The 56146-nt window shown below is 58.6% G+C and carries 54 protein-coding genes (1 of these 54 cut by a window edge); 28 read left to right on the plus strand and 26 right to left on the minus strand.

The genetic code is table 11. The features are described 5' to 3' along the window. Positions 1-349 precede the first annotated feature (349 nt). Entirely contained in the window at positions 350-691 is a 342-nt protein-coding gene (locus AC57B1_RS15040; RefSeq protein ID WP_408492128.1) for an ArsR/SmtB family transcription factor, read from the plus strand. Between the two features lie 115 nt (positions 692-806). Here the strand turns inward: AC57B1_RS15040 and AC57B1_RS15045 are convergent, their stop codons facing one another. The 3 genes from AC57B1_RS15045 to arsH are packed head-to-tail and all read right to left on the minus strand — an operon-like array spanning position 807 to position 2318. Continuing rightward, complete coding sequence (locus AC57B1_RS15045; protein WP_496417875.1) at positions 807-1280, minus strand: ArsI/CadI family heavy metal resistance metalloenzyme; 474 nt, start codon at positions 1278-1280, stop codon at positions 807-809. Continuing rightward, positions 1281-1619, minus strand: coding sequence for an ArsR/SmtB family transcription factor (locus AC57B1_RS15050; protein WP_408197528.1), 339 nt, complete (start codon positions 1617-1619; stop codon positions 1281-1283). A gap of 9 nt (positions 1620-1628) precedes the next feature. Continuing rightward, complete coding sequence (arsH, locus tag AC57B1_RS15055; RefSeq protein ID WP_496417922.1) at positions 1629-2318, minus strand: arsenical resistance protein ArsH; 690 nt, start codon at positions 2316-2318, stop codon at positions 1629-1631. A 242-nt stretch (positions 2319-2560) separates the two neighbouring features. Between arsH and AC57B1_RS15060 the strand changes: the two genes are divergently transcribed. The 3 genes from AC57B1_RS15060 to arsN2 are packed head-to-tail and all read left to right on the plus strand — an operon-like array spanning position 2561 to position 4996. Then, on the plus strand, positions 2561-3238 hold the full coding sequence (locus AC57B1_RS15060; RefSeq protein ID WP_496417876.1) for a hypothetical protein: 678 nt from the start codon (positions 2561-2563) through the stop codon (positions 3236-3238). 26 nt (positions 3239-3264) lie between these two features. After that, positions 3265-4527 carry an MFS transporter gene (locus AC57B1_RS15065; protein ID WP_496417877.1) on the plus strand — a complete coding sequence of 421 codons (1263 nt, stop codon included), beginning with the start codon at positions 3265-3267 and terminating at the stop codon, positions 4525-4527. Between the two features lie 34 nt (positions 4528-4561). Continuing rightward, on the plus strand, positions 4562-4996 hold the full coding sequence (gene arsN2 / locus AC57B1_RS15070; RefSeq protein WP_496417878.1) for an arsenic resistance N-acetyltransferase ArsN2: 435 nt from the start codon (positions 4562-4564) through the stop codon (positions 4994-4996). 836 nt (positions 4997-5832) lie between these two features. On the opposite strand, the gene AC57B1_RS15075 is transcribed toward arsN2, so the two are convergent. The 3 genes from AC57B1_RS15075 to AC57B1_RS15085 form a co-directional block, all read right to left on the minus strand. Beyond that, entirely contained in the window at positions 5833-6501 is a 669-nt protein-coding gene (locus AC57B1_RS15075; RefSeq protein ID WP_496417879.1) for a hypothetical protein, read from the minus strand. Positions 6502-6642: 141 nt separating this feature from the next. Continuing rightward, positions 6643-6861 (minus strand): hypothetical protein, encoded by a 219-nt coding sequence (locus AC57B1_RS15080; protein ID WP_095417050.1) that lies wholly within the window; start codon positions 6859-6861, stop codon positions 6643-6645. 72 nt (positions 6862-6933) lie between these two features. Further along, complete coding sequence (locus AC57B1_RS15085; RefSeq protein WP_408284315.1) at positions 6934-7143, minus strand: hypothetical protein; 210 nt, start codon at positions 7141-7143, stop codon at positions 6934-6936. Positions 7144-7291: 148 nt separating this feature from the next. Here AC57B1_RS15085 and imuA point away from each other — a divergent pair, with 148 nt between their 5' ends. From imuA to AC57B1_RS15100, 3 genes are read left to right on the plus strand one after another with little or no spacing between them, the layout of a single operon-like run. Further along, positions 7292-7999 (plus strand): translesion DNA synthesis-associated protein ImuA, encoded by a 708-nt coding sequence (imuA, locus tag AC57B1_RS15090; RefSeq protein WP_496417880.1) that lies wholly within the window; start codon positions 7292-7294, stop codon positions 7997-7999. Further along, complete coding sequence (locus AC57B1_RS15095) at positions 7929-9398, plus strand: Y-family DNA polymerase (RefSeq protein ID WP_496417881.1); 1470 nt, start codon at positions 7929-7931, stop codon at positions 9396-9398. Before imuA ends, AC57B1_RS15095 begins: the two co-directional genes overlap by 71 nt. 6 nt (positions 9399-9404) lie before the next feature. Further along, entirely contained in the window at positions 9405-12554 is a 3150-nt protein-coding gene (locus tag AC57B1_RS15100) for an error-prone DNA polymerase (protein WP_496417882.1), read from the plus strand. Between the two features lie 83 nt (positions 12555-12637). Here AC57B1_RS15100 and AC57B1_RS15105 read toward each other — a convergent pair whose 3' ends face one another. Genes AC57B1_RS15105 through AC57B1_RS15115 form a run of 3 tightly spaced genes read right to left on the minus strand, consistent with a single transcriptional unit; the run spans position 12638 to position 16033 of the window. Further along, on the minus strand, positions 12638-13570 hold the full coding sequence (locus AC57B1_RS15105) for a plasmid partitioning protein RepB C-terminal domain-containing protein (protein ID WP_496417883.1): 933 nt from the start codon (positions 13568-13570) through the stop codon (positions 12638-12640). Then, on the minus strand, positions 13567-14466 hold the full coding sequence (locus AC57B1_RS15110) for a plasmid partitioning protein RepB C-terminal domain-containing protein (protein ID WP_496417884.1): 900 nt from the start codon (positions 14464-14466) through the stop codon (positions 13567-13569). The genes AC57B1_RS15105 and AC57B1_RS15110 overlap by 4 nt, the downstream gene beginning before the upstream one ends. Next, positions 14438-16033: a recombinase family protein gene (locus tag AC57B1_RS15115; RefSeq protein WP_496417885.1), complete on the minus strand. Its 1596-nt coding sequence runs from the start codon at positions 16031-16033 to the stop codon at positions 14438-14440. The genes AC57B1_RS15110 and AC57B1_RS15115 overlap by 29 nt, the downstream gene beginning before the upstream one ends. A gap of 275 nt (positions 16034-16308) precedes the next feature. Between AC57B1_RS15115 and AC57B1_RS15120 the strand changes: the two genes are divergently transcribed. The 3 genes from AC57B1_RS15120 (at position 16309) to AC57B1_RS15130 (ending at position 18166) form a co-directional block, all read left to right on the plus strand. After that, positions 16309-16668, plus strand: a complete 360-nt coding sequence (locus AC57B1_RS15120) for a hypothetical protein (protein WP_496417886.1) — start codon at positions 16309-16311, stop codon at positions 16666-16668. Between the two features lie 39 nt (positions 16669-16707). Then, positions 16708-17670, plus strand: coding sequence for an SOS response-associated peptidase family protein (locus AC57B1_RS15125; protein ID WP_496417887.1), 963 nt, complete (start codon positions 16708-16710; stop codon positions 17668-17670). Positions 17671-17893: 223 nt separating this feature from the next. Further along, entirely contained in the window at positions 17894-18166 is a 273-nt protein-coding gene (locus AC57B1_RS15130; RefSeq protein WP_496417888.1) for a hypothetical protein, read from the plus strand. Positions 18167-18225: 59 nt separating this feature from the next. Here the strand turns inward: AC57B1_RS15130 and AC57B1_RS15135 are convergent, their stop codons facing one another. Next, entirely contained in the window at positions 18226-18783 is a 558-nt protein-coding gene (locus AC57B1_RS15135) for a hypothetical protein (protein ID WP_496417889.1), read from the minus strand. Between the two features lie 200 nt (positions 18784-18983). Here AC57B1_RS15135 and AC57B1_RS15140 point away from each other — a divergent pair, with 200 nt between their 5' ends. The 7 genes from AC57B1_RS15140 to AC57B1_RS15170 all read left to right on the plus strand — a co-directional run bounded on the left by AC57B1_RS15140 (position 18984) and on the right by AC57B1_RS15170 (position 25515). Then, on the plus strand, positions 18984-19619 hold the full coding sequence (locus AC57B1_RS15140) for a hypothetical protein (protein ID WP_496417890.1): 636 nt from the start codon (positions 18984-18986) through the stop codon (positions 19617-19619). Positions 19620-19768: 149 nt separating this feature from the next. Beyond that, positions 19769-20479: a hypothetical protein gene (locus AC57B1_RS15145; RefSeq protein WP_496417891.1), complete on the plus strand. Its 711-nt coding sequence runs from the start codon at positions 19769-19771 to the stop codon at positions 20477-20479. Between the two features lie 185 nt (positions 20480-20664). Next, on the plus strand, positions 20665-21204 hold the full coding sequence (locus AC57B1_RS15150) for an H-NS family nucleoid-associated regulatory protein (RefSeq protein WP_496417892.1): 540 nt from the start codon (positions 20665-20667) through the stop codon (positions 21202-21204). A gap of 293 nt (positions 21205-21497) precedes the next feature. After that, positions 21498-22061 (plus strand): hypothetical protein, encoded by a 564-nt coding sequence (locus AC57B1_RS15155; protein WP_496417893.1) that lies wholly within the window; start codon positions 21498-21500, stop codon positions 22059-22061. Positions 22062-22156: 95 nt separating this feature from the next. Next, on the plus strand, positions 22157-22657 hold the full coding sequence (locus AC57B1_RS15160; RefSeq protein WP_496417894.1) for a hypothetical protein: 501 nt from the start codon (positions 22157-22159) through the stop codon (positions 22655-22657). Positions 22658-22964: 307 nt separating this feature from the next. After that, positions 22965-24581 carry a hypothetical protein gene (locus AC57B1_RS15165; protein WP_496417895.1) on the plus strand — a complete coding sequence of 539 codons (1617 nt, stop codon included), beginning with the start codon at positions 22965-22967 and terminating at the stop codon, positions 24579-24581. Continuing rightward, a complete protein-coding gene (locus AC57B1_RS15170) occupies positions 24568-25515 on the plus strand; it encodes a hypothetical protein (RefSeq protein ID WP_496417896.1) in 948 nt (315 codons plus the stop codon). Before AC57B1_RS15165 ends, AC57B1_RS15170 begins: the two co-directional genes overlap by 14 nt. A gap of 227 nt (positions 25516-25742) precedes the next feature. Here AC57B1_RS15170 and AC57B1_RS15175 read toward each other — a convergent pair whose 3' ends face one another. The 5 genes from AC57B1_RS15175 to AC57B1_RS15195 all read right to left on the minus strand — a co-directional run bounded on the left by AC57B1_RS15175 (position 25743) and on the right by AC57B1_RS15195 (position 31858). Further along, positions 25743-26642, minus strand: coding sequence for a hypothetical protein (locus AC57B1_RS15175; RefSeq protein WP_496417897.1), 900 nt, complete (start codon positions 26640-26642; stop codon positions 25743-25745). Further along, complete coding sequence (locus AC57B1_RS15180; protein ID WP_496417898.1) at positions 26639-29272, minus strand: S8 family peptidase; 2634 nt, start codon at positions 29270-29272, stop codon at positions 26639-26641. Before AC57B1_RS15180 ends, AC57B1_RS15175 begins: the two co-directional genes overlap by 4 nt. Then, positions 29154-30203, minus strand: coding sequence for an AAA family ATPase (locus AC57B1_RS15185; RefSeq protein WP_496417899.1), 1050 nt, complete (start codon positions 30201-30203; stop codon positions 29154-29156). The genes AC57B1_RS15180 and AC57B1_RS15185 overlap by 119 nt, the downstream gene beginning before the upstream one ends. Further along, a complete protein-coding gene (locus AC57B1_RS15190; protein ID WP_496417900.1) occupies positions 30190-30621 on the minus strand; it encodes a hypothetical protein in 432 nt (143 codons plus the stop codon). Before AC57B1_RS15190 ends, AC57B1_RS15185 begins: the two co-directional genes overlap by 14 nt. A gap of 304 nt (positions 30622-30925) precedes the next feature. After that, the gene (locus AC57B1_RS15195; RefSeq protein WP_496417901.1) at positions 30926-31858 is read right to left on the minus strand and encodes a hypothetical protein; all 933 of its coding nucleotides are present in this window, start codon (positions 31856-31858) and stop codon (positions 30926-30928) included. Positions 31859-32369: 511 nt separating this feature from the next. Between AC57B1_RS15195 and AC57B1_RS15200 the strand changes: the two genes are divergently transcribed. Further along, a complete protein-coding gene (locus AC57B1_RS15200) occupies positions 32370-32618 on the plus strand; it encodes a helix-turn-helix domain-containing protein (RefSeq protein WP_496417902.1) in 249 nt (82 codons plus the stop codon). A gap of 860 nt (positions 32619-33478) precedes the next feature. Continuing rightward, positions 33479-34534, plus strand: a complete 1056-nt coding sequence (locus AC57B1_RS15205; RefSeq protein ID WP_496417903.1) for a helix-turn-helix transcriptional regulator — start codon at positions 33479-33481, stop codon at positions 34532-34534. A 542-nt stretch (positions 34535-35076) separates the two neighbouring features. Here the strand turns inward: AC57B1_RS15205 and AC57B1_RS15210 are convergent. From AC57B1_RS15210 to AC57B1_RS15225, 4 genes are all read right to left on the minus strand, one after another. After that, positions 35077-35916: a hypothetical protein gene (locus AC57B1_RS15210; protein ID WP_496417904.1), complete on the minus strand. Its 840-nt coding sequence runs from the start codon at positions 35914-35916 to the stop codon at positions 35077-35079. 86 nt (positions 35917-36002) lie between these two features. Further along, complete coding sequence (locus AC57B1_RS15215; RefSeq protein WP_496417905.1) at positions 36003-36167, minus strand: hypothetical protein; 165 nt, start codon at positions 36165-36167, stop codon at positions 36003-36005. Positions 36168-36213: 46 nt separating this feature from the next. Then, positions 36214-37692, minus strand: coding sequence for a hypothetical protein (locus tag AC57B1_RS15220; protein WP_496417906.1), 1479 nt, complete (start codon positions 37690-37692; stop codon positions 36214-36216). Between the two features lie 8 nt (positions 37693-37700). Next, the gene (locus AC57B1_RS15225; RefSeq protein ID WP_496417907.1) at positions 37701-38561 is read right to left on the minus strand and encodes a hypothetical protein; all 861 of its coding nucleotides are present in this window, start codon (positions 38559-38561) and stop codon (positions 37701-37703) included. A gap of 397 nt (positions 38562-38958) precedes the next feature. Here AC57B1_RS15225 and AC57B1_RS15230 point away from each other — a divergent pair, with 397 nt between their 5' ends. Beyond that, a complete protein-coding gene (locus AC57B1_RS15230) occupies positions 38959-39525 on the plus strand; it encodes a hypothetical protein (protein ID WP_496417908.1) in 567 nt (188 codons plus the stop codon). A gap of 475 nt (positions 39526-40000) precedes the next feature. Here the strand turns inward: AC57B1_RS15230 and AC57B1_RS15235 are convergent, their stop codons facing one another. Genes AC57B1_RS15235 through AC57B1_RS15245 form a run of 3 tightly spaced genes read right to left on the minus strand, consistent with a single transcriptional unit; the run spans position 40001 to position 41819 of the window. Next, positions 40001-40831 (minus strand): ImmA/IrrE family metallo-endopeptidase, encoded by an 831-nt coding sequence (locus tag AC57B1_RS15235; protein WP_496417909.1) that lies wholly within the window; start codon positions 40829-40831, stop codon positions 40001-40003. After that, positions 40828-41232 (minus strand): hypothetical protein, encoded by a 405-nt coding sequence (locus AC57B1_RS15240; protein ID WP_408529668.1) that lies wholly within the window; start codon positions 41230-41232, stop codon positions 40828-40830. The genes AC57B1_RS15235 and AC57B1_RS15240 overlap by 4 nt, the downstream gene beginning before the upstream one ends. Next, on the minus strand, positions 41229-41819 hold the full coding sequence (locus tag AC57B1_RS15245) for an RNA polymerase sigma factor (RefSeq protein WP_496417910.1): 591 nt from the start codon (positions 41817-41819) through the stop codon (positions 41229-41231). The genes AC57B1_RS15240 and AC57B1_RS15245 overlap by 4 nt, the downstream gene beginning before the upstream one ends. Positions 41820-41974: 155 nt before the next feature. Between AC57B1_RS15245 and AC57B1_RS15250 the strand changes: the two genes are divergently transcribed. Both AC57B1_RS15250 and AC57B1_RS15255 read left to right on the plus strand, forming a co-directional pair. Beyond that, a complete protein-coding gene (locus tag AC57B1_RS15250) occupies positions 41975-42919 on the plus strand; it encodes a hypothetical protein (protein ID WP_496417911.1) in 945 nt (314 codons plus the stop codon). Positions 42920-43479: 560 nt separating this feature from the next. Further along, a complete protein-coding gene (locus tag AC57B1_RS15255) occupies positions 43480-43860 on the plus strand; it encodes a hypothetical protein (protein WP_408468054.1) in 381 nt (126 codons plus the stop codon). A gap of 195 nt (positions 43861-44055) precedes the next feature. Here AC57B1_RS15255 and AC57B1_RS15260 read toward each other — a convergent pair whose 3' ends face one another. Next, positions 44056-45993 carry a histidine kinase dimerization/phospho-acceptor domain-containing protein gene (locus tag AC57B1_RS15260; RefSeq protein ID WP_496417912.1) on the minus strand — a complete coding sequence of 646 codons (1938 nt, stop codon included), beginning with the start codon at positions 45991-45993 and terminating at the stop codon, positions 44056-44058. Positions 45994-46294: 301 nt separating this feature from the next. Here AC57B1_RS15260 and AC57B1_RS15265 point away from each other — a divergent pair, with 301 nt between their 5' ends. The 6 genes from AC57B1_RS15265 (at position 46295) to AC57B1_RS15290 (ending at position 53754) form a co-directional block, all read left to right on the plus strand. Beyond that, a complete protein-coding gene (locus AC57B1_RS15265) occupies positions 46295-47998 on the plus strand; it encodes a methyl-accepting chemotaxis protein (protein WP_408352347.1) in 1704 nt (567 codons plus the stop codon). A 549-nt stretch (positions 47999-48547) separates the two neighbouring features. Next, positions 48548-48799, plus strand: a complete 252-nt coding sequence (locus AC57B1_RS15270) for a hypothetical protein (RefSeq protein WP_007178686.1) — start codon at positions 48548-48550, stop codon at positions 48797-48799. 339 nt (positions 48800-49138) lie between these two features. Then, the gene (locus AC57B1_RS15275) at positions 49139-50131 is read left to right on the plus strand and encodes a DedA family protein/thiosulfate sulfurtransferase GlpE (RefSeq protein ID WP_408352345.1); all 993 of its coding nucleotides are present in this window, start codon (positions 49139-49141) and stop codon (positions 50129-50131) included. Positions 50132-50221: 90 nt separating this feature from the next. After that, on the plus strand, positions 50222-51955 hold the full coding sequence (locus AC57B1_RS15280; protein WP_408352343.1) for an FAD-dependent oxidoreductase: 1734 nt from the start codon (positions 50222-50224) through the stop codon (positions 51953-51955). Positions 51956-52124: 169 nt separating this feature from the next. Beyond that, a complete protein-coding gene (locus tag AC57B1_RS15285) occupies positions 52125-52403 on the plus strand; it encodes a hypothetical protein (protein ID WP_408294600.1) in 279 nt (92 codons plus the stop codon). 97 nt (positions 52404-52500) lie between these two features. Beyond that, positions 52501-53754 (plus strand): winged helix-turn-helix domain-containing protein, encoded by a 1254-nt coding sequence (locus AC57B1_RS15290; RefSeq protein ID WP_496417913.1) that lies wholly within the window; start codon positions 52501-52503, stop codon positions 53752-53754. 20 nt (positions 53755-53774) lie between these two features. Here the strand turns inward: AC57B1_RS15290 and AC57B1_RS15295 are convergent, their stop codons facing one another. The 3 genes from AC57B1_RS15295 to AC57B1_RS15305 form a co-directional block, all read right to left on the minus strand. Further along, positions 53775-54374 (minus strand): LysE family translocator, encoded by a 600-nt coding sequence (locus AC57B1_RS15295; protein ID WP_496417914.1) that lies wholly within the window; start codon positions 54372-54374, stop codon positions 53775-53777. 226 nt (positions 54375-54600) lie between these two features. Next, the gene (locus AC57B1_RS15300) at positions 54601-54858 is read right to left on the minus strand and encodes a hypothetical protein (RefSeq protein ID WP_091809029.1); all 258 of its coding nucleotides are present in this window, start codon (positions 54856-54858) and stop codon (positions 54601-54603) included. Positions 54859-55060: 202 nt separating this feature from the next. After that, a protein-coding gene (locus AC57B1_RS15305) for an osmoprotectant ABC transporter ATP-binding protein OsmV (RefSeq protein ID WP_496417915.1) crosses the window boundary here: on the minus strand, positions 55061-56146 show its 3' portion. Its footprint extends 123 nt past the window's final position; the window shows 1086 of its 1209 coding nt (coding positions 124-1209); the start codon falls outside the window, past its right edge; the stop codon is at positions 55061-55063.

The raw sequence follows: 56146 nt of genomic DNA on the forward strand, positions 1-56146 counted from the left end.
TCGCATGATTCAGGATGATACGGGAAAATTCACCGAAAACGATGAAGTCTTGATGGGCGGGGCTTTTGGCGAAATGGCGTGATTCGGGTTGATATAGGGTAAACCCTACATCAAAACAATAAGACATTATATTTTCGGTGTTCTGTCACAGACTTCTCCTGGCGACGTTTGGTCTAGGCGGGTTTCAAATTTCTCCATATCTCCAATATAATGGAAACGTTTTGACGCAGCAAGCGCGGGCGCGCTCGGTCGTTCGGCGCTGGCAGCGGTGAAGTCCGGGTTCGACTGTTCCGCCCCGCGCCGGCGGCGCCGCGTTAGAATCGGCAGATAACCTTGAAGACAGAGCCTTATGAAGGAAAAAGACGCCATCAAAGCTTTGGCCGCGCTCGCACAGCCGACGCGCCTGGCTATTTTTCGCCTGCTCGTCACAGCCGGGCCGGAGGGTCTCAACGTCGGAGTCATCCAGGAGCATCTTGACCTGGCTAGCGCGACGCTGTCCTTCCATCTCAAGGAGCTGACGCATGCTGGCCTGGTAACGTCTCGGCAGGAAGGGCGCTTCGTATACTACGGGCCCGAAATCGAGCACATGAACGACCTGGTTGGCTTTCTGACCGAGAACTGCTGCCAGGGAGTGGACTCGGCTGCATGCAAGCCCACCAGGAAAGTGAAGTGCAAGCCCGTGACCGCATGAACAGGCGCTTAGTGCGGTAAGTCGCGCAGGAGCACACTTGCATCATTCACATAAGTATCCAACTACAACGGCCGCTTCGTACCCTTGGGCGGCCGTTTGCTTTTGTCGCAGCGAATCAGCAGCAGCCGACTTTTTTCTCAATGACAGCTGGGATTGAGGTAACCGGGGCACAGCAGGCCCCGCCCGCTTCGGCAGTGGCCGACTGCCTGCTGTCCGCCCCGAACATGGGGATGCCGCTAATCGTGTGGTACGTCTCCCACGGTACGCCCGCTGGGTCCTGCGTCCAATACTTGTTCGAGTTGGCGTAACAGCAATGCGCACCGGGCTGGTCCTGTACCGCGACGCTGCCGGCGACGACCTGCTCGCGAAGAGCAGCCAGCTCTTCGTCACTGTCGACCTGAAAACCCAGATGATTGACACCCGTTTCGCCACCACGCGCAGAAATGGCAAAGTTCATGCGCGGGTCCTCGAGCATCCACTTCGCGTAATCGTCCTTGAGCACCGAAGGTTCCGCGCCGAACATGCTGCTATAGAAACGCACACTTTCGTCGAGCTTCGGGACAATAACGTGCACGTGAAATCGCTTCATTTACGCCTCCGTTTCGTTGGTCGCGCAGCCGCATTGCTCTGCTTGCTCCGCCGCGCAGCAGTTTTCCATCAGGAAATCCATGAGCGTCTGCATGTGGTCATAGCTGGCGCAGTAGATGATGAACCGGCCCTGACTCTTGCCTTCAATGAGCTCCGCGTGGGCGAGCTCCTTCAGGTGGAATGACAGCGTCGGCGCGGGAAGCCCCAGCTTTTCGGCAATGGCACCCGGACTCATACCCGTGCGTCCCGCCGTGACCAGAAGGCGGAAGACTGCGAGGCGGGTCTCATGTGCGAGCGCTGCCAGCGCCTTGACTGCGAGTTTCGAATCGAGGGTTGCCATGACGTACCTTTATTGGTTGCTCGTCTGCACTTCTTTTCGCGAATGGTCAGCGATTGCCTGGGAGGCCAGGTCGGTCGCTGGGTCGAGCGGACGGTCTTCCTTCACGCGTTCGCTGTATCGGTCTACGAGATAGTCGGCGCGGCCGCGGAGCAGAAGAGTGAACTTGACCAGTTCCTCCATAACGTCGACCAGGCGGTCGTAGTACGAGGACGGCTTCATCCGCCCGTTTTCTTCGAACTCTTCGAACGCCTTGGCAACCGACGACTGGTTGGGGATGGTGAACATACGCATCCATCGTCCGAGCTGCCGCAGTTGATTGACAGAGTTGAACGACTGCGAACCGCCACTGACCTGCATGACGGCAAGCGTACGTCCTTGCGTCGGGCGGATGCCGCCGCTCACAAGAGGGAGGTGGTCAATCTGAGTCTTTATCAGACCGGTGATGGTGCCGTGGCGCTCCGGGCTGCACCACACGTGACCCTCTGACCACAGCGAAAGCTCGAGCAACTCCTTCACTTTCGGATGGTTTTTCACGTCCGTATCGTCGGCATGCGGCAGACCGCGCGGGTCGAAAATCCGCGTTTGAGCGCCGAACGTCTCCAGCAGGCGCGCGGCTTCTTCGACTAGCAGCCGCGAATACGACCGTTCACGCAGCGAGCCGTATAGCAGCAGAATTCTCACCGGGGGCTGCCCGTCCATGCCGAGGCGTGCGGCAATATCCGTGTCGAAAAATTCTGTCCTGGCGGCCGGAAAGCTGTGGTCGCCCTTGATTGCATCAACGGTCATCTCATTACCTTGCTATTTGACGTTTCTGACTGCACCCGATGTTCGCCGCCTCAACCCAGCATTGCTGCCAGCTGAGGAGCAAGCGTCATCGTTTCGTGCTTTGCATTCTAGGACATTTCCGCTATTCTGGAAATGTGAAACTTTAGGGAGCTGTCATGGACCGCGAAGACCTCTTGTCGACTGGACCTTCCTTGTCGGCAGCGGATGGGTGGCACTGCGGCTCGATGCAGGCGTTGGTCCTGCTGAAGGCAGAGCGACCAGCGGCCAGCGACGCGATACGGCGTTCCGACGGCTCGGCCACGACACGGTCCTGGCGTGCGTCGCTTTCGACAGACGTCGCAAGAGCGTTCGAGTTGCAGACCGGTTACGCGACGTCAGCGATTGCGCTGACGGGCGCGCTCGACGAGACGCTCGAGCGGGCGCGATTTCTCGGGACTGGCGGGTCGTCGGCTGCTGTCGTTGTCCTGGATGCGAAGTCCTTGAGTCGTTTCTGGCCGCGATGTGACTGGATGACTCCGTTGCTGCGGACACGCAATAGGGTCGCCGACGAAGGGTTGAAGCTTTTCGTCGCGTTGACGACCCACGAAAAAAGGAGCGGCGTCGTCGGCGTGTCCGCACACCCGAGAGAAGCGCTCGTCGCGCTACGCACACGAGGGTATTGCGAACGCGAAGGAATCGGTTTTCTTGGCAAGGTACAGACAGACCAGCGGATAGTTGGACCGCGCAACGCCTGCCCACCGCCAGAGCGGGTCGGCCGCACCATCGCCGACAGACTTGCTTCGCAAAGGTTCTTTTGCTGCGACTCCTTTCGCATCGGCGCTGCCGACGTTTAACCGACTGACCCAACGAGAGGAAACAATTGAGCACGACGTCGAATCAGGACGAGAGCGCACGCTACGAGACCGCGCAGACGGACAGTCGCGACAGGCTTGTGACCTGGGCACTGGCGGTGGCTCAACTCGTATCCTGGGGCTCTGTCTACTACTCCTTTTCGCTGCTGGTTGTGCCTATGGAGCAAGCCATGGGCTGGAGCCGGACGGCGATGAACGGCGCGCTTTCCGTGGGGTTGCTGGTTTCAGGATTCGCGGCCTATCCCATTGGGCGCTGGATTGACCATGGACTGGGGCGCCGGGTCATGGCCCTCGGCTCGGTCATCGCCGCGGCGATGCTGCTGCTCTGGGCCGAGGCTCAATCGTTGACGATGTTGTTCGTCGTGTGGATTGGCCTTGGCGTTTCCATGGCGGCCACATTTTATGACCCGGTATTTGCGGTAGTGACCCACCGCTATCCGCGAAGCTTCCGTACCAAAATCACGCTCATCACTTTGGTCGCCGGATTCGCCAGCACGGTTTTTATTCCGTTGACCCAGTTCCTCATTGGCGCGGTCGGATGGCGCACGTCACTTGTTGTTCTCGCTGCACTGAACATTCTCATCTGCCTTCCTGTTCACATGGCGGCAATCCGTTCGTCGAGGATTGCCGCTGAAGCACGGCCGGCGAGTGGCGATGTAAAAAGGGCGAACGATGCGGCTACACGTCGTGCTGTTCATTCGCCAATTTTCTGGGCGCTCGCCATCTGCTTTACGGCCTACTATGCGACGTTCGCGGCACTCACTTTCCATCTTGTGCCGCTCATGGTTGAGCGCGGCGTGTCGAACGCTGTCCTGGTTACAACCATGGCGCTCATTGGCCCAGCTCAGGTCGCCTCGCGAGCGGTGTGGTTCACTTTCGGTCGAACCGTTCACGTGAGTACGGTCGGCATCATCGTCGTAACGCTCTTTCCCCTGTCGACCCTTGTCCTGATAGGCGCGGGCCAGTCCGCCGCGCTGCTGTGGTTGTTTGCGCTTTGCTACGGCGCCGCGAATGGCATGATGACCATCCTCCGCGGCACCATCGTCCAGGACCTGATGTGGACGGAGGGGTATGGCGCGGTCAGCGGTATGCTTTCCTTTCCGTCGAACGTCGCGAAGGGAATCGCGCCGATTGCCGCTGCCAGCATCTGGAGCTTCACGCATGGCTATGTGACTGTTGAATGGACGGTCTTTCTCGTCTCGATACTGTCTGCAATTGCGTTCTGTGTGGCTGTTCGGGTCAGCCGTCACATGACAACTGGAGCCGCCTGACTTCGCTTCCAAAATCACCCAGGATAACTCGACTATGATGATACGTGCTGCACGAAACGAAGACCTTGATGCCATCAAAGTATTGCTCGCGGAAAACGGGTTGCCGGCTTCCGATGTAACTCCCGACCTGTTGCGCAGTTTTGCTGTCGCAGAAAATGCCGCTGGTTCAGTTGTCGGCAGCGTTGGCCTGGAGCGGTTTGGAACCGATGCGTTGCTGCGGTCGCTGGCGGTAGCGAAGCTTGCTCGCAATTGTCGTTTGGGTGGCGACTTGGTGGCTCACGCCGAAGACCTCGCGCGAGCTTCAGGCGTTGGCGAGCTTTGGTTGCTCACCACGACTGCTGCAGACTTCTTTCCGAGGGTCGGCTATGCACGTGTCGACCGAGGCACCGCGCCTGCAGAGTTGCAGGGGAGTACGCAATTTTCACAGTTGTGCCCGGCGAGCGCTGTCTGCTTCAAGAAGGCACTTTGACGCTTATCCTTACGGAAGCGAGGAGCGTTTGACTTCCCGCCTAGTTAAGCGGCCGCGAACAGCGCCCACCGCTCTCTAGGTAAATCCCGGTGCCCGCGCGACTTGGGTTACGCCCGCGATGCTTGCCATTCTAAAAAGCACTGCGCCCGCGAGGCACCTCGGCGACGTACAAATACTCAGAATGGTCCCCCATCCCCGGCAGCTTAATCTCGTGCGAGCTTTGGGGAGGTTCCATCGTGTATTACAGCAGGCTACCGAGGCCGGCTGACAACTGAATGCGCACTCTCTACGAAGGATGGCCCGAAATGAGGCTTCCTCAGGCGGTCGGGTTGCCGCGTCAGGAATACTGGGACATGCTGACCGGCGCCCGGCCGCACTATTGAGGAGCGCGATAGTGCGGCGCTGGAGCAGTGCCGGGGACCTAAAATGAGCCCCCGGTAAAAGTTAAAACATCATTCGCTAGATGTCTTTTTACTTCTTCATCGACATGAAGAGTCCTTTAAGACACAAAGCCATAAGTGGATGGAAGTCTTTTTAGCTCACGGGTCTGACCTACCCGTGAGTGTCAACCCATGCGCGAGCCCACGCTATACCGATGGCGCGCGCCTCTCCCTCGGGTCCGCATGTCGCAAGCACGCCTGAACCTTCAATGAATTTCCGGCCAGACGTTATGGTGCCGCTAGCGGCGTAGCCTCCATTCTGCGGGATAGCATGCCCCACACTTCGTATCCGTTGTATAACACCGGTTCCGTTTTTTGCTTGTGCTTCAGCTCAGTTGCTCGATTCTCGTGCAATGTCTGCACCGGCACTTATTGACGCTCAACGTTGCGTCGGTCTCACCACTCCTTCGTGGTTTTGCTTAGAAACGTTCCAACCATTCCCACGCCAAGTCCGAATGAAGCGGTGGCTAAGCCGCCCGATGGAATCTCGGACCCGGCATCAGCCGCTATAAGCGCTACGCCACCGAATCCCAAGGCAATCAGTTCCCATCGATTTCGGTTCTTCGCATCCTGCAAAGAGGCCGACGCCTGCGCGCTCGCCTTGCAAACAACATCCCGTGTATCGGTGATGTCTCGTTCAATGAGATTGGGGTCTGGCTTGTCAGTTATGTCCTTCCGGAAGTCGTATGCTCTATGGAGGACCTGTTTGGCAGCATCGTCGCTCACGCCAATTTGTTTCAACGCGCCTGACTCCGAGTCGACAAAACTTCCGGCGAAAGTACGCGCTGCTTGGAGAGCTTCGCGCTGTGCAGTGCCTCCGGATTTTCCGGCTTTCTTGTGGAGCGCCTTTTTGAAAGATTGGTCGTCGCTCAAGCGTTTTAGTGCGGTGCATCCTTGCGAATAAGCTTTCGCAACTTCCTCTGGGCTGGAATTGCCGGTCAAGGAGTAGATGGCATTTGTCGCGTCTCCTAAGTAGCTGAGACTGGACTCGGCATGAGTTGCTGATATGAACGACGATGCCGACACGGCGACGAGCGTGGCAACCGTTTTCCGAGCACAGTACATGGGCACCTCCGATTCACGGGACGAGCACCACGCGAAAAATGCGAAACGGACGGCGGTACCCGAGTCCGTTATAGATTGATGACCCTAATTGTGCAAGGCGAGTTCTACGCAAACCGAAGCGCGGTTGCCGCGACCTCCGCGCTAGCCGTGACTATCTACCCACGCCCGACACCACGAAAGGCCTACCAACTCTGCTTCTTCGTCACTATCAAAAGCGTCGAGTACCCCGGATACCTCGACGACCTTGGTGTCGCGCGTGACCGTGCCGCTTCCTGCGAATTTCGCCGGCTGTGGGATGCCTTCCTGCTGCAAGATGGCATGACCCCACAGCGTGTATCCACGGTATTTCTCAGTTTGCATCTGCTGACCTCGAAGGACCTCTGAACCGATTCTTTCCAGTGATTGCCCGAGTTCTCGCGATTCGGCAAGCAGCTACTGCTTGAGGCGTTGAGTCTCGACTCCGGCCATCTTCAATGTGGCGTCAATCATCTTCAGCTCCTGGCCGAAATCGAGCGGCCATTCCTCGCCGTCGCATCGCACGGTCATGCCGTTGTGCATCGAAATCAGACTACGTGCCTTGTACAAGGCATCCACAAGTTTCGATTCGCGTTCGGCCTCCCGAACCCATTCATCTGCTCTCATGGTGGAACCTCCTCTGAGCAATGGAAGCAGGAAATGAGGCCGAGCGATGGATGACGCACGGCCGTCGTTCCTCAAATAAAAGTGACAGTTCACGCCTACGAATTTGCGTGTACGATACTGTATAAATATACAGGTTTTTTGTTGCCATATGTCCACCGCTACCGTCACGGCCGAAGAGATACACCCGTCCTTGTGGCGTGCGTCCCAGCTCGCGCGTGGCCGTGGGCGGGTCGTTGAGACCGGCTATCCCGCGCTGTCGGCCGAGCTCCCGGGCGGGGGCTGGCCAGTCGGTGCGCTCATCGACCTGATGGTGCAGCAGGCCGGGGTCGGTGAATTGCGACTGTTGCGCCCGGCACTCAGTGGTTCGGGCAACCGCCCTGTGGCGTTTGTGCAGCCGCCGCACACCCCGGACGGACTTGGACTCAGCTACATCGGACTTCCTATTGACCAGGTGTTGCGGGTGAAAGCGCAGAAGACCGCCGATGCGCTCTGGTCGGCGGAGCAGATTCTGCGGGCAGGCAGTTGCGGTGCGCTCATCTTTTGGGCGCAATACGCGCAGGCCTCATCGCTGCGGCGCCTGCATCTGGCGGCACAGTCATCCGAAACACTCTTCGTGATGGTCCGGCCTCTGGCAGCGGCGCAGGATTCGTCACCCGCCCTGTTGCGGCTTGCTTTGAGACCATCAGTCGACGGTCTAACCGTTGACATTGTCAAACGACGAGGGCCCGCGCGCGCAGAGCCTCTGTCAATTCCCCTTCAGTCCACTCCTGTATTGCTTTCCCGACATGCGCGTCTTTCTCGCCGTCCACTTGCCGAAGTTGCCGCTCGAGGTGTTCCGACCGAAGTGGTCATCTGAGCCGGCGCACGGAAGTGCTGTACTGGAGAGAGACAAAGTGGTCATTACAGACAGCACAGCTCGTGCAGCTGGCGTGCGCCTCGGGATGAAGCGCGGCGGAGTGCTGACACTGTCGCCGGAAACGGAGATGCATGAACGCGATGCCGCCAGGGAAGCGGCGGCACAGCGCGAGGTGGGTGTTGCCCTGATGCGCTTCTCGCCTGAAGTCGCCTTGCTTGACGAAGCGACCGTCGTGGTGGAGGTGGGTGCGAGTCTGCGTCTCTTTGGCGGGTTGCTCGCATTGTGTCGGGAAGCGAAGGCTGTTCTCGGGACGCTTGGGCTTACTGCACGCATCAGTGCTGCACCCACCGGTCAGGGAGGATGGCTACTCGCAAAGTTTGGGAACCGCCGCGTGCTCAAGCTCGCATCGCTCGAGCAACGGCTCGCCGCTCTGCCAATGATGGCCGTTCCTGAAGTTCGGCCGTTCGGAGAATGGTTTTCCGGACTTGGCTGCGAGACCATTGCTGACATCAGGCGTTTGCCACGCGCCGGCCTGCAGCGTCGATGTGGTGAACATCTGCTCGATACGCTCGACCGCGCATTTGGCACCGCGCCCGAACTCTTTGATTGGCTAGAACTGCCGCCGACTTTCTCCGCACGTATCGAAATGCCGGACCGGCTTGAGGATGCGGACGGCGCAGTCTTCGGTGCCCATCGACTCATCGTGCAACTGTGCGGCTGGCTTTGCGCCAAGCAGCTGGCGGTCACGGCTATAAGGCTGCTGCTCGAACATGAACGTGGTCGCGACGCTATGGAGCCGACGGCCATCGACATCGCATTGGGCGAGCCGACATGGAAGGAGGAGCATCTCGCCAGGCTACTGAAGGAGCGGCTGCACCGGATTGAGCTGGTTGCGCCGGTCATCGCGCTGCGACTCGATGCTTCCAAAGTCGAGTCCGCAGCACCGGCATCTGACACGCTATTCCCGGAACCGGGAGGTTCAAAGGAAGACCACGCACGTCTTCTTGAGCTGCTAGTTGCGCGACTCGGAGAGGATAACGTTCTTCGCCCCGCACCGACTGCCGACCATCGCCCGGAGGTCGCCAACCGCTGGGTGCCGGTGACGCTCAAGTCAAAGCAGGAATCACTTCCGCTCGGTCTGCCAAGACCCACCTGGATGCTGGACAGTCCGGTGCGGCTGCTTATGCGTCAGCATCGTCCCTTCTATGGGTCTCCGCTGCGGATGGTGTCGCCCGGTGAACGTATCGAAGCTGGCTGGTTTGATGGTGAGCTGGTGACGCGTGACTATTTCGTGGCGCAGGGGGAAGACCAGAGCTGCTACTGGATATATCGCGAGCGAGTCAGCAGCCGCGACGCGGAGGAAGAGCAGCGGTGGTTCCTTCATGGCCTGTTTGGATGACGCGCCATGGACACAACGTTCAACGTGCTGCCGGCTTATGCCGAGCTTTTCTGTCTCTCGAATTTCAGCTTCCTGCATGGCGCTTCGCATGCCGAGGAGCTGTCTGAGCGCGCGGCACAGCTTGGTTATTCGGCGCTTGCTGTGACCGACGAATGTTCGCTGGCGGGTGTTGTGCGTGCGCACGTCGCCGCGAAAGAAGCGAAGCTGCCGTTTATCGTCGGCTCGTTCTTCCGCCTCGTCAATGCTGACGGTTCGCCCGCGTTTGGACTCATCCTGCTCGCCAGGAACCGCGAGGGGTACGGCAACCTGTCCGAACTGATTACGCTTGCACGTACCCGGGCAACCAAAGGCGAATATCGCCTGACGCCACAGGACCTCTCGCGTCCAGAGAAAGAGTATCGACACCTTCGCGGGATGCCGGACTGTCTCGCCATCCTTGTGCCGGATTTCCCGGCCAACGAGGATGTCCTTGGTGCACAGGTCGAGTGGCTGGACGATACCTTTACTGGCCGCGCCTGGGTAGGGTTGGTGCTTCACCAGCGCGCCATGGATGACATTCACCGTGGCTCGGTCGAACTCATCGCGCGCAACCTGGATGTACCCGTGGCGGCGCTGGGGCATGTCGTCATGCATGTGCGCTCGCGCAAGCCATTGCAGGACACGATGACCGCCATCCGGGTCGGCAGGCCAGTGCACGAATGCGGTTACGACCTCGCGCCAAACGCCGAGCAGCATCTGCGTTCGCGACTCCGCCTCGCGAACCTTTACCCGGTCGAAGCACTTGCTGCGACCGTCGACATCGCGAACCGTTGCACGTTCTCGCTTGACGAGCTGCGGTATGAATATCCGGACGAACTGGTGCCCGCGGGCATCACCCCGAAAGCCTATCTTCGGCAGGAAACATACGTCGGCGCGCAGTGGCGCTTTCCATCCGGCATCCCGCACGACGTACAGGGGCAGATTGAGCACGAGCTTGAACTCATAGCCGACCTCGAATACGAACCGTACTTTCTGACTGTCTACGACATAGTCCGCTTTGCGCGCAGTCAGCACATCCTGTGTCAAGGTCGCGGCTCGGCCGCCAATTCGGCAGTGTGTTACTGCCTCGGCATTACCGAGGTCGACCCCGCGCGCGGCAACATGCTGTTCGAACGGTTCATCAGCAAGGAGCGCGGTGAACCTCCAGACATCGACGTCGACTTCGAACACCAGCGTCGCGAAGAGGTTATCCAGTACATCTATCGCAAGTATGGTCGTGACCGCGCTGCTATCGCTGCGGCAGTCACAACATACCGTCCTCGCGGAGCGCTACGTGAAACCGGCAAGGCGCTCGGAGTCGACCCGCAGGTAGTCGACCTGGTCGCCAAATCGCATCATTGGTTCGATAGCAGTCAGGACCTGCTCAAACGCTTCGCCGAGTCTGGACTGGACCCGGAGAAGCCGCTTATCCAGGCGTGGGCGCGACTCGCATCCCAGCTTCTTGGCTTTCCGCGTCACCTGTCGCAGCACTCGGGCGGCTTTGTTATAAGTCGCGGCAAGCTCACGCGACTCGTACCAGTCGAAAACGCTGCGATGCGAGACCGGTCCGTTATTGAATGGGACAAGGACGACCTCGAGGCGCTCGGCCTTCTCAAAATCGACGTGCTCGCTCTCGGCATGCTTTCGGCTATCCGGCGAGCGCTGGACATCGTGTCGGAGCAGCGCGGCGAGCGCTTTGAAATGCAGGACATTCCGGCTGAGGACACGAAAACGTACGAGATGATTTCTGCTGCGGATACTGTCGGCGTTTTTCAGATTGAATCGCGTGCCCAGATGTCGATGTTGCCGCGGATGCAACCTCGTACGTTTTACGACCTCGTCATCGAAGTCGCCATTGTCCGGCCCGGTCCGATTCAGGGCGGCGCTGTGCATCCCTATCTGCAGCGCCGGCAGGGATTCGAGCCAGTCACATACCCGAGTGATGCACTCAAAACCGCGTTAGGCCGCACACTTGGCGTGCCGATTTTTCAGGAACAAGTGATGCAGGTTGCCATCCTTGCGGCCGGTTTTACGCCTGGCGAGGCCGACGGGTTACGGCGAGCCATGGCCGCCTGGAAGCGTAAAGGTGGCTTAGAGAAATATTACAACCGCATCGTTATCGGTATGCAGGAACGCGGCTATGACCTCGTCTTTGCCGAATCAATTTTTGAGCAGATTAAGGGTTTCGGTGAGTATGGTTTTCCGGAGAGTCATGCGGCAAGCTTCGCGTTGCTGGTATATGCAAGCAGCTGGCTGAAGTGCCACGAGCCAGAGGCATTTCTTGCGGCCATGCTCAACTCGCAACCCATGGGGTTTTACTCTCCATCACAGCTCGTCCAGGACGCCCAGCGCCATGGCGTTAAAGTGCTTCCTGTCGATGTGACTGTCAGCGGTTGGGGCTCGGTGCTCGTACGCCTCGCCAACAATGACCGTCCAGCCGTGCGTCTCGGACTATCGTTGGTGCGCGGCATGAAGGACGGCGCTGCCGAGCGTATCGAGAATGCCCGAGCCGTTCGAAGCTTCGAGAGCGTGAAGGACCTCGCTCGCCGAGCGCAGCTTGACCGCAAAGACCTTCACGTCCTTGCGGACGCCAACGCTCTGGCTTCGCTTGCCGGCAATCGTCGGGAGGCGCTATGGCAGTCTGTTGCCGCTGTGCCCGACAGGGACATGCTCGCTGTTGCGGCGGTTGAGGACGAGACGCCCGAGCTTGGGGCACCGACAGAAGCTCACGACATCGTGTCCGACTACCGGTCCATCGGACTCACGCTCGGTCGACATCCGCTTGAATTGCTACGCCCGCAGTTGCTTGCAAATCGGCTGATGCCGGCGTCGACGTTGCGCACTTATCGCGATGGACGACTTGCGCGGGGCTGTGGGCTCGTAACCGTGCGTCAGCGGCCAGGCACAGCCAAGGGTGTGCTTTTCGTGACGCTGGAAGACGAGACGGGCAACGTGAATGTAATCATTTGGCCGTCCCTGTTCGAAAAGCAACGCAAGGAAGCCTTGAGTGCTTCGCTGCTCGCCGTGTACGGAACCTGGCAATGTCAGGGTGAAGTCCGCCACCTCGTTGCGCAACGGCTTGTCGACATGTCGCATCTGCTCGGCGGTTTGATTACTGCGAGCCGAAACTTCTGCTGAAGGGTGGAAGACAATCCCAATGCCCGGCGCACGCACATGGAGGGCGTCCCGGGCAATTGAAAATGCCAAAGATAAACATCACTTCACGCGAACGCTTTAGCTTTCTGGGCGCCTCTCGCTTCGTCGGCCACAGCTGTCAGCTGTGACCAGTACTCAGCGTAGTGACTGCGCAACCAGTCAGATACGGCATCGTTGCCCATCAGTTTGACGATATAGGCCGCAGACACGGCCAGTTCGAGGTGCTCTACGCTGTACGTCTCCTCGACCGCCGAGTGAGTCGCCTGCATGGTCGCTATCTCTCGCTCCAGCTTCGCAACCTGCAGCGTAATCTCCCTGTTTGTGCGGCGCTTGAGCGGTTCGCGAATGGTCAGCTGCTCCACTGGCGTTGTCGACCGGATTGCCTTGGCAAACGCTGACGTGAAATTCCCCTGGCTGCACATCAGCTCCGCCGCCTCTATCTGCCTTATCGGCTTCAACCATTTCAGCGTGACGTAAACCGACGCGGGACACATCTTGTCCGCGAGCAACTCCGCCGCTTCCTTGCAGATTCCTTCAAGAAGGACAGCCTTACTTTGCACAGTCCGTGGCACCACTCCGAGAACTGTCGCTATTCGGGTCGGTGATACACCTTTCCGGATTGCTTCTGCAATCATTCGGGCGTCCTGCGCGGGAGAGAGGTGGTTCACCTGTCTGTTATAGGTGTACGTCTCGTCGTCGGTGGATATGAGACACAGTGCGTCAACCTTGCCCAACCGTCTCAAGGCTTCAAGTCTAAGTCTGCCGTCCAGGACCACGAAGCATTCCGGCCTCGATACGTCATCAATCACAACGAGTGGCTCGACCAGACCGACGGTCGCGATGGAGGCAAGAACCTGAAGATACTTTTTGCCCGTCAAGGTCGAAACGGGAAGCGGGCGGTGCGGTCGGAGTCGCTCCAGGGCGAGCGTAATTAGCGCGGGCTTGAACGCCGCACGCACTGTGGTTGGGGGGCTGGTTTGAATGAGGTTCGTCATCATGGATGCTCCGCGCGAATCTGCTGGTCCAGCACCTTCGGCACACTCGTCAAACCTTCCCGTCCAAGCAGCGCCATGAACGTATCATCCTGAAACAGCGTCCTCAGCGCGTTCTGGATAATGATTAACCGTGTGTGGACAAGGTCTGCCTTCTTTTCGAGGAGTTGATGTGCCTCGCTATCCTTGATGTAAATTTTCCGCAGTTGCTCCGTGGACATCGGTACATCCGGTTCGCCACGTTTCCCGGACTTCTGGACCGTATGGTGCTTCTGTCGCTGCTGTATCAGACGACGGACCTGAGAAAGCTGCCGCCCCTTGAGCGTGCCGTCGGCATATGCATCCGCAAGCGCGCTTTGGACTTCCGCTTCATCTGAGCGCGCTATGCTTACGGCGAGGCCGATGGGCACTGCGCCGCATTCAACAGCGTGCAGAAGTCGTTCTTCGCCTTGCTCAAGCAGCAGAATCAGGCTGTGCAGATAACCATGCGTGAGCCCGACCTTCTCGGCCATCTCTTCGGTCGAATATCCACTATCGATGAGCGATTTCACGTCGCGCAGCAGTTCCATCGGGTCGTGGTTTCGTCGGGCAACATTTTCGACGAGGCTCATTTCGAGACATGAGCGCTCATCCTGTTCGATAATGCGTGCCGGTATGAATTTGTGACCCAGAAGTCGTACTGCCTCGATGCGACCCTGTCCGCAAACAAGGTCGTAGCGGGGACTGATGTCAGTACCCATCCTTCGGCTAACCGTTATGGGTCGCTTGAGTCCAACGGCCGCGATGTTTGCGACGATTGCCTGATGCTGCGAGCGCCCTCGTGACCGCGGGTTCAGCACGCGGATGTCATCGAGCAGGACTTCGGTAATCTCCTCATTCCCTTGCTGTAGGTAGTCTTCCACCGTTTATCTCCAGTGCTCTTCGCTGAGTCAGGTGAGAGAGTATTTCCAGATTGGCGAAGTAGAATGAACTGAGCGCAGGAACATTCTGCGCACAGATGTTTGTCATCTTTCCGGCCGGGACCGTGCCCAGAGGAAGCACGTAGAAACCGCTAATGCGCACCGGCATCCGGGTAAAGAGCATAAGAACCATCAAGTCGATGTCGTAGGTATCAGGCCAACGAAGTCCCCATGTCTGTTCCTGGGCCCCCTCGTGCGCACACAAGCGCGCATTCAGCTTGATTTTCAGCTCATCATTCACCAGCATCAGGGTCTCGCCGTGTTCAAGCGATAACTGATGGCCTTCCCGCGTCAATGTCGAGCTGAGGTTGACAACAAATTCGTGAAAAATTGCGCTAGCCTGCCGACGCGTGTCGATGTAGTCGTAGTTGTATGTGGGCGTGAAGCCGATGCTTCGGTATGTGCCAGCCATCGAGCCGAAGTGCTTGCGATACTCGCTCTTGCCATGCACATGAAGCTGTCTCGCCATTGTTCGCATGGTTAGATGCCCGGAGCGCCTGAACAGGTGCTCCAGTTCCGCCTGTATCTCTTCCTTGACGACACCGCGCGAATACCGCGTCAAACGAAACTGCGCTGCCTCGAATATGGCTGGGTCGACGATTTCCCCGAAGGCTGCAACAGACCTCACCCACTCTGAAGGGGGATTGCGGACCTGAGGTGTATGGAGGCGCACCGAATGGCGGTTGTACAGGTTGTTTCCAATGTATTTCTCGCCCATCAGGATGGCGCGGATAGTTGGCTTGCTCCACGGCCTGTCATATGGGTTATACAGTCCCATAACGTTGAGTCGGTCGGCGATGCGCGTGGTGCTTATTTTTTCGTTGACGTACCAGTCAAATATCTTGCGTATCAATGCGACTTCGTTTGCTGGCCCCGGCACGAGGACGACACGGTCAGTATGAATGGCCTTGTGTTCAAACCGGGCGAGCGGGCCTTTGACTGTTCCGTTGGCGTCGACAAGTTGCCGGCGCAACCCATAGCCTGGGCTCGCGCCTTGCCAGAATCCCAGCCGTACCAACCGGCAGTGACCAAGAAAAACTTTCCCCGACAACTCGCGGCTATATTCGCCAGCCATCGCCCGCTTGATGGACTTGTATACGCTCGCGAAGGGAGTGCCGTCGTTTTCAAATGGCTCAGAGCAATAGACAACACAAACACCCGCGCGTCTGCACTCGTGCTCATGGTAAGCAGCCTCGTCTGAATCCTGAAATCGCCCCCATCGAGATATGTCGAGCACAAGCACAGTGTCGAAATCACGGTCCGGATTGCGCACGTCAATGAGCAGGCGCACTAATGCTGGTCGTTCACGGAGCGTGAGGCCGCTCAGCCCTGCATCCTCGTAGGTACGCACGACTTCGATGCCGTGCACTTTCGCATACTCGGAAATCGCCTGCTTTTGCGCATCTGGGGAGAATTGCTGCTGGTCGGTTGACATGCGTATGTATTGTGCCGCGGCGTGCGCGCGGGTTGGCATCGAGCAGATGGCTGAAGCGCTTTCGACGGTTGTCATCGCGCGTAACCCTCACAGCAAACCTTATTGATAGAGGCGCGATTTGCGAAGTCAAGCCAAATTGTTCGTCAGACACTCCCGCATCTCGGGTTCTGTCCAGCAGACCCTTATGTGGCGGGGCACGGATGACGCACCTTGCTCGAACAAATCTGGTTAAGAAAGATGCGGTAGTCTGCAACTTGCGAACGGGCATCCTGATAACCGGCCTGCGGACCCGAGTTCCCAGATAGGATTTACAATGGTTCGGACCATGTCATTGCATTTACTGCTGCGCGATGAGCAATCCGTTTAACCTGGACCTGCAGGCACGTGCTGAACTGTTGACGTATCTTGTGGCGTCGAACCTGCTCGCGCTCGAGTTGACCGGCGAGTGGCTCCCAGCGACCAATCTCGTGGAGTCGACGAGCTTGTGGATGTCGTCGAACGGCGCTGGAGCACATGTGCTTGAAAGGGTTCGGCTCGCCGGCAAGGCCCATCGCCTGGCGCAGGACCTTGTCGCACAGATGGGCGCGATGGAGGCAGGCCATGTTACCGGCATGTTTTGCGACAATCTCAGGCTGGACTTCAGGTCCGCGCTTGTGCGGAAGACTTATCAGGAATGTCTGAGCAGCCTCGCTGGAAAAAGCTGGCGTTAATCACAGGTAAGTTGCCTCGCTCATCAACTGGAGGTCAAGGTGTGTTATTCGGCTCAAATCAAGGCGGATTATCAAAGGTTTGTGCGCACCTTCGGCGCGTTGATGGATATAGCAGAATTCACTCGCCTGTTCTTCGAGCGTGCTGAAGGTGTTAGCAGAGCCAAGGTACTTAAGGCGATGGAAGACGCTTTCAGGTCTCCGCAAACTGAGGCCGAACGCGAAATCAAGGTCCTTATCGACCGGTTCAACGCCGACCAGACAACCAAACTTGAACAGGACCTGTTCAAGCAGCGCAAGCGCCTGGCAGACGCTGAGCGAACTCTGCAGACGAAGGTGACCAAAGCCGCGGCAGAGAGTCAGCGTATCGCCACCGACAAGATTGCATGGACCCGGGGCAAGCTTGACGACATCCAGCGCACCGAGCCTCTGCCGCGTGACTCGCGGATTTTCCCCGGGTACTACGCGCCCGTGATGGTTATCGAAGACGGTCAGCGCGTTGTGAAGCCCATGCGTTATCAGTGCCGCATTGCAGGAAAACCGGCTTTTTTCGACGCAAAATATCCTGGAACTTACAACGCCAGAAGAGATAGCCTGACGGGCTTCTGGAAACCGCTGTTCGGGTACACGCACGGCGTGATGCTCGTCGATGTGTTTTACGAAAATGTGAGCAAAGCGAAATTCGAGGGTACTTTGCGAGAAACGCATGAGAAAGATGAAAACATCGTTCTGGAGTTTCGTCCCAGTAACGGGCAATTGATGCATGTCGCTTGTCTATGGTCACGCTGGTCGGCTCCCGGCCAGCCGGACTTGCTGTCATTTGCAGCCATCACGGACGAGCCGCCGGAGGAAGTCGCGGCGGCAGGCCACGACCGATGCATCATTCCCATCAAGCCGGAAAACATTGATGCATGGCTCAATCCAGACCCCAAGAAACTGGATGCAATGTATGCGATTCTTGATGACAGGGACCGACCGTACTACGAGCATCGACTTGCGGCATAGTGACTAGTCGGGCGAACATCGATGGTGGCGGGGACGGTGCGACAGTGCGCACATCGGTAGCCGTGGCATTGGCCGCAGTGTCTTTGTGTTTGTCCCGTACTGACTTATTGTCGCACCCCAACGAACTGAAGCGACGGCTCATTCGGATTTATTGCAATTCAGAGTCAGGTCGCGGAACACGGTGTTGCGCTAGACTGGCGTACGCAACGGGAAGGAGGTTTCGATGATACGCAAGACGCTCAATGCCTCGCGACTTCAGCAGGAGGTCGACCGGCGACTCCATCGATTGCAGGCAATCGTCGAGGATGGCGTGAAGATTCGTGTGCCGCGGCCGCAGTTGCAAGAGCCTGACAGGACAGGATGTAATTGGAAGATGACCCACTTCGGCAACGCCGTCGGCTTCGACCGCGACATCGAGGACGTCCTGAAGGCCGTACGTGCTGAATATAACCTCAGTACTGAGGTGAAAGAAGCCGGCAACCCGTTCGGTGACTAAACGCCGGTTTCTTCAACTCGCTGGTGGACCCGGAGGCAATCCACTAGCAGGCCAGTTTCTCAAAGTACGGCATTCAAAAGCCACGTGCCATCTGACTTGATGAACTCGTATGTTTGACCTTGACTCTCACCACTCTCCGGGCTGTAGTAGACAGCCCTGAAGGTGAAAGCGTTTAGCGACTTCTGCGTCCATGAATCCGTCCGCAAGACGCTCAGGCAACGGTTCTTCGGAGCGTACCTCATGTAACTGAACGGTGCCGCAATATATCCATTTCCGAGCTGTGCTGATGTGTACATGCTGAGAACCCGAGAGGTGTTCCCTTCGTGATAGCAGGCCGATTTTGACATCACGGCGACCAGCACTGGTTGCGCGGACCCGACCATTCCGCGGAGCCCGGCATCCCTCGACGACACCGATGCGTTGATTGCGTCGCGCATTTGTCCTTGCTGCTCGACAGACAGCGACGGGCCAAACATCGCGGGCGTACCGTTACCGTTCGGAGCCATCGCCTGATTGACTTGGCTTAGTCCGCTGTTCAAAGTTTGCAGCGCTGCGCCTGTCTCGGCACAGCCCGCGATTGCGACCGCTACGGCCGCCAGAGCAAATTGCAACTTCACGCTTCAGTCCTTTAGTACAAATTTCGACCTTTGGTTATCGGCTCCTGCACTAAAAGTCTTTAGGTTTATTTCGCACTTTAAAGGTGTGAAAGCCAAAGGCGCATTATTTACTTGGAGTAGAAGCGCAAGGCAGGGATAATCGGCGCGTCGCCTTGTTGGGCCACGACAATAAGATATCTATGATGCATAGGGGTGCGTGAATGTTAAGGACGAGTATTATTGCAGCTGTCACTTCGAGTCTCTTCCTGTTGTCCGGTTGTGGCAGCAAGCAGGATGCGAACAAAAACAACTTCCAATCTGCTATCCAGGACTACCTCGATACCAAGAAGGGCGTATGCGTGATGCTGCCCGCCAAGGATGTGCCCTTCACGCTTCAAAAAACCGGTGGCATGAATTTTATTAACGAACCAGAGAAAGCCGCCGCCTTGGTGAGTGCTGGTTTGCTTTCAGCGAAAGACACGGAGGTGAAAGCGGCCTTCGGCAACCAGATGGTTGCTGGTGTCGAATACTCGCTCACGGATGACGGCAAGAAGTATCTCGTTAAAGGCGCGGCGGGCAACCTGGGCAACTGGGACGCGTTCTGCGGCGGCAAGTACAAGGTGAAGGAAGTGGAAAACTTCACGCAACCGGCAGATATGTTTGGTACCAAGATTTCACAGGTCAACTTCCTCTATGAGGTTGATGACGCGCCGTCTTGGGCGAAACAGCCGGCAATTCAGGCCGCATATCCTTCAGTCCAGCATGACTTGAGCGGCGCACCTGGTGACAAGGCAGTGCTAGTTGCAACCAATGACGGCTGGATGCACGAGCGTCTGTTCAAAAGCAAGGGCGGTTGATAACCGGCTTGCGTCTCGCACCTGCGTAAGGGATGACCGTGTCTCCCGTTCCAGTGCATGAATAGCTCACTGTTCAATCAAATTGAATATTCGCAAGGGTTAGCCGTTGCAAACATTATGCGGTCGGCGGGCAGACCTGGAGGTGGTTGATGATGGACGCTCGCGCGATACACTTAAGATTCAACGCAATTCGATTCGCTGTTGGTCGCGCGGTGTCCCAGGTCCTGACGACTGGTAACGAAGTGCTTAGCACCCCCGTGAATCGCATGCTGTCTTCCCGTGTCCAGCTCGCATTATTTATTTGCATCACTCGCTGCAATTCATTGGTGGTGATGGTAGCGGCCGCGAGCTTGCTCGCGGCCGCCTTCTGGGTGGACCCATATAGCGGACTTGCGGCCGTGACGACGGTTTTTGCTTTCCTCGTGGCGATGGGGGTATGGCTGCGCCTTGAGCCAAACGCCTCGTATTTGGTTTCGTCCGTCTACGGCTGTCAACTCCGTGTGCATCTTCCAGCCACCTACCTTACGCCGCGCGATTTCGTGTCGCTCAAACGGCAGACCGAACGCCTCATCCGCATATCAAAACTTACGCGGATTGAGACTTTGCATTTCGATTCACCGCTCTTGGTCGCGGAGTCGACGTGTCGCCACCTTCTTCTTTATCTGGAGCGCGGCGCGTCCCTCTACGGCGCGAATATCAGCATTGACGTCCAGGATACGCGCGAGGTCAATGCGGTCGCTGAAGGTAGCCTGTCGCTGCATGAAGAGCGCTATGACATGTTGCGTGGCGGACGGATTGCTAAAAGTGCAAAAGGTCGGTTGCTCACGCGCAAGATACTTGTACGCGTCTGTCGCGACTAACGACGCCCCCCCCCATATTCAACGGATGCGAAACACAGTGCAATCGTTCCGCAGCTATCTGTTATTCCCCGGCACACTCCGGCGAGTCATAAGCCAGCGCTTATCAGAACAACAACACTCCCATCAATGAGTGACTACCGCACGTAGGCATGGCATATTGCGAACAATTCAGGGGAGCGATAAAAATGGCAACACTCGAATCATTGCAGGCAAAAATCAAGAAGTTGGAGCAGCAGGCTGAAGCGCTTGCAACGAAGCAAGCGTCCAGCGTCATTGAAAAAATTCATACGTTGATGGCCGAACACGGCTTGACCACTGCAGACATCGAAGCTCATGCGCGTGGCAAACGCCGCCTCGGAAAGACTGGAACTGCTGCGACGTCGAAGACGAGCGTCGTTGCTGTCAAATATCGCGACCCAAAGAGCGGCGTGACATGGTCCGGCCGTGGACGTGCACCTCAGTGGATTGCCAGCGCAAAGAATCGCGACAGGTTCCTTGATGAAGGCGGCGCAGCAACAGTCAAGTCCACGTCTGCTGGCAAAGTGAAAGTTGCGGCCAAGAAAGCATCAAAGACGGTTGGTACGCGTACTGGGAAGGGACAACCGAAAGGCCCGCAGCCGGCCTTGTATCGTGACCCGAAGTCTGGCGCGACCTGGAGTGGACGCGGTCGCGCGCCGGCGTGGATGGCTGACGCTAAGGACCGGAAGAAGTTTCTGATTGCTTGAGCGTTGACCGGGCGGGCGCGGCCATCGGCTATCCTGAGCGACGTTCGGCCACCCAAGTCACTCTAAACCCGGGCTAATCGGCCTTCCCATGTCAAATGCTAGTCCTTCCAATGCCAGAATTCTTCTACGAAGCTGACCACCTCGCGTTCCAACATCACACTCTCAATACTCTACAAGAAGTGAGGTACCGACTGCATGACCTGACCACGTGGTCTCGTCGCTCCATCGCAGCCTTCCACGATGCAGTTAAAGCAAGGTCAGCGAATGTTACACACACGGAGTTCGGTTCCCCGGTGAAGTACAGTTTCTCAGCTGCGCTGGCGCCTCTACAGACCCTGAGGGATTTGCTGCAGAAAGTCATACCAGGATTCAAGTTTGATACTTTTCTAGGCGCAATTCCCGACGGCGAAATGTTTCGTCAACTCCGTCACGCAATCGTTCATGATGGTCAACCGGCTGTAGCGTTGTACGTCGATGGTCGTTTTTTCGTTGCAGTCAACATACGCAGAACGGGCCAAAACAGGAAAGTAGAGATACTCGCCCCTCACGATGATGTCGAAACGGCCACGTTACGTTTCTATGAGGAATTTTGCCGGGCCCTGGCCGACGAGTTCGCGACGATGAAGGATGAAGACAAATTGTGTGGCCCGGCCTACTCTGTAGAATGGTTCCAAGAAGCCGTAAGACATCCGAGCTTGAAACGCTTCAATCTTTCTGTGCCTGAACGAGACTTGGTCGCTACCCAAACGCAAAGCTCGCCCCTCGATTTAGCTCACGAAGTCGCACTCGAGATAGCGCAAAACTGCCGCATACGCTTAGAAGAACTCGCAGCGATTCCCCCTGTCAACTTCCCGTGAATACATTTCGATTCAGCGGCGAGAAAATCTGAAGGCCCGTCACCTAGCGGCGCTCTTACCTTCTAAGCTTGGTGAGACAACCAACAGCTGAGACTATGCCGTACAAATCTACGATGCCGCAGTTTCTCGAAGGGCACGTGTCGCTGGAGGCGTACGACCGTTGGCTCGTTCGCAAGGCAGCAGCGCATGTCAAACGCGACCGTGCGCGCGGACGCATTGCAACGCGGTCCGCGTATAAATCTGCGATTCATTTGGCGGTGGTAATGTCAGACGGGCGAGACGCTTATACCGGGGAACAGCTCGATTGGCACCTCATCAGCACTTACCGCAACGACGCATCGAGCGAGGGGCGAAATATCTATAAAGCATCGTTTGCTCTTCTGCCAACCGTAGACCATTTTGAGGCGGGCGCGAGTGCCGCCGACTTTAGAATCTGTGCATGGCGTACGAATGACGCAAAAAATGACCTCAGCTCAGCTGAGTTTGTGGAGTTGTGTCGTCGCGTTGTGGCTCATGCTAACGCGACTGCCTGCGATAGCGGCCGCGCATCGGATGCAATGACGCACGACTCGACTCGCATCCAAAAAGACAGCTGAAGTTTTTGTCAGAGCCTCCTGCCACTGTCGTCCGGATGCGACCCATTTCCGAGCTTCAGTTGGACAACCCTCGCGAACCATTGGCAGTGAACTGCTCGCGTCGTTTCCGTCCAATCCTCATACGTCCATGCCCCCACGCTGACAACGGATTCGCGTCCGCTTGCAAACAAGTTTGTTTGACCGGTTTGCTCGTCTTTAAGTCATCAAGGCTTACGCTTTCACACTAAAATGGCTCAAATGACGAGTCGGCGCGAGCGCATGCATGTGGCGTGTCCGACAAATACTCCCTGTCGGTAACGACGATACATTGCTCTTCAAGATGATATTAAGCATACAGCTTGACTCTGAAAAGCTCGATTTGTTGACAGCTTCGAATAAAAGCATAGGCAACGAGCCTGGCTTTTTCAGCGTCGACAGTTTTTCCCTTTTGATTGGAAGCAACGGCGCGGGAAAGACCCGGTTCCTCCGAGAGACCGCATGGGCCTTCCACGACACTGAAGAGATAGTAAAAGCCAACATTCATTTCTCGGGCGCGGGAGCTCGTTCGAAAGCGCGTCGTCAGGAATATGGCGTCATCTACTACACGCCGATTCCTTACCGAGTCGACCTTCCGAAAAACACGAGAAATTTCTACAACGCTACACCAACCTATGGAAAGTCGGGTGAGGTGCAAGACGTCAATTTCCAGTATTACGAACTCGTCAAGGAGCGTCTAGGCTTCGACCTTCGGCCAATGGTCGTGCTGGGCTTCGACCGCGTGATGGTATTGACAGCATTGGGCCGAGTCATTCTGGGTCACCTCAGCAATCAAGGTAGGAGCAAAGATTCACTGTTCTCATCGTCGGAGCGAGAACAGCTGCGTCTGCTTTTTCCCGAGTTCTGGGACTCTGCGTCTCAACTGCAGCGTCATTTCACCAATGCCTTTGCCGCGCATTTGGTCACCGAAAGTGACCATTCCGAGTTTGCCGACGATGTACCGTTCGTGATTAAGCAGAAAGGTACACAGTTCATACTAAGTATCCAAAAGCTGTTGAGTTCATGCCTTGGCGACACACTCATTCCGGTGGTCTCCGCGCTCGAACACGTTATCAACTTGAGTCGGAAAAAGGTCGCACCGGTCGAAGCGTTCATCAAGATGTATTTTATCGAAGGCTATCCAGGCTCGTTCGTTCGAGACGGTGGCCTTGACCGCAAGCTGAAAGAGATTGCAGATAGTAAGATATCTATTCTGCAAAACGGCGACGCTTGGAGTGACTACCGCGCAGACGACTGGGTGGGTAAATCGACTTATGTCGACAGCGACCAAAAGCTCGCTCGCTATCGCAAAAATTGGAGTAGACCCGCGCTTGTCAGCCTTATTTGGGAGAATTTTAGCTCTGGTCAACTTGCGCTTCTGTACCAGTTCTCAGCCATCAGTCGTGGAATAGATGTTCTGAAGAAGAGAAATCTTCGGAAGTTTCTGATATTGCTCGATGAAGGTGACATCTTTCTCCATGCCGCTTGGCAACGTGAATATGTGAAGTTGCTCGACCACATGATGGGAAGCATGAAGGGCGACGTCGACAGCCTGCAACTCATTCTGACCTCTCACTCAACATCCCTTCTCACAGATATTCCGCGTGATTGCGTCAAACGTCTCAAACGTGAAGGGGAACCTGATGCGCCAGAAGGGGACGTACGAAGCTTTGCCGCGTCTCTCGAGGACATCGTCAACACGAGTTTCGAGACCGCGACGTTAGGACGTTTCGCTCAGGAGAAAATTAACGGCAGTATCCGGCGTCTGAAAAACGGCACGCCGAATGCAATGGACGAATACATCCTAAGCATAATCGATGACCCGATTTTGGTTAGAGAGATGAAAAAACTGCATCGCAAGCACCAAGATTCCACAACCGGCCTTGGGGATGCCCATGATTTCGATTAAGGAGGTTTGGCATGACGCTGAAGCGGACCACGAGGCCTACGTCACAGGTCATCTTTCGACACTCCTAGAGATAGAAGAGGGGCAAGCCGGTCGTCTTGCGCCAGCTGCCCTCCACGATTTTATCAGTCGAAACAAAGAAAGCTTTGCCACGGGCGATGTTGATACCCTTCGTGGACTTATCGCTGATGCTAGCGCGACATTGGGCGGCCTGCCCGATGATGACGCGCGTAGTGCGTTCATCGAGTCGGCCAAGGAGGTATTTGACTACAGTCGATTTTGTTCGAAGACAGTCAACCGTTGGTCTGCATATAAGCTCTGCGCAAAAGCACGAAACAGTATCTGCCCTTACTGCAATCAGGCTTTCGCCTTCACGGTTGTAGGCACAACAACGAGCTATCGGCCCACGCTCGACCACTTTTACTCCAAGGATAAATACCCTTACCTCGCCTTATCCTTGTATAACCTCGTGCCGAGTTGTTACGTCTGCAACTCGAGCTTGAAAGGTACAAAGAATTTTTTTACTGACCATCATCTTCACCCGCTAGAGGACGATGATGAAATTCGCTTTGACCTGAGGTCGACCAATGGTACCTACACCTTCGCCGACCTTTTACATGACGACAATCTGCTCAACGAGTTTGGATGCTTAGAACCACATCCTCACTCGAACAAAGCGATAAACTCTATCGAGACCTTCTTATTAAAGGAGCGGTTCGAGCTCAACTTACCTGCAATCAAGCGGTTTATTAGGCTGAGAAAGAAATTTCGTCCAAGTAAGATTGCACAATACAGGCAATTGTTCGGAGAGGATTTCGACTTGGCTGAGTATCTTCAGTTCGAACCAGTCGACTACAAGAACCAGATGTTGGGCAAGATTTTGCTCGACATGTATGTCGCCTTCGACCCGGAAGCTAACGGCAGCTCGCTACCGTAGAGCGCGCGGTCGAGCTTGGCTTTCGCGTAGCGAAGGCCGTGGAGCAACGCGAAAAGGCGAGAAGCACGCGATATCGTCACTAGTTAGCAGGGAGGTGACGATGACTACACCAGAACTCGAATCGATAACGCGTGCGATTGTTTGTAGCAGATTGCTTGGCTAGCGTGCTCGGGTCGGCTTTTCTTCGACTGTAAGGTCAGTCTGGAGCTGTCCCAGTAGCTGTAGGCCTACGGTTGAGCCGGCACTTGAAATCTTGAGACGCCGAACACCATGTAGTTCACACTGGGAACACTTACGAGCTCGCCCCGCCTCTGCATGCCAAGGGTGTTGCGGTTCCAATGATAGTGGCTCCAATCCCAATGCGGGTCATCGGTCTGAACGACGACGTACGAACCGATTCGCAAGCGTGCCGACGAGGCGTTGCCGCCGAAATCCAAGCCCAGATTGAAATTGTGAACCTGCTTGTTCTTGCTGCGAGAGAGTGTCGCTTTGACTACAGATTCGGCGAGGCCCGTAAATGGCTTTAGGGCCGGCTGTGCAGTCGCAATCAGCGAAAGCCCGCTTTTGAAGGCCGCACTATCGAGTGCAGAAAGCAGGACGTCATCTGTATCGCTGGCGATATTCACGGCGCGACCTTCAAATGATATGCCGTTCGCGCCTACGGTGACGCCGAGAAATATCGGATGGCCGGAGATACTTGCCGACGCTCCATCTCGAACTTTCGTGCGCAGAGCAAAGCGCAATTCTTCGACTTCGCCAGGCACCTGATTCTTGCCGGAAAACTCGCAAAGGACAGTGTGTTCCCCCAGACCCGGGTAAGAATGCACGTAAAACTTATCGAGCGAAATCTTGATACGGTCGTTAATCAAATTCCGGTCTGCCGAAACCGTGCTGGCGGGAGCAATCGGGAGCAGCGTATCTGAAGAATCTGGAGGTTCGATAAAGCCTAAAGCGAGGCCTGAAGACTTAAAGGCTGCGCCCGACGAAAACATGTGCTGTCCGCCAGGCGATTGCTGCAGCATGCGAAGCGCGCCTTCGTGGTCACCAATCAATTCAAGATACTTCGCAATCTTTGCGTCGTCCGTACTCCCAAGGGAGAGCGACGAGTCGAATTTGGTTTGTGTCAACTTTTCACTCCGGAGCGTGCTTGGGCTTGGGCCTGCGCCTGCGCGCGGGCGTTCGCTTGTTCCTGGACCTTGTTTCTGACTTCAGCGTAAAGGTTGGATGACCGTTGCGACTGGGCCACCTCTAGCGTAATCGCAATCGCGTAGGGGACTTCGACATCTATAAACTGGTTCCTGTTCGCAAATGCCTGGACTCCGATGAACAGCCCCTTCCCATCAGCGAGCAAGTCGACCTTCTTTTTTCCCTCGAAGACGAGATGTGTCAGCGTACCGCGCTCGGTGCTTTTCGCGTTCGGCTGTAGAGATGGACTGACGCCACTCCAGAAATTCTTCTTCCCTTGCGCATCAACTATCTTGAGCGCGACACCACGATATGTGTCCATCGTGACGCTGATTGGCGTTGACCATGCCAGCGTAACTACTACGCGGCGAACATCGCGAGTGGAAAGCATCGCGCTCGGTAGCGGGATTCGATACTCGTGCAGCTTGTCGTGCTTGATGAGGTCCGAACCGAGAAGCGTGATTCGATTCTGGTCACCTGAAATCACCAGTTCCGGTTGAGGCCTGCCATACCCAAGGAACTTCGCAATGGTCTCCCGCCGACGGTGATATTGCTTCGGGTCGGACGGGGGATAGACTTCCTCGAGTAGTTTTCCTGCAACACCCCAGCGGGCGCCATGCACAAGTAACGCCTTGAGTATCACCGCCCGGGTCTTGAGCGCGAGCCAATCGATTCTGTCTGCTGCGTAGATATCGCGGACGGCTTCAGCGATGACAATCCCTGCGCGAGTGGTCAGAGCCGCCGCGTTACTGGTTCCCGTACTCAACGTCACCTTTTGCAGGTCACCGCCGAACGGGTCCGGCGCGGCGACCATCTGGCCCATATGCGCCGATTGGAATCCGCGAATCGCAACGTTCCCCTGCTCCTGCGAAACGATTACGGTCTGACGACCACCACTCTCCACGATATCCGGCTTGATTCCGCGGCGCACGCCTAGCCCGACTGCCGAGCAGATGTTGGTCATCGGAGCGTTCGGGTACGGGTCGATGGTTCCGGCAGGAGCGACCGCAGCTCCATCTGCGTGCAATGCACCGACCGTCAAGCTGTTGATGGATTCGGCAGGACTGAGAATGCCACGCACGCCTTTTGCCTGTTCGATTGCGAGCAAAATCTCAGCTTCGCGCTCAGCCACCGGAGCGGTATCGAAGCTCACCTTGTCGGCGTACGGTTCAAGCGGAAACGCACTATCAATGTTGCCCGCACTTATCACGAACAATATGCGATAGGCATGGCTCATGTAATCGAGCAGGACGGCCCATGGCGTCGGTCTTCTGACGAACGGAGCGTAGCGGTCGCAAATTGAATGATTGAAAAGAACCAAGTTCGGATGGCTCGCGGGCGCACCATCCAGACCAGCAACCAATGCTTTTACCGCTCTATAGATGATTCCGATTGGCAGCTTGCCAGCTGGCGTAGTCTCCATCGTTCCGTCGGGAGTCGACGAAAGCACCGGCACAACCACAACCGGGTCGTTCAGTGGCGACTGCGGCCCGTGCAGGTCTCCATGCACGACCAGTGATGCCATTGCCGTACCGTGACGCCGCGCCGTAACGGGAACGATTGTTCCCGGAACATCGACTTCTTTTACGGTAATCCGTGAGCCCAAAGCGGCGTGGCCTTGAACCGGGTACCCGTCAAGGATAGCAGCCACGGGAGACGTGCCGGTCGGATTCCAAGGCTGCAATGCCGGCATTGCAGGTTTCGAATCGTTCGTAGTATCCGATTCGTAAAGCGACTGCGGACGGATAGTCATAATCTCGTCCGCATTAGCCAGTTTGCCGTCCCGAGCGACAATGCGCTGCGCAACGCTTGCCGGTACTCGAACCAATGCTGCTTCGTAGTTGATTTCCGGGATAGAACAGAAGTCGAGCATTTCTCCGCCGACTTCCTGCAGCAGTTCGCGCAATGTGCTGACCGCTCGGTCGCGCCGTTCTGCGTCGTTTCGATACCAGAGGTCTATCTCCACGACTACGGGTCTATCTGGATTACCAGACAGCATCAACTTCACATACTGCTCAATCGATGGGTCAATCCGGTCTTTCGCCGACCAGACTCGAATATCCTGAAGAAAACCGAACAATGCCCACCAGACACGGTCTTCCGCCGCCGGCTCTTTGTTCGCCTTATATGCACGCCAGCGAGAGAGAAGCGTGTCCAGCCCTCGTACGCTAGGCATCGTGAGATACAGAAAGGTCGCGCCGACGCCCTTCCGGTCATCGGAATCTAACTCTTCGTCCTGAGGGTCTTCGTCTCGGGTTGCTTCGTCGTACTCGCTGGTCAGCCACTCGAACCCCAGTTCCTTGGCCTTTGCTTCGAAGTCATCGACGCGCCCAAGAAGCTCGATTACCAGCGCTCGTTCAGGCGTGACAGCCCGGGGGTCGGTGGCGACATCAATGCCGCGCTTGAGGTCACCGGTCGTCTGTTCAATCCGCTCGAAAGTAGCGGAATGACGCCTACTCTGTTCCTCCGGCGGCCTTTTGCTCGCGAAGATTCCTTTTGGTGCCGGCCCTTTGATTCGTTGTCTTCCCTGCTGCTCTCTCAGCAGTCTTACTACCGGATAGTTCTGAGCCATGGTCCCCGTTTCGCACGTTCTTTCTTAATCGCCTTTGCCAACGTTTGAGAATCTCCTCGACCGCATGGGCGGGAGTGAGTTTGCCGCGGGAGAGAATGAGCTTGCGACGAACATCGAGCGTAAAAGCCTCGATTTCCGACATACTCTCTCCAGCCATGCAATCAGCGAATTCTTGGGCACTGATTCCAGCGCTCGCTCCGAGCGAGCGTTCAAACTTCTGAAACCACGCTTTAAGTTCGCTTTCTCCAGGCAAAGGAACCTCCACCCGTACCTCAAACCGGCGCCATACTGCCTTATCGAGTAATTCGGGATGGTTCGTTGCGCATATTACAACGGAATGGCTCGGCAAACGGTCAAGCTGTACGAGCAAAGAACTAACTACCCGTTTGATTTCTCCCGTTTCCTGCGAATCGCCCCGGTCCTTTCCAACCGCATCAAATTCATCGAAAAACAGCACGCTTGGATTAGTCGCGACAAAATCAATCAGCCGGCGAAAACGGTTGGCAGTTTCACCTAGAAAACTATCAACGATTGCGTCATATCTCACCGAGAGCAAAGGGAGCGACAGCTCCGCGGCAATCACTTCCGCGAGACTGGTTTTACCGTTGCCCGGCGGCCCGATTAACAGAAGAGTGTGGCGCGGCTCAACCGAATGTTCTCGAAGCAGAGCTGCATGAGAAAACTCGTAAATGAATTCATCGATGTTGTCTTTCAGGTGCTGAGAAAGCACCAAGTCGTCCATGCGACGATGCGTCGGAACATCGAACACCAGCTCCGAGATGCCATTGGGCAGGGAGCTCATTGCCGGAGCGAACAGCGAACTTTGCGGGGAGGCCTTCGACTCCGACTTGTTTGCTCGGCTTGCTTCGAGGATTGCATCCATTGTTTTCTGGAGCGCCTGACGGTCGCCTCGAGTCTTAGGAGTGGCCATTTTGTCCCTTCTCTACGGGTTGATTGCCGTGTGCATCAGATGTGTCGTCCAATGCCGCCTCAGCGCCTGTCATCGCGACAGCATGTGGCCGGTTTGCTTCATAGGCATCAACCAGATTGAGCATATTCTGAAAAAAAGCTCGCAATGCGACAAGGTCACCATCGGACACGCCAGAAAGCATTTGAGAACGCAACACACTCGTTACGTTTTCGGTTTGCAACGTTTCGTTTTCAAACCGCGCGAGCGCTTCGGTCAACTGCGTACGCGTCCGTCCGATGGCGCAGCCTGAGCGATTGAATCTCCAAAGCAGCACCTTATCGACACCTAAAGCCACGGCGGCAGCCGAAAGCGTACCGCGCTGTTCGATAAACAAACGAACACGCTCCGCCAGCTCTTCGTCGCGGACAACCTTTGGCATTTATACTTTCCCTCAGTATTCACGAAAGAATAAGCCATCACGCAACAAAACGCAACGGGATTATCATTTTATCTATATAAAAGCGTTACTTTTACGACAAAACGAAACGCGATGCAGTTTATGAGCGGCTGCAACTTTGGCCCGCGTGCGTGGCTGAACAAAACCAGCTGCACTACGACTGAATCAGGGTGTAGCGACCAATCGAAGACCGGTATCCATGCAAGCGCGACACAAGAGGATGACAGCGTAATACTGTATAAATATACAGTATTACGAGTAAAGGCAAGTAGCCCGATGCAGCGAACTACCTGTTCGCAAACCGTCCCTTTGACTCCAAAGCCCATGTCCGCAATACCTCTTTGGGCACGCCTCGGCCACCGGTCACAGCCTCGAGCTTGGCGTCGAACGCCTTCCTGCGGGTACTCGGGATTGTCTCGACCCATCGCTGAAGCAGCGTCTGAAATGCTTCATCGCTACACGCGTCGTACATGTAATCAACGACCTGCATTCGCTTCGCCAGCTTCTCATAAGCAAGCTTGAGGAGGCTGGCGCTCGTGCATGCATCCGCATGCGCATCGGATAGGGTCCGAAACATTGCATTGCGTTTGCTGGAATCCACCGTGGTACACATAACCAGAATGTGCTGGAGATTCTGGTAGTTAGTACGGGCGGTGCCAAAACATAACCGTGTTAAAAGCGTATTCTGGGGCTCTTTCGCTGTCGGAGGGCTGCACGGCTTCTCCATCAGGCTGAGCAATCTGAATGTTTCGCGAATAGAAAGTCCTGACAGCGGCTTTTCAGCAGCGAGGCGCTCTTTGATATCTCGCAGACTCTTGTCGCCCTTCGCCTTGTTGGCGCGGACACTCATCACGATGAGGTTGCCATCAGCGTACGCGCCGTCGTTGTTGACACGGTCAACCGACCAGTCGCTATCTGCGCCGGTGCTATGAGTCAGCTCAACGAGAGTCACAGGACAGGTCGGATAGTCGATGACCTCAATGAAGCTCGGCGTGATTGCCTTGTCCACGACCTTCCCGCGTCGCAGTGCGTTCTGGCGCAACTGCAGCCACTTGCGTTCAAAGCGAGTCGGCCGCTTGGTGTTCGTTCCGAACCGGGCCTTCCCCTCCGCGTGCCCTTCAAGGACATGTGCTGGGGCGTCGTCCCGCGGCGTCCATCCGTAAAATGCGAGGTCCCAGCCGAGCGTGCGGCCAATTTCTGCGTCGTACTCCTGCGCCATCTTGCTCTCAGTCGTTATTGTCCGACAGCGGTAACGGCAAAGCAGACCCAATACTTGAGGCCACAGGATGTGAGCGCAGACCTACCTCTTGCCGCCAGCGGGTGAGGTGTTCCCGCGATTGCCACCAGACTTTGCGCCGGTAGTGCTGGGCCAGTTGCCGCCATAGAAACCGGTAGGCGCCCGGCCGCGCCCGGGACTGCCAGCCTTGGAACCGCCGCCTGAAGCTGGACTACCCGCCGATTGGCCGCCCTTGCCACCGCTGCTCTTGGTCATTGCCGCCTCCGTTCCCGTTAAGTGTGCTCCGCGACCTCCGCCGTCCACAAATACATCTAAGGTCATTCATCCCCAGCAGTCAAAGCCAGAGGGCACACAAGAAGAGCGAGTGCTCACCAGCTCAGACGGGAGTCGACGGGGAGCTACCACTCATATCTACGCTTGCAATCTGGCCCCAAACAACCGGGCTAGACTAGCAAGGCGCGGCGTTGCGCTTATGGGTCAGGAGGCGAAGAGCATGTCCGTAGAGCTAGTCACGGTTGAAGAAGCCGCAGCGTTGCTGTTCGTCTCTCGCCCTCACGTCCGGAAGCTTGTAGATGCGGGAAAACTCAGCGCGACTGACGGAATGCTCCATAAGGCTGAGGTTCTGGAATACAGGTCCAGGCAACAGGCTGCCGCCAAAGAATTTCTCGCTGGCCAGACTGAGGAGTATTGGTCGACCGACGACACGTCGGGTGGCGGGCATGAACCGTCGGAGAATGGGTAGCCGAGGCTACGGCGCCAGGTCGACAGAGGCCGTCGTTTCGAAGCCGTTGGAGTTAAAGCGTGAGCCGCCGGCGAACCTCGGCGTCATTTCATTGACCATCGCGACTGCGTTCTCTGCCGTCACCTTCGCCACACAGTCAGCGGGAAGCGGAACGCGATACCACCGACCTGAGCGGCTGAAGGACTCGTATTCGATGAAGAATCGCAGCCACGCGGTCGTGCAACGTTGACATCGGCTCAGCGTTACTTCCCCATAGCTGCTGTTCGTCGTATCAGTGCCCTCAAATAGGACTTCAGGATTGACCGGCCGACCATCTGGCTGGAAACAATCGCACCTCGTTGTGTTTGTCTGCATAGGTCTTGGTACACCTCGTTCTTAGTTTTTGTCGTGCGCGCGGTCGGGCGCAACGCGCCGCCGCCCCGCGAACAGCGCTCGAATCAACATAGCACTGGCCATCTGCAGACGCGCAGCATAAAACGACGGCGCTACACCTTGGATGGAGACTCACTCGAAAGACGTGGACGCGGCTTGGCTGGCTGGTCGCAATGACCGCTTGCGCGCAAAAATCGCTGAGTTGATGGCAGAACTGCTGACCGACATCGCCACTGATGTGGAGGTCGTGGCTCTCCGATTTCGCCGACCGATACGTTTCGCTGATGCGCCACAGAACGTGCGTCAGTCGCAGATTGTTGAGGGACTGGTATGGGGCCCTGCGGCGCTCATAGCCCTGCGCGGCTGCATCACCGACCGCGCCCGCCACCCTTTGCTCAATTGCATCGTAGAATCCCGGCTTAGCATGCCACGGGCGCGGGGAACAAACGCCCGAGACGAAACGCATTCCGGAAAAAGAGAGCTAAAAAATGACCACGGGCCTGGAGGAAGCAATCCTGCGCATCCTACCGACGGAGCGCGATGCGATTGCATGGATGGGCACATCGGAAGTGCGGCAGCAGCTTGAAGAGCGCGGACACCGCACTTGCTATTCGAAAAAGGTCTTGCGCGAGCTGGCAAGACTGGAAAAGGAAAAACTCGTGCTGTCCACGACAACTGGGCGCGAGCTGCTGTGGCAACGCAAACCGTGGTTGCAGGGCGCCCGCGACAGCGCAAGCCGCATGGGCGCGTCCGAGGCCGTGGCATTTCATATCATGCAGCGCTTTGCCGGCAACAAGCTGCCTGCGGCCGTTACACGCGATATCGAACCGCTCTTCGCTGCTGCGGAAGTCCGACTCTCCCAGGAAAAGGCGGACAGCCGGATTTACCGGGAATGGCCCGACAAGGTCGACTCAGTCGACGGCACCTTTTCCCTTATCCGGCCGAACCTGCGCGAAGACATTTTTCATGCGATTACGACCGCGACTTTCTTCGAAAGAGAAATGTCTGTGCGGTATCGTCCTGCTGGAAAGCCCGAGACAGAAGAGCTCAAGCCTAAGACCCTCTGGCCCCTTGCCCTCGTTGAATCCGCCGGCATCATGTACATGGTTGCGCAGGACCCGTCCTTCGAACCGCGCAAGGACAAGCCGAAGATTCAATGGCTGCGAAGCCTGTTCCGGCTCGACCGGGTTGTGTCGGCGACTGAGTCCGGCAAAACGTTCGTCTACCCCGAGGACTTCAGTCTGCGCGACTATATCGAGAGCGAGCAAGCGTTTAACTTTCTGACCGAGCCGGCGGTCCAGCTGAGTATTGCCTTTGACGGCCAGGCTGGAAACCATCTCCGCGAAACGCCCATGTCGAAGGACCAGCGAATTGAAACGCTCGCCGACGGGCGGATGATGGTGACCGGCACCGTCATCCCGAGTCTGAAGTTGCGCTGGTGGTTGCGCTCGTTCGGCGCGAGCGTGGAAATCCTCGCTCCGGTTGTCTTGCGCGACGAATTTGCCGCCGAATACCAAAGACTCGTCACGCGCTACGGCCCCTAGTCCTCTCTGCCCGCTGTTTCGCGCTGGCCTCGTCCGCTGACACTTCGGCCTTCCGGGCGACCCCATCCCGGCGGACAGGTTTTGTCCCGATGAGCAGGAAAAATGCCCCTGTTGCTACTCGACAGGGGCAGAAAATTCCAACGAATCCAAACTTAGCGAGGCCCGCGGCCGCGGTCAGTCCATACACCGCGAAGAACGTAGATGAGGCCCTCGCGCATCTCGAACGCGTACTGTCAGTCAACGGGGCGACGACGGTGCTCGGACTGCATTACTGGCGCGCGAGGCTGGCGCAGATTGGCGCGACCTCCGGGCTGACGCCCGGGCAGCGGGTGCGTGTGGCACGTTTGCCGAAGCTGCTGGCGCAGGCGCAGGACGCACCGTGCGAGAGCTGAACCGCGGCTTTTCCTGACGTCGTATTGAGGGATACGGGACCGGCACAAAAAGGGCTTTTGCACTCGTGCCGCAGCTGCCAGCAAAAAAGGCGCACCCACGACAGTATCGGGGTGCGCCTTCCACATGGCACGCCAGCGCCTTAATCGACCTTAAAAGCTGGACGTTGCGAGCACTGTCGACGGTGCGGCCTTCTGAAGCATGGGGTTGCCGCACTCGGAGCAGAATTTTGCCTCCGGTGTGTTGATTTTCGTACATTTGCTGCACCGGCAGTCAAGGGCCCTCTGCAATGCCTTCTGCCGGATGTGTGCAATTTGCACGACGCACGGAATGGTGACACGATAGGCGGCACCGGCGAGTTCAGCGACCGTCCATATGCCGGAGAGAGCTACGCCGAACGGGCCGAGAAGCGCGCCCGCTCCGCGCGAAGCGATGATGCTCATGGCTAGTGGCAACCCGCGGCCGATGACCATGGATGCCATGGCGCTCGCTACAACCATCGACATTGCGTACACGCTCATCCCGGCGGCCGCTGCCGTCGCAGCTCTCGTCGCTGCAAACGCGCCCATTGTCGCCGTGAACTCTCGCAACTCGTCGGACGACATTTTTCCGACCGCGTCGTTGTACAGCTTTGCGATGATGGCTTCTTCAATCGTTCGCGCGTCGGCGCCCTTGGCGAAAGTCACCTTCAGGTGGCCACCGACATCGCTCGCGAGTTCGTTGTAGGACACGCCCTCGCCGCCCCGGAACAGGTTGGCAACCGAGTTGCCTCCAAAAAGCAGTATTTCACTGGCAATCGCACCACGGTCGGCCGCGCGATAATTGCGCGCATTTTTGCAAGCGACGAAGTGCTCACGCACATCCTTGGCGAGTGCCACCCGCCCATTGCCATTGTCGGTGATGTAGTCGACCAGCGCATCGAGGTCGTCAACGTCTGCGACCTGCAACAGTGCTGCGAGGTCCCCTGAATTCTTAAGAAATGCCGTATCCAATTTCAACTCCTGTGTCTTGATGCGCAGCGTGTGCGCCGTGTATCGCGGGCCGCCCCGTGCGGCCGCTGTTAAGGAAGTCGCCCCGTTCAGGCGGTCGCAGTTTGCTGCCTGAATATTTCGACTACGGCGGCGAGCATTGCTGCTACGAGAAAGCAGACAAAGGCCGCGGCGAGCGCAGTACCGAGCAAAGTGCCCAGAATCTCGAGGCAGCCGTAGAGCGCGGCTGTGAGTGCAGTCCAGAAAATCGTCATCCGAAATCTCCGTTAGGTTCGATAGTCCAATCGTGCTTCGTCGGGCTCAGGCACCACCCATGAATGCGTCGAGGTCTGCCTCGTTCCTGATGAGAAGCGCTTCATGCACGCCATGTGCTCGCGCCAGCGCGAGGCTCGCATCGAGCAGGCACACATTGGCCGACAGGTCGAACGCAATCGTCGTGAGCTCGCCCAGGCGGTCGAACTCCTCCTCCAGGACGTTGAGGACCTTGCGCACTTCCTCATCGAGTGCGGCAACAATACGGCTCATGCGCTCGGCCAGCCGGTCAGTAACTTCCCGGGCTTTCTTGCCGATGAAGGTCGACAAAAACTTGCCGGCGATGGAACCCAGCACAGCGCCGAGCACAGGCACCGGGATAATCGTCTGACCGGTGGCGGTACACAGGCCCACGATGGCTGCATCGCTGCACACGAACATCCCGTTGTCGATGAGCGCGTCCAGCGAAAGTTTGCCGGCATGGTAGTCAGCGACAAGTGACGCCATCCCTTTGGCCGCGCTCACGAATGCACCAGCGAACGGGGCGGCCATCTCGGCGCAGTTGGTCAGCGCGTAGATGGCGCCACCCGCAATGGCGCCGCCGGTGCCCCCCTTGACGGTGGAAAGACCGACTTCCTTCCAGTCCTCCAGGGTAAAGTCCCCTGCAAAGACATTTTTTCCATCGCGATACTTCTTCCACACGTTCATTGTCAGGCTGAGCGCAGCACCGACTGCCGCCGCTCCACCCGCTGCCTTCAACCCCTCGGCCAGCGATGGTTCGTGCTCAAGGGCAATCTGGTCCTTGAGCGCCTCATTATCCTGCTTGAGGTCCTGCTCGTGATGGTCGACCGTTTCACCCACCTTGCCGAGTTGCACTTCGCCGTATGTCGACACGGAAGGCTGCACGACTTCAGTGAACGGCTTGCCAGTCGCAAGTTCGATTTGGGCGACCTTCTCGTGAATGGCGCGTAAGGTCTTTTCGCTGAGCTCGCCCGGATTACCCTTCAAAATTTCAAGAATCTGGGCGTGCTGGTCCTTTGGGATGTGATAAAAGCCGTCAAAGTCCTTGTACATATCCATGTGCTCAAGGATATGCTTGAGGCCGTTATTGGCGCCGTTGATGAACTTCGACTGGACGTCGATTCCATCGATGCGGTAGTCCATCGGCGCTGTGCGCCCAACTCCCTCGAACGTCGCCCCGGGCATAACTTGGGCGAGCAGGTCGCGCGCGCGGCGCACGGCAACCTCGACCTGCTCGGCGACCTCACCGTGCTTGGTGTCCATGCGGCCTAGAATCTTGCCGGGCTCACCGATGAACTCGCGCAGCCCAGCCATTGCAGCCATTGCGTTTTCGAAAGCCTTGTCCTGCGCAGACTGCAGAACAGCCTCAGCCGCCACACGCGCGCCGTTGACTGCGTCGACCACGATACCCGCAGCCTGGTCGCCCAGCGAAGCCGTAGTGGGTACCGCCGGCCCGCCATGAAACGCAGCGGCCCCAGATACCCCAATTGTGGAGTCGATAGTCATGTCGGGCCTCAGGAAGCGTTTGACATAATCGTCTTGTTCAGCAGCGACGAAAGCGAGCGCACGTGGTTGATGAGCGAGCCCAGTGCGTCCTTGTTTTCCGCTGAGAACTGACCGTAGTCCGTGGGCGCAGTCCGCTTGAGCTTCCCAAGAAGCGACTTCATCCCGACGGTGTGCGTGAGCGTCAGATGCTTGAGGATTTCGATTTCGGCTGCGGCCATCTTGAGCGACGCGATGCCCTTCTCGATGGGCACTCGTTTGGCGTGAGCTTCCTCGGCGACCTTTCCATTCGAGTGCCATACGAAGAGTCCACCCCCGACTACGGCCGCACCCGCAAGTGTCCAGCCGACAGGGCCTGCCAGTGCAAGCAGCGCTCCTCCAGCTGACATGCCGCCCCCGCCGGCAGCCAGCGCGCCGCCGCCGAGCCAGGCCAGCGCCGCGTTCGTCGCGGCTGCACCCGAAAGCGAGGCGATGGCGGTACCCGTAGACGCAGTGCCGAATGTCGTGGCAACGGCCATGGCGGCTGTCGGGGCGAGCAATGCTGTCGACGCACCGGCAGCTACGCCCACACCTGCCGCCGCGCCTCCCGTCACGTTAATGTCATGCAGTTGCCGGTCGACCTCTGCGATGACGCCTTCAAACGTGTGGTACTCGACCTTGTATTCGGCAAACGCACGGCTGAATTCTTTCGGTGTCGAAGCAAGACCATTAACGTACGCCTCGACGTCGCCAATCAGCAGTTCACTGCTCTCACGACGCAGGTTGTGGAGCCCCGTGGCCAGCATCTGGACTTCGTTCTGGCGTTTGTCGTAGTCCTTAGCCGCCGCTTCGAGTTGATTACGGGCATTTGATGCAGACTCTCTGTTCAGCATGTATCTCTCCGTTCTTAATCTTGTATTCCTCAACGCGGCGGCAACCCCGAGCCAGCGTATCGCGTTGGGTACGTACTGCGACTGCATCCTTCAACCACTTTGCGTTGCCGCAGGCGACGCAAAGGGACCCCATCGACTAACGGCACGAAGCGCAAAAGACTTTAGGCTGTACCAGATAGCCAGCACGCACGAGTCGCACAAAAGATATGTGCCTCAAACTGGAAGCACGATGGTGGAATTCGCTCGGGACAAAATGTGTCCCGATAAGAATACCCTTTCAAAAAATTGTTTCTTCAGTCTCGTCCACTCACCACAACGGATTGTTAGTGGGACAGGAATTGTCTCGCTGGCCCGTAATCATCCGTGCTAGTTGACAACTTTATGGAAATCGGAAGAGATGCCACAGACGAACACAGGCGTTCGCGAACTCGGCGAACTGACGGTCCGGGAACTGGCGAGACTTCATATTCTGAATGAGGCGTTGTGGGAGGCTGAGCACTGGATTCGTGAGCACTCAGTGCGCGAGCAGCACAAGAGCGAGTCAGACTCGAACATTGCGGGGCCCTCGCACAGCCCACAGGCATCGGATTTGCCCGCAGAGTTCACCGTTAGCGCCTCGGTGGTCTGCGCGAGCGTTGCTGCTGAGCCTTGCAATGCGGCGGCCCATAGCCACGTCGTACGGCTGGAAGCCACGGCAGTAATAGGCCAGATTAGCGGGCGCGTGGACGCGAAAGAGATAGCATTAGCAGAAGAGAGCTTGTTTGGTCTGCATCCCTGCGTGCTATTCAGAACACTCATTACCGAGTTGCGCGGCGATTGGGTGCAGATGCTCGCGGTGCGCGCCCTGAAAGTAGAGTTGACCGCGTCTGCATGTCGCGAGGTTGAGGTTGCATCGGCTTTTGCACCGGGGCGAACTTCAAATTTTTATTTTCGTCCTGCGCGACTTCAGGCTCACGCTTTCTGACATCGTGGGCTGGGTTGGGGAGCGCGTAGCGCTGCGCCCGTCAGGTAGCGCTTGTCTGCTCCACGGTGATGGGCTTCTTGCGCAGCGGCGACTCTTTCGACCAGAGCAGATAGGAGACGAGGAACGCACCGAGCGCTGGTGCGCAGACGAAGGCCCCATCTGAACAAGTGTGCCTCGCCAGCGGTGTGTCTTTCGATGACATCAACCGGGGCCTCGTCGCGCGGCCCCCGGCCGTAGTACGCAAAGTCCCAACCGAGCGTGCGGCCGATGTCTGCGTTGTTCTTCGGCAGCACTGTTCTCTCTTTGTGAATGCCCCGCATATGCCAAATGCAGGCGAAGCACTTATTTGAGGGAACGAAGGACGGTTGGACGCGCGGCGCTCGTCGTCTGCCAGCAATAGAGTATTCGGCATATCAGAGAGCCGAGCGCGGTGCGAGACCGCGAAGCCGATACAAGCCCTATGGCAATCGGCCGCTTACCGACGACTGATGTACGAGCCACGCTCGCTATATCTGCGAGTGCCTGCGTCCGGGTCATAACCAGCCTCCATCATCTCCGCATCAACAAGGTAGATAAGCACCAACATCTCGCCCTGCCGTCCCCGCGCGCAATGCTCCATCACCTCAAAGTTGCCGGCATCGGAGTTTTCGAACCAAACTTCGGCTGGCTGCTTGCCCTGCTTAATCTCGGCACCGGAAGAGGTGGCGAGCTCGTACGCAAAACTGTCATCATCCAACGCACGCCGTAGAAACCATCGTTTGGGCACGTCAGGAGCACGGACATGCCACCGTAATCCGTCTTCCCGGTAGCAGGCGACGACGACTGGCAGGGTGTCAATCTGTGCCAGCCGGATGCAAGTAGCCGTCCGACTGCTCTGGAAGGTTTCGGCCAAATCGTTGATTTGCCGGAATCCCGGTTTCCCGATGGCCTTCACCATAGGCTGAAAAATCGGCCGCGGCATGAGCAGGTGCGACGCGTATTCGTCGGCATGCTTCTCAAAATCTTTGTTGGATGCCAAGTTGTCGCCGGGGTCATCAACGCGGCAGCGAAACGAGCGTCCACGGTGCATCGTCCAGTGGCCGAGTTCATGTGCAATCGAAAATCGCTGCCTGCCGACGAAGGTCGAAGGACGGACAGTAGCTATCGCGCGATTTTCAAAGCCCACGAGCGTCGCTTCACACCCCTGCAGTTCCTGGTATTCAACCTCAAGCCCCGCATCGAATGCAAACGCCTCGACGTCTAAGTCCTCCGGCGAAGTTATCCCGAAATCCGCAACCAGCTTTTCGGCCTGCTTACCTGGACTCATTTATCGGAACTCCCGCCGGAACCGTCTGGTAGGTCCAATCGCCTTATGCGCGAGTAAAGCCCCAGCAAGTCCTCGTCGGTCATTTCGTCAAGTTTGCGTGCCGCCAAGGTGTACCGGCCGTCATTCATTGCCTGCAGGATGTATGCCTTTGCTACCTCCACAGAAACCCCCGCGTTTGACGGACCAGTCGTGGAGCGGTGGTTTGCGACCCCTTGGCGCGCGGCGGCGAGCCGTCGGCGCCCCGACTCTGCCTTTGCGGCTTGCAGGAGACGGAGGCCGTGAGCTTTCGTGGCGCCGGCATCGGCGCCATCAAGTACGTCTTCGTCCGACATCTCCAATAACTCGCGCGCCAAAGCATCGGCGAGCAAATCGTGAGGTTCAGTCTTCTTTGTCGAGTTCATTGCTGCATCCTCGCCATTTCGTAAGGTGCCAGGCGACGTGCAAGGCGCTTCCTCGCGGCATCGTGACGTTTTGCATCCATTCCCAGTTCCGTGGCAGCCTCCGCGCCGCGAACTCCATCTATCCACATGAGCAGGAGCAGATGCGCGTCTTCGTCCTGGCTGACGTCCGCCTCAATCTGCTCCAACAGTTGACGGTTTATTAGCGCGACCTCAGGCGTATCGTGTGATACACCCATCTCGAAATGCTCCCGACTGGCATCTTCCGGCTCCTCATCGGTCGTAGAAACCACCTTGAATGCGTCCACCGGCCCATTCATTTCCTTCTTAAGGTCGTTGCTCGATATTCCCCGCGTCGCGACGAATAAAACCAGTATTGGCTCGAGCCCACGCTTCCAGACGCGGTCTTGGCTCAGCAACTTCGTCATTGTTTCTTGAAGCAGGTCATCGCCCGTGATGTCGGTGAGGCTCCTTGAAAGGAAGTTGGCGAGCCGTTGGGCCCTAGCCCAGTCGGCAGGGCTCATGTTCAGTAGTTCGTTCTCGACTTCGCTGTTGCTCAGTCTGCTCTCAGATTTTGCTGTGTCGGACATTGCCCTTGACACTCCTTTTTAAGACTCCTCTGGAGCCCCTTGCGGACGCCGAAAATAAATTTTTTTGTCGCGTCCGTGGAGTCCGTCTTGAGAGTCCTATTGATTAGGGGCTCGATTTCCTACGTCGGGGCCTTTTTCTGATTAAGGACATCCAGATGATAGTAAATCGCAAAACCCGCAACATCAACGGCCACCTAACCCATCTTAGCGTTGGCGACGAATATTTCGTCGGGCTGCCGGTCAACGCCACATCTGTCGAGATGCTTCAGCGCCTCGGCTTCGAAATCCCCGTCCAGAACGGTCAAAGCATCTTGCCGTCGGCAAAGCGCGGCGCTGCAAGCCGCCGCAATGCAGACGGGTTTGACGTCGTTCATCGCGACCAGCCGAAGGAGACTAAGTACAGGCAGATTAGTTGGTCATGGACCGAACACCACGGACGCGACAAAGTCGAGAAAACCGGTGTCAAGGATGTACCCTACCTGCGCTATCCGCTAACGCGCATGCCGCCGTACTCCGTTGAAATGCAAGTGCGCACGCGCAGCGACGGCGCGACGTTTCTCGTGTCTGGCCCGTTCAAGGTTCAGACTGAACTCGATGTGGTGGCGACCAACACAGCAAACGTGTTCCGTGAGCAGCTTGATGGGTTCGAAATCCTGACGTCAAAGCTCGAAACGTGGATTGCATCCCCTATCAGGCGCCTGAATTGGGACCTGTTGCCGGCAGGTCAGAATCCTTGGGCTAGCGCGAAGGCCGCTGTATCTCGGATAGTGGAAAGCGCGGCACCAGGCAACCGGCCGGTCATCGCCGAACGGTTCGCTGCCATTGGAAGGTACGAGCCCGAGTTTGTCGCCGTCGGACGCGAAGGCTTCGACGGCTACGTCGTGTTCGGCTTCCCCCAATATGGGTTCTGTCTGCTTGAGAACAAGCACGTCAACAACGCGACGTATGTTCTCGCCGAGTCTTCGTGGGTAACGGTCTCCCAGCTCACGAAGGCAGAAATCCTTGCGGCCGGTATCCATCGCGCACGGTTGATTCACACGAGGAGCTGGTTTGACGAACTCGACGCGTTGATGGGCAGCGGAAAGCGGCGCGCCGCGTAATAAGGTTGGGAAGTTCATCGGGTCGTCGTACGACTGCAGACGGGCGAGGCAGGGCCTCGCCCGTAATTGCGCAATAGGCTGTTTGGAAGTTGCGTCATCCAGCACGCGCCAACGGGTATCGCGCGAGCGAACGGTGTCGGCCGCTGTCTTCGCTCTTTTAGGGGCGAGTCCGCTTTCGCGTCGACGTCTGCCCCGTGGGTTGTTACTTTTTGCCGGCAGACGGCGTCGTGTTCCCGCGGTTGCCGCCAGACTTGGCGCCAGTAGTGCTTGGCCAGTTTCCGCCAGGAAACCCATTGGGACCACGACCTTCGCCGGGACTTCCGGCCTTCGAACCGCTACCCGCGGACTGGTTGCAGCCCGATTTCCCACTTTTGCTACCGCTACTCTTGCTCATAGCCCGCCTCACAAGTGCGTTGACCATCTTCGACGGAAAGCCTCCGCCTGACATACATCTAAGGTCATTGGCGCTTTGCAGTCAAAGAAGACAAACCCGCCGGCCACTTCAGACCGGTCAGCCCGAGATTGGACGCCAGCGTATAAATGGTGTTCCTTTACAGACGATGGATACCACGAACACCGACCTCCATTCAGCAGGAAGCAAGTTTGCGCCCACTTACATTGAGCGCAGTGCCGTTGAGCTATTGTCGGTCTTGCTGACAGACGTCTCCACGGATACAGAGGTAGCGGCACGAGACGCAGGGATTTCGGACGCCAGTTTCGTGCGCCTGCGCCGAGTGATGGACCGGGTTGTTTGCGTGCAGTCGGTTTTGGAAGCAATGGGCATGCGAAGCGTGGGGACGAGCAACGCGGGTGCGGAAAGCGATGAATCTCTGAAACAGGCGGCGATGCGGGGTGCAATGGATTTGCTGGTAAGGGAGTGGCCGGAAGACTATCCGACCGGGGCGGTCGAGTGGCATTTCCTAGGGAAGCCGGCAGATTAGCAGAGCTGGCGAAGCTTTCTTTATCCCTTCACTCACGGAGCTAAACGAGATGGTTGCTCGAACTAAACAGCAGCGTCTAAACGGCAGATTCGTTGAAGGCAGAAGTTTGGCTTAACTCCTCTTCCTACAGGGCTTCTGAGGGGGATTTACCCCTAGTGTTCAGCCGTGTTCTCAAAGAAAATTCAGCCGATATCTTTACAGCTCACAATAGAAACGGATCGGGCGGTCTCCGCGCATCGGCGCGTGAGAGAACGCGATGTTTTCAAAGTCGTCGATGGGGCGGAAGGCGTCGTTCGCGAGCAGCATCTCGCCGGCATCCATCTTCGAGAAGTCGAGTATGTCGTTGACGACGCGGCGCAGCGCATCGGACGCCACGCCCAACGTCGCAAGCCGCTGCGCATGCGCCTCGAGACCGGGTGTGCGTGCGAGCAGTTCGAGATTGCCGAGCAGCGCATTCAACGGCGTGCGGATTTCGTGGCTCATCGCCGCAAAGAAATTCGTCCGCGCACGCATCATGGCGTCCGAAGCCTGCTGCGCGTGCCGCAATTGTTGTTCGAGCAGTGTCTGGGCGGTGACGTCGAGAATCGCGCAAAACAGCACGTTCTCACCGGCGTACCGCGCGGGCGCATAGGTAAACTGCAAGAACCGCGCGGGCGTAGCGCCTTCGTCTGAAGGCGGTGACGCCAGCGCCTGCGGGTGCGGCTGAGCGACCACGACGAAAGCGGCGATCCGTGCGATTGCCGCGGCCGAAGGTTTATCAGACGTCTGCGCGCGGAATTCGCTCACGATATGCGGCGGCAACCGGTTGCTGCCCGGTTCGATCGGCAGCAACACCGCTGCCAGCGCGTTGACGGTCAGAATGGAATAGTCGCTTTGACGGACGACGCACAGACCGACCGGCGTCGCACTCACCAGAACGTGATTGATGGTTTCACTTTCCAGTGAGCGGGAGGTCTCGGCAAATGCATTGCGCAACAGCCGAAGTCCGAAATAACGCGCCGTCAGCGCAACCGCCAGAAGGATCAGCGCCGCGAGGCCGCCGATCACAGCGAGTTGCCAGCCAAGCGCGACAGCAAGCGCGCCCCACGACATATAGCCGACCAGGAAGCCAAACCCAGGCTTCAGCGGCTCATGAAAGATCACGCCTTCACGCCCGTAATGAAATACATGCGACGGCGTTGCCGCCACCGTCTGTTGCAACATTTTGCCGGTCGGCGCGCTGATCGGCTCCGAGGAAACGACAATGCGGTGATCCGCGGTCATGAGCAGTATCGTGCCCTCGTTGCCGGGTGGCGCAATGCGCCTCGCGAGCACATCGAGCCGGATCGTCATGCTGATCAGCGTAGTGGGCGTGTCGCCGTCGTAGTAGACGCTCACCGCGGAGATCACCGGCACGTTCTCCAGCGGATCGACATACGGACCGAGCCAGACACGCTCGCCTTTGCCGGGCAGGCGCTTGCCGGTTTGCACCTCGAGTTGGCGCTCGAGCGTGTCGCGCAGCGTCCTTATGACTGCCAGCCGCTGCTGGGGCATGGCGGACAGGTCCGCTGCGGCGGCTTTTCCCGCCACCGGTTGCGAGAGCGCAGGCAGGATCACCGCATAGTCTTCCTTCAGCCCGACCAGCGTTGCCCGTTGCTGCAACTCGAAGGCCTGCTGCGTCGCAAGTGTCGACTGCGACGCTTCGTAGAGGCGGCCGAGCTTCTCGCCGAGTCGTGCGCCCCACGCGGCGACGGTGGCTTCGCCGACCAGCATGTCGAAGCCCGCGTCGATCCTGTCCACCTTGCCGCTCACCATGCCGGTCCGTCGAACCGATTGCTGAATGGCATCCGGCGCGCTGCGCACCTGGACAGCGGTGTAGTAATAGTCGAACGTGAGCTCGACGCGTCGCGAGAACGACTCCTCCTGGTGCAGCAGAAGGGAGATGTCGGTTGCATTCTGCGACGTGAAAGTGCGGCGATAGTCAAGTTGCGCGAGCCCGGCAACGACAGCGAGCACGAGCGCGAAAATCGCCACGATCAGCATGAGGGAACCGATCGTCGCCAGATAAACCCGTTGTTGGCGCTTCGCGTTCTGCGCGAGCGTGGCGAAAGCCAGCGCCAATGACTCTTGTGTGCGGTCGAGGATCTTCTGCATCAGCTCGCTGGAATAGCGGATTCGTGCAGGCAGACCACTGCGAAATCGAGGGACGAACTACGTCTGCAGGCCTTATATACGGGCGCAGTGTAGCCCTTTTGAAGGTATCGCGCGACGCATCCGGCACCGTTTCCGGCGGCATCCGGACGCACATCAGACAACCTTGCATTAACGGCCCGACCCCGGCTAAACCTGAGTGGTTTACTGGGAAACCCTAAAGAGCACGGGGTTAATTGCCGTTAATCCTTGCGACCCAGTAAGCAGCGCGCGCACATGCGCGTCAGCACCAGCAAGGAAAGCCATGCGCAATAACCAGCCTGTCACCGGGCACGAGTACGAGTACCCTTCGTCGAATATGCTTGTCTCCGCGACCGACCTGACCGGCCGCATCCAGTATTGCAACCCCGCTTTCATCGCCGTCTCGGGCTTTACGCGCGACGAGCTGATCGGCCAGCCGCACAATCTGATCCGTCATCCGGACATGCCGCGCGAGGCCTTCGCCGACATGTGGGCGACGATCCGCGACGGCCGCCCATGGACGGCGCTCGTGAAGAACCGCCGCAAGAATGGCGATCACTATTGGGTGCAGGCCAACGTCACGCCGGTGGTCGAGAAAGGCACTGTGGTCGGCTATTTGAGCGTGCGCGTGAAACCGGAACGTGACGCGGTGCGCGCCGCCGAGACGCTGTACGCGCGCATGCGCGCAGGCGAGGCGCGCGGCTTCCGGTTGCGCCGCGGCGTGGTGGTGCGCACCGGCCTGCTCGGGCGTCTGCAGGCGCTGATGCGCCTGCCTGTCGCCACGCGCGCGGCGGCCGGCTATGCGATCACGTCGCTGGCCCTGCTGCTGACCGGCCTCGTGGCGTGGGAAGGCACGCCGCCTATGCCGTTCTGGATTGCGTTCGGCGTGACCGCGGCGGTCAGCCTCGTGTCGTGGCAGATGTTGAAGCGGCAACTCGCCGCACCGATCAGCGACATGTCGGGATTCGCCACACGTCTCGCCGCGGGCGATCTGACCGCGGATCTGCAGATCGCGCGCCACGACGATCTTGGCGAAGTGCTCCAGGCACTGAATCAGTTGAAGGCGAATCTCGCCGCAATCGTCTACGACGTGCGCGCACAGATCACCGGCATGCTCGACAACGCCCGCGAGATTTCCAGCGGCAATGTCGATCTTGCGCGGCGCACGGAGTTGCAGGCGGCGTCGCTCGAGGAAACCGCCGCCACCATGGAAGAGCTGACCACCACGGTGCAGGCCAACGCCGACGCCACCGTGCGCGCGCTCGATCTGGCGCGGGACGCGCAGGCAGCCGCAGCAGTCGGCGGCAAGATCGCCGGCCAGGTCGAGCAGACCATGGCCGGCATCACGGCGGCGTCGCAGCGTATCGCCGACATTACCAGCGTGATCGACGGCATTGCATTCCAGACCAACATTCTCGCGCTCAATGCGGCCGTCGAAGCCGCGCGGGCAGGCGAAGCAGGCCGTTCGTTCGCCGTGGTCGCGAGCGAAGTGCGAATGCTGGCGCAACGCTGCGCGGCGTCGTCGAAGGAAATCAAGTCGGTGGTCGAAGCGAGTACGACCGAAGTCGCGGCGGGCACCGAACTGGTTGCGCGCACCACCTCGCAAATGCGCGTGATCGACGAAGCGGTGGGCCGCGTGTCGTCGATCATCGTCGAAGTGGCGAATGCCAGCAGCGAACAGGCGGAAGGGATTCGCCAGGTCAATCAGGCGGTCTCGCATCTGGATGGCGCCACGCAGCAGAACGCGGCGCTCGTCGAGCAGGCGGCGGCGACCGCGCAGCGTCTCGCGGAACAGGCCGACGTGCTGGATGAGGCGGTGCGTCTGTTCACCGTTGCGCAAGCCACGCCCGCGCCACGCGTCACCAGCACGAAGCGTCATCAGGGCTTCACGCCCGATCCCGCGCAAACCGTTGCCGCCGACATCGAGCGACGCAGCGCGCCGGGCGTCGCACGCGATCTCGAACAGGACGAAGCCACAATGGTCTGATAGATCGGCGTTACTCCCACCTCGACAGCCCAGTATTGGCGCAGCACGATGGATCCCGTCAGCGCCCAGTTGGTTGTAAGGGCAGGCTGACCCAAGTAACAACGGCGTTTAGCGGCCCGTCCCACTCATGGACGGGCTATTTTTTTGCCGCCTCCCACCACCTCTCACCACTTTCGACATCGCACTGCCCTATTCGCGCGCAGCCGGCCTGCGCGATGCACTAGCGCGGAGCGGCCGACCGGCGGTGGGTCGCCGCATCCGCCTAACCAACGCGTGCGTCAACAGCATGACAGTCATGGAGAAGAAGCGCACCGCCTCGGGGCACGAAAAATGCATTCGTCGTTGCCGGGAGTCGCGTTAAACTGGTTGTCACGGCGGGACGTCACGTCACGCGTTGCCCGGCGGGCCGCGCCAGTCAACGCGCCTGGCGGCATGCGGCACACAGGCCGGTGAACGGGCAAATCCGCAGAGCGTGACCGTGGCGCGACAGACGTCGCACTATCCTGCCCGTACAATGGCTCGATCAACAACGGAACAAGGACAACTTCGATGCGCACTACCGGGTCCTCCGGGTCAATGGCCCTGCTCACCGAATACGACGACGCAACGGCGCGCGAACTCCGCTCGCTGCGCCTCGAATCGACAGAAGACGGCAAAGGCATTCTTTTGATCGAAGTCGATGAGCGCAAGCCAGGCATTCACCGCGAAGTGCGCTACGAAATCACGCCAGCCGAACTGATTGCCGCGATTCGCGCGCATGGCGCCGAACTGCCGGGCGAACAGCACAATCATCGTCAATGAAATACGTCACGCGGCATTGCACTCGGGTGCAATTGCCGCGTGACGCTTACGCGGCGCCGCTCTTAAATTGCTTACCGATACGACGCCTACGGCATGTCAATCGGGCATTATTTCCGCTTCGGCATGCGGCGTGTCATTCAAGCCTTTTCGCTTTGTTCGAATTGCGCTCCTAATGCGCCTTTCGAACGGTTTAGTGTGCTTGCGATAACGCTTTGAACGCCCGAATAACGGACGTCTTTTCGGGGCGTTTCCTCGTCTCGAAAATGCGTCCATAATCCTTGCATTCTCCTTCGCATTCCCTACCTGCGCCGCGCCCGAAAGGGCTGCGGATGTAAGCCGATGCTACATGATCTCGTCGAGCAGTATGGGCCGGCGCTCGTGTTCGTGAACGTGCTCGCCGCCTCGATCGGGCTGCCGGTTCCGGCCATGCCCTCGCTCGTGCTGTTCGGGGCGATGGCGGCCATGCATCCCGGCTCAGTGGGCACGCAGTTGGCGCCGGTGCTCATCCTGTCGATATTCGCCACGCTGATCGGCGACAGCGCGTGGTATTTCGCCGGCCGGATGTACGGCGGCAACACGCTGAAGGCGATTTGCCGGCTGTCGCTCTCGCGTGACACCTGCGTGAAAAAGACCGAACGCTTTTTCGGCCGCTGGGGCGTGCGCGTGCTGGCCGTGGCCAAGTTCGTGCCGGGCCTGTCGATCGTCTCGATTCCGATGGCGGGCGCCATGGGCACGCGCTATCGCACGTTTCTCACTTACGACAGCATCGGCGCCGCGTTGTGGTCCGGCACGGGCCTGATCATCGGTGCGTTGTTCGCGAGGCAGATCGATATGCTGTTCGCCCTGGCCGGGCGGCTCGGCCGCACCGCCGCACTGGTCGCGGTCGCGTTGCTGCTGGCGTATGCCGCGTATCGCTGGATCCGCCGGCGCCAGCTGATTGCGAAGCTCGCGTCGGCGCGCATCGAAGTCGACGAACTGGCGGCGCTGGTGAAGGCCGGCAAGACGCCGGTGCTGTTCGACATCCGTTCGCATGAGAAGCGCAAGCTCGATCCGTTCGTGATTCCGGGCTCGCAATTCGCCGACGAGCGGCAGCTCGACGAGATCGTCGCGACCTATCCGCGCGATCAAAAGTTGGTGATCTACTGTTCCTGCCCGAATGAGATTTCCGCGGCATGGATGGCCAAACAATTGAACGAAGCCGGCTTCTCCGACGTGCTGCCGCTGCGCGGTGGCATGGAAGCCTGGCGCGACTCGGGCAAGCCGGTGGATTCGCTGCCCGACATGCCGCCGCCGGAAGTGGCGGTCGAGGACGTCGCGCCGAAGGCCGTGTAGCGCAAGCAGCGCAACTTGCATTTGCGCCATTCGGCGCCGCGCCGCTTCGCCTCCCGTTCGATCCGTCAATGAACACGAAGGAGCGGTTCAATGCTTTCGACTCAAGAAACTGAAGCACAACAACAAGCGGAAGGGCAACAGCAGGCCGTCGTCGCCGACGCGCCGTTTTCGTCTCTCTCGACGCGCATGCATCAGATGTTCCCCGCGCTCACCTGCGCGGAAATCGGCCGCCTGCGGCGCTTCGGCGAGATCGGTCACTGGAAGGCCGGTGAGCTGCTGTTCGAGACCGGCCACACCGGTCCCGGCATGTTCGTGCTGCTCGAAGGACGCGTGAAAGTCTATCAGCGTGATGGCATCGGGCGTGAAGTCCTGATCGGCGAGCACGGCGCAGGGCATTTTCTTGCCGAAGTCGGTCAATTGTCGGGACGGCCCGCGCTGGTCAACGGCATGGCGCTCAGTTCGGTGGAGGCATTGCTGATTCCACCAGAAGGACTGCGCGCATTGATCGTCGCCGAAGCGGAACTCGGCGAGCGCATCATGCGCGCGTTGATCCTGCGGCGCGTCTCGCTGATCGAAAAAGGCGCCGGCGGGCCGATCCTGATCGGCAGCAGTAACGACGCGCGGCTTGTCATGCTGCAAGGCTTTCTGTCGCGCAACGGCCATCCCCATTCCGTGATCGACGAACGCGACGAAGACGCGTTGCGTCTCATCGAGCAATTCGCCGCGCAAAAAGAAGACATGCCGCTGGTGATCTGCCCGGACGGCTCGGTGCTGCGTCATCCGAGCATGCCGGAACTCGCCACGTGCCTAGGCTTGCTGCCCGATCTCGACGATGCGCATGTGTACGACGTCGCGATTGTCGGCGCGGGCCCGGCTGGGCTCGCCACCGCGGTGTACGCGGCCTCCGAAGGCCTGTCGGTGATCGTGCTGGACAGCCGAGCGCCGGGCGGCCAGGCCGGCGCGAGTTCACGAATCGAAAACTATCTCGGCTTTCCGACCGGTATTTCCGGCCAGGCGCTGGCCGGCCGCGCATTCGTGCAAGCGCAGAAATTCGGCGCGCACGTCGCGATTCCGGTCAACGTGAAGGCGCTGCATTGCGCGGAGCGGCCACATCGGCTGGAACTGAAGTGCGGCGGGCATATCACGGCGCGCGCCATTGTGATTGCGAGCGGCGCGGTGTACCGGCGCCCGGCGCTCGAAGGGCTCGACCGCTTCGAAGGGCGCGGCGTCTACTACTGGGCGTCGCCCGTGGAAGCGAAGCTGTGCAAGCGCCAGGAAGTCGTGCTGGTGGGCGGCGGCAACTCGGCCGGCCAGGCGATCGTTTATCTGGCCACGCATGCGGCCAAAGTCCACGTGCTGATCCGGCGCAGTGGTTTTGAAGCGACCATGTCGCGCTATCTGATCGACCGGATCCGCTCGTTGCCGAATGTGTTCGTGCATCCGAATTCGGAAATCGGCAGGCTGGATGCCGACGAAAGCGGCTTGTCGTCGGTCAGCCTGAAAAAACCGTTGCCCGATGGCACCGATCATTTCGACACGCGCCATCTGTTCCTGTTCACCGGCGCGGATCCGAATACCGACTGGCTGCGCACCTGCGGCGTGGAACTCGACGACAAGGGCTTCGTGCTGACCGGCACGAGCGTTGAAGGAGCCTCGGTCTGCGATCTCGCCACCACGGTTGAAGGCGTGTACGCGATCGGCGACGCTCGCGCCGGTTCGACGAAACGGGTGGCGGCGGCGGTCGGAGAAGGCGCCGCCGTGGTCGCTCAAATCCATCAACTACTGGCAGTGACAGCGGGCGACGCGGTCGCGCTGGGCGCCTGAAACAATCTCTCCTGAACCGCCCGCTGGCCTCGCAACCGCCGGCCGGCGGGTAACCTGCTGTTACACACCCCTTCAACTGGTTGCACCTGCCTTGCTTTCTGTCTCGTAATATTGCCGTCAGCCATTCGACAGCGAATGGCTGGCTCTTTCGACACGACAGGAGACAAGCATGATCCAACGCGCGATCCTTTTCGCCGCCTTCGGCCTTGCCGCCGCCTGCGCCTCGACTGCCGCCTCGGCCAGGGTGGACGTCGGCGTCTTCGTCAACACGCCGGGACCCGTGTATGCAGCACCGCCGGTCTATGCGCCACCGCCGGTCGTGTACGCGCCGCAACCGGCCTATGGCTACGGCTACGGCTACCGGGACGACGACTACCGCGGCCGCCGCTGGCATCACGATCATGGCCGTCACCGCGGCTGGGACCGGCATCACGGCCGCGGGTGGTGACAACATGGTTGGGCGCTTCACGCTACAGTAGCGGCTGCTGATTCAGGCGGGACCGGATGTCCGCCACCATCGCACTCACTCACTGATCGAAGCCCGCGTGAAGACCCTTCCGCTTTCCGCCGCCCGCACCTTACATCTGGCCGCGCAAGGTTTGCTGACGCCGCCGCGCCGCAAGGCCGTCAAAGCCGACGTGCTCGACGCGATTCGCCGCATGGCGCAATTGCAGATCGACACGATCCACGTCGTCGCGCGCAGCCCTTATCTGGTGTTGTTCAGCCGGCTCGGCACCTATCCGCAGCAATGGCTCGACGAGCATCTCGCCGAAGGCAAGCTGTTCGAGTACTGGTCGCATGAAGCCTGTTTCGTGCCGACCGAAGACTACGGCCTGCTGCGCCATCGCATGCTCGATCCGAGCGGCATGGGTTGGAAATACGCGGCCGAGTGGCACAAGAAGCATCGCAAGGACATTGAGAAGCTGCTCGCCCATATTCGAGCGACCGGTCCGGTCCGCTCCGCGGATTTCGCCCGCGAGGCGGGCAAGGGCAACGGCTGGTGGGACTGGAAGCCGGAGAAACGCCATCTGGAAGTGCTGTTCGCGATCGGCCAACTGATGGTGGCCGAGCGGCGCAATTTCCATCGCGTCTACGATCTGGCCGAACGCGTGCTGCCCGACTGGGACGACGCACGCGATCTGCCGCCGGCGCACATCGTGACCGAAGAAGTGTTACGCCGCACCTGCCGTGCGCTCGGCGTGGCGCGCGCCGATTGGGTCGCCGATTACTACCGCTTGCCGCGCCGCCCCTACCGCGACGAACTGCATGCGCTCGCCGATCAGGGCGAGCTGATTCCGGTGCGCGTGGAAGGCTGGAAGCAGGACACGTTCGTTCATCACGACTTCGCCGCGATACTCGACGACGCCGCGAGCGGCAAGCTCACGTCGACTGTCACCACGGTGTTGTCGCCGTTCGATCCGGTGGTGTGGGATCGCAAGCGCGCCGCTGCGCTGTTCGACTTCGACTATGCGATCGAATGCTATACGCCTGCCGCGAAGCGCAAATATGGTTACTTCGTGTTGCCGCTGCTGAGCCGCGGGCGTCTGGTCGGCCGCGTGGATGCGAAAGCGCATCGGACCCAAGGCGTGTTCGAACTGAAGTCGTTGCACATCGAACCGGGCGTGCGCCTGAGCACCCGTCTTGCCGGCGATCTGCGCCGCGCCTTGCAACGCTGCGCGGATTGGCACGGCACGCCGCAACTGGAAATCACTGCCGCGCCGCCAGAATGGCTCGAAGCACTAAGCGTCGCCGACGCCCCGCAAGAAGAAGTCCGCTCGCGAGCCGGCGCGGCTGTCTGAACGCGGGATCGGCGCCGCGCTCAATGCAGCGCGGCCCATGCCAGCGACAAGGAAAACACGCCGAGCACGATCGAAGCGCCGCGCTGCACCTTCACCGGATTCAGCCAGGTGAGCTTGCCGCTGCCAAGCGCGGCACCGAATGCGATCCAGGCGAGCGCGATCGGCACCAACAAGCACGCGAACATCAGCATCGCAAACGCGTAGGCCGGCAACTGTGCGAAGGCGATAGCCGGAAAGATCGTGCCGGCGAACAGCAGGCCCTTAGGATTAAGCAGCGTCGCCACGAACAGCGTGCGCATGCCGCTCGCACGCTGCGCCGAATCGGGCAACGCGACCGCCGCACGCCACATGTCGACGGCGAGGTAGGCAATGTACAAGCCAGCCACCACGCGCAGCAGCGAGGGCAACCACGGCAGCGCATGGGCGGCCTGGGTGAGGAAATGTCCCCAGACCGAGATCGAGATGAAATAGCCGCCCAGTTCGGCTGCGATCAGCGGCAGCGAGCGCCGCACGCCCTGGCGCAAGCCGGCCGCGGCAAGCAGCGTATTGGTGGGGCCAGGCGTAATCAGCACGACGACAATGCCGACGGCCAGTAGCGCAATAGCAGACGCAGAGAGCATAAAAAAGGACGCAGTGTTGGAAACAGTGCGCCCTTTTTATCATAGACAGCCGTGCCGCCGAAATGTAGCGGCTCGATGCGGTGGGAATCGAACGGCGATTCGCCGCCGCGTTATTCCGCCACACCGGGCGATCACTTGGAAATCACCTGACAATGGCAACGCCCGCGCCAGATCGGCCAGCATGCCGATGCGAAACGCGCCGCCAGCAGGCGGCGCGCCATTGCCTTTAGTGATCCAGCTTCGCGCGTAATTCGCGCGCGGCTTCCAGCAATCCTTCGTAACCCGAACGTGCGTGCTCCGGCAAATCGGGGTCGCCGACAAACGTACCGAGCGTTTCGATCAGGCTATACAGAATGCCCTTCGCGGCACCCGATGCAATGCTGCCCGAAGAGACCTGCTGATCCACGTGAGTGAGCGCTGCGTCGAGGTGCTCCAGGTCCGGCCGGTCGCCCGTGGGCGGTTTGGGCGTTACGTCTTGCGTCATGATGAAACTTCGCTCCTGTTGATGCATCGGTGAACAAGCCATCCTTTCACGTTGTTATATACCGATCGTGCGTTGCCGTCTATTCGTGATCAGAGCGAATGCGATCGACGTTAAGGCGTCGATCGATAAATCAGAAATTTCGCGCGCACGCTGTCGTGTTCGAGGAGGACGGCGCCCGCTCAGCTTGACCTATTCGCCGATTTCACGCGTGTTGAGTCGCGGCAGCCTGCGCGGCCGCAGCGGCCGCCTCCGCCACGGCGACGGCAGGCGACACGATCGACGGCTGCCCCGTCTGCCGGCGCGAGCGGCCCGAACTGAGGTAGTCCGCAATCGAATCCTGCGTGACTTCGCCGACGTAACGGCCGTCGCCGTCCAGCACCGGCATCCATGACGAATTGAACTGGTACATCTTCGACAGCACGATGCGCAGATGCTCGTCCGCGCCGACCGTCGCCTTGAACGCGCTCAGATGGTCGCCGCACACGCCTTCGCCCGCACGCGCCGCGCGGCGCGTCACGTAACCGAGCGCCTGCTGGTTTCCGTCGACGATGGTCAGATAGCGGCTGTCGCTGTCGTCCATCATCTGGAAGGCGCGCGAGACCGGCGTATCGGCGCGCGCGGTCTCCGGCTGGGTGGCGGCGTCGCCGGCTTTCACCAGCAAGAGGCGCTTCAACGTGCTGTCCTGACCGACGAACGCGCCGACGAACTCGTCGCGTGGATGCGCCAGCAGCGTATCCGGATGGTCGTACTGCACCAGTTGGCCACGGCGGAACACGGCGACACGGTCGCCGAGCTTGATCGCCTCGTCGATATCGTGGCTCACCATGATCACCGTCTTGTTCAGTTGGCGCTGCATCTGGAAGAACTCGTTCTGAATCGACTCGCGATTGATCGGGTCGACTGCGCCGAACGGTTCGTCCATTAGCAGCACGGGCGGATCGGCGGCCAATGCGCGAATCACGCCGATGCGCTGCTGCTGACCACCCGACAGCTCGCGCGGATAACGCTTCAGATACTGCTTCGGATCGAGCGCCACCATCGACATCAACTCCGTGGCCCGCTCGCGGCAACGCTTCTTGTCCCAACCGAGCAGGCGCGGCACGACGGTGATGTTCTCTTCGATCGTCATGTTCGGGAACAGGCCGATCTGCTGGATCACATAGCCGATGTGGCGGCGCAATTCGACTTCGTTCAGACCCGAAGTGTCTTCACCGTTGATCAGCACGCGCCCTGAGGTCGGCGCGATCAGACGGTTGATCATCTTCAGCGTGGTGGTCTTGCCGCAGCC

This window comes from Paraburkholderia sp. BGA-UO-ETr-F21, from assembly GCF_059567925.1.

What these genes read in the sequence shown, in the direction of transcription:
- AC57B1_RS15040 (WP_408492128.1), top strand. Translation starts at nt 350, where the DNA reads ATGAAGGAAAAAGACGCCATCAAAGCTTTGGCCGCGCTCGCACAGCCG.
- AC57B1_RS15045 (WP_496417875.1), bottom strand. Translation starts at nt 1,280, where the DNA reads ATGAAGCGATTTCACGTGCACGTTATTGTCCCGAAGCTCGACGAAAGT.
- AC57B1_RS15050 (WP_408197528.1), bottom strand. Translation starts at nt 1,619, where the DNA reads ATGGCAACCCTCGATTCGAAACTCGCAGTCAAGGCGCTGGCAGCGCTC.
- arsH (WP_496417922.1), bottom strand. Translation starts at nt 2,318, where the DNA reads ATGGACGGGCAGCCCCCGGTGAGAATTCTGCTGCTATACGGCTCGCTG.
- AC57B1_RS15060 (WP_496417876.1), top strand. Translation starts at nt 2,561, where the DNA reads ATGGACCGCGAAGACCTCTTGTCGACTGGACCTTCCTTGTCGGCAGCG.
- arsN2 (WP_496417878.1), top strand. Translation starts at nt 4,562, where the DNA reads ATGATGATACGTGCTGCACGAAACGAAGACCTTGATGCCATCAAAGTA.
- AC57B1_RS15075 (WP_496417879.1), bottom strand. Translation starts at nt 6,501, where the DNA reads ATGTACTGTGCTCGGAAAACGGTTGCCACGCTCGTCGCCGTGTCGGCA.
- AC57B1_RS15080 (WP_095417050.1), bottom strand. Translation starts at nt 6,861, where the DNA reads ATGCAAACTGAGAAATACCGTGGATACACGCTGTGGGGTCATGCCATC.
- AC57B1_RS15085 (WP_408284315.1), bottom strand. Translation starts at nt 7,143, where the DNA reads ATGAGAGCAGATGAATGGGTTCGGGAGGCCGAACGCGAATCGAAACTT.
- imuA (WP_496417880.1), top strand. Translation starts at nt 7,292, where the DNA reads ATGTCCACCGCTACCGTCACGGCCGAAGAGATACACCCGTCCTTGTGG.
- AC57B1_RS15095 (WP_496417881.1), top strand. Translation starts at nt 7,929, where the DNA reads ATGCGCGTCTTTCTCGCCGTCCACTTGCCGAAGTTGCCGCTCGAGGTG.
- AC57B1_RS15100 (WP_496417882.1), top strand. Translation starts at nt 9,405, where the DNA reads ATGGACACAACGTTCAACGTGCTGCCGGCTTATGCCGAGCTTTTCTGT.
- AC57B1_RS15105 (WP_496417883.1), bottom strand. Translation starts at nt 13,570, where the DNA reads ATGATGACGAACCTCATTCAAACCAGCCCCCCAACCACAGTGCGTGCG.
- AC57B1_RS15115 (WP_496417885.1), bottom strand. Translation starts at nt 16,033, where the DNA reads ATGACAACCGTCGAAAGCGCTTCAGCCATCTGCTCGATGCCAACCCGC.
- AC57B1_RS15120 (WP_496417886.1), top strand. Translation starts at nt 16,309, where the DNA reads ATGAGCAATCCGTTTAACCTGGACCTGCAGGCACGTGCTGAACTGTTG.
- AC57B1_RS15130 (WP_496417888.1), top strand. Translation starts at nt 17,894, where the DNA reads ATGATACGCAAGACGCTCAATGCCTCGCGACTTCAGCAGGAGGTCGAC.
- AC57B1_RS15140 (WP_496417890.1), top strand. Translation starts at nt 18,984, where the DNA reads ATGTTAAGGACGAGTATTATTGCAGCTGTCACTTCGAGTCTCTTCCTG.
- AC57B1_RS15145 (WP_496417891.1), top strand. Translation starts at nt 19,769, where the DNA reads ATGATGGACGCTCGCGCGATACACTTAAGATTCAACGCAATTCGATTC.
- AC57B1_RS15150 (WP_496417892.1), top strand. Translation starts at nt 20,665, where the DNA reads ATGGCAACACTCGAATCATTGCAGGCAAAAATCAAGAAGTTGGAGCAG.
- AC57B1_RS15160 (WP_496417894.1), top strand. Translation starts at nt 22,157, where the DNA reads ATGCCGTACAAATCTACGATGCCGCAGTTTCTCGAAGGGCACGTGTCG.
- AC57B1_RS15170 (WP_496417896.1), top strand. Translation starts at nt 24,568, where the DNA reads ATGATTTCGATTAAGGAGGTTTGGCATGACGCTGAAGCGGACCACGAG.
- AC57B1_RS15180 (WP_496417898.1), bottom strand. Translation starts at nt 29,272, where the DNA reads ATGGCTCAGAACTATCCGGTAGTAAGACTGCTGAGAGAGCAGCAGGGA.
- AC57B1_RS15185 (WP_496417899.1), bottom strand. Translation starts at nt 30,203, where the DNA reads ATGGCCACTCCTAAGACTCGAGGCGACCGTCAGGCGCTCCAGAAAACA.
- AC57B1_RS15190 (WP_496417900.1), bottom strand. Translation starts at nt 30,621, where the DNA reads ATGCCAAAGGTTGTCCGCGACGAAGAGCTGGCGGAGCGTGTTCGTTTG.
- AC57B1_RS15195 (WP_496417901.1), bottom strand. Translation starts at nt 31,858, where the DNA reads ATGGCGCAGGAGTACGACGCAGAAATTGGCCGCACGCTCGGCTGGGAC.
- AC57B1_RS15200 (WP_496417902.1), top strand. Translation starts at nt 32,370, where the DNA reads ATGTCCGTAGAGCTAGTCACGGTTGAAGAAGCCGCAGCGTTGCTGTTC.
- AC57B1_RS15205 (WP_496417903.1), top strand. Translation starts at nt 33,479, where the DNA reads ATGACCACGGGCCTGGAGGAAGCAATCCTGCGCATCCTACCGACGGAG.
- AC57B1_RS15215 (WP_496417905.1), bottom strand. Translation starts at nt 36,167, where the DNA reads ATGACGATTTTCTGGACTGCACTCACAGCCGCGCTCTACGGCTGCCTC.
- AC57B1_RS15220 (WP_496417906.1), bottom strand. Translation starts at nt 37,692, where the DNA reads ATGACTATCGACTCCACAATTGGGGTATCTGGGGCCGCTGCGTTTCAT.
- AC57B1_RS15225 (WP_496417907.1), bottom strand. Translation starts at nt 38,561, where the DNA reads ATGCTGAACAGAGAGTCTGCATCAAATGCCCGTAATCAACTCGAAGCG.
- AC57B1_RS15230 (WP_496417908.1), top strand. Translation starts at nt 38,959, where the DNA reads ATGCCACAGACGAACACAGGCGTTCGCGAACTCGGCGAACTGACGGTC.
- AC57B1_RS15235 (WP_496417909.1), bottom strand. Translation starts at nt 40,831, where the DNA reads ATGAGTCCAGGTAAGCAGGCCGAAAAGCTGGTTGCGGATTTCGGGATA.
- AC57B1_RS15240 (WP_408529668.1), bottom strand. Translation starts at nt 41,232, where the DNA reads ATGAACTCGACAAAGAAGACTGAACCTCACGATTTGCTCGCCGATGCT.
- AC57B1_RS15245 (WP_496417910.1), bottom strand. Translation starts at nt 41,819, where the DNA reads ATGTCCGACACAGCAAAATCTGAGAGCAGACTGAGCAACAGCGAAGTC.
- AC57B1_RS15250 (WP_496417911.1), top strand. Translation starts at nt 41,975, where the DNA reads ATGATAGTAAATCGCAAAACCCGCAACATCAACGGCCACCTAACCCAT.
- AC57B1_RS15255 (WP_408468054.1), top strand. Translation starts at nt 43,480, where the DNA reads ATGGATACCACGAACACCGACCTCCATTCAGCAGGAAGCAAGTTTGCG.
- AC57B1_RS15260 (WP_496417912.1), bottom strand. Translation starts at nt 45,993, where the DNA reads ATGCAGAAGATCCTCGACCGCACACAAGAGTCATTGGCGCTGGCTTTC.
- AC57B1_RS15265 (WP_408352347.1), top strand. Translation starts at nt 46,295, where the DNA reads ATGCGCAATAACCAGCCTGTCACCGGGCACGAGTACGAGTACCCTTCG.
- AC57B1_RS15270 (WP_007178686.1), top strand. Translation starts at nt 48,548, where the DNA reads ATGCGCACTACCGGGTCCTCCGGGTCAATGGCCCTGCTCACCGAATAC.
- AC57B1_RS15275 (WP_408352345.1), top strand. Translation starts at nt 49,139, where the DNA reads ATGCTACATGATCTCGTCGAGCAGTATGGGCCGGCGCTCGTGTTCGTG.
- AC57B1_RS15280 (WP_408352343.1), top strand. Translation starts at nt 50,222, where the DNA reads ATGCTTTCGACTCAAGAAACTGAAGCACAACAACAAGCGGAAGGGCAA.
- AC57B1_RS15285 (WP_408294600.1), top strand. Translation starts at nt 52,125, where the DNA reads ATGATCCAACGCGCGATCCTTTTCGCCGCCTTCGGCCTTGCCGCCGCC.
- AC57B1_RS15295 (WP_496417914.1), bottom strand. Translation starts at nt 54,374, where the DNA reads ATGCTCTCTGCGTCTGCTATTGCGCTACTGGCCGTCGGCATTGTCGTC.
- AC57B1_RS15300 (WP_091809029.1), bottom strand. Translation starts at nt 54,858, where the DNA reads ATGACGCAAGACGTAACGCCCAAACCGCCCACGGGCGACCGGCCGGAC.